Source organism: Nocardiopsis nanhaiensis (assembly GCF_054778635.1).
This window is the reverse complement of record NZ_BAAGZJ010000061.1, coordinates 1-44,826: the sequence shown is the minus strand read 5'-3', so window position 1 is coordinate 44,826 and position 44,826 is coordinate 1. Positions and strand designations below refer to the sequence as shown.

Annotated in this window: 44 protein-coding genes; 21 read left to right on the top strand and 23 right to left on the bottom strand. The window is 70.3% G+C overall.

Translation table 11 applies throughout. The annotated features are described in order from the left end of the window. From ACYVD1_RS24545 to ACYVD1_RS24520, 6 genes are all read right to left on the bottom strand, one after another. A partial coding sequence (locus ACYVD1_RS24545) for a serine/threonine-protein kinase (protein WP_460776850.1) occupies positions 1–885 on the bottom strand: 885 nt, incomplete at its 3' end. 212 nt (positions 886–1,097) lie between these two features. Continuing rightward, positions 1,098–2,486, bottom strand: coding sequence for a class II fumarate hydratase (locus tag ACYVD1_RS24540; protein WP_460776849.1), 1,389 nt, complete (start codon positions 2,484–2,486; stop codon positions 1,098–1,100). Positions 2,487–2,611: 125 nt separating this feature from the next. Further along, entirely contained in the window at positions 2,612–3,181 is a 570-nt protein-coding gene (locus ACYVD1_RS24535; protein WP_460776852.1) for a DUF1707 domain-containing protein, read from the bottom strand. A 147-nt stretch (positions 3,182–3,328) separates the two neighbouring features. Beyond that, positions 3,329–3,805 carry an RNHCP domain-containing protein gene (locus ACYVD1_RS24530; RefSeq protein ID WP_460776848.1) on the bottom strand — a complete coding sequence of 159 codons (477 nt, stop codon included), beginning with the start codon at positions 3,803–3,805 and terminating at the stop codon, positions 3,329–3,331. Then, positions 3,802–4,185: an RNHCP domain-containing protein gene (locus tag ACYVD1_RS24525; protein WP_460776847.1), complete on the bottom strand. Its 384-nt coding sequence runs from the start codon at positions 4,183–4,185 to the stop codon at positions 3,802–3,804. Before ACYVD1_RS24525 ends, ACYVD1_RS24530 begins: the two co-directional genes overlap by 4 nt. 387 nt (positions 4,186–4,572) lie before the next feature. After that, a complete protein-coding gene (locus ACYVD1_RS24520) occupies positions 4,573–5,565 on the bottom strand; it encodes a lytic polysaccharide monooxygenase auxiliary activity family 9 protein (protein ID WP_460776846.1) in 993 nt (330 codons plus the stop codon). Positions 5,566–6,128: 563 nt separating this feature from the next. On the opposite strand from ACYVD1_RS24520, the gene ACYVD1_RS24515 reads away from it, so the two are divergent. Continuing rightward, the gene (locus tag ACYVD1_RS24515; protein WP_460776845.1) at positions 6,129–7,058 is read left to right on the top strand and encodes an ABC transporter ATP-binding protein; all 930 of its coding nucleotides are present in this window, start codon (positions 6,129–6,131) and stop codon (positions 7,056–7,058) included. Continuing rightward, positions 7,055–7,876, top strand: coding sequence for an ABC transporter permease (locus ACYVD1_RS24510; RefSeq protein WP_460776844.1), 822 nt, complete (start codon positions 7,055–7,057; stop codon positions 7,874–7,876). Before ACYVD1_RS24515 ends, ACYVD1_RS24510 begins: the two co-directional genes overlap by 4 nt. Before the next feature lie 143 nt (positions 7,877–8,019). Here ACYVD1_RS24510 and ACYVD1_RS24505 read toward each other — a convergent pair whose 3' ends face one another. Both ACYVD1_RS24505 and glpX read right to left on the bottom strand, forming a co-directional pair. Next, on the bottom strand, positions 8,020–9,750 hold the full coding sequence (locus ACYVD1_RS24505; protein ID WP_460776843.1) for a hypothetical protein: 1,731 nt from the start codon (positions 9,748–9,750) through the stop codon (positions 8,020–8,022). Between the two features lie 189 nt (positions 9,751–9,939). After that, on the bottom strand, positions 9,940–10,965 hold the full coding sequence (gene glpX / locus ACYVD1_RS24500) for a class II fructose-bisphosphatase (RefSeq protein WP_460776842.1): 1,026 nt from the start codon (positions 10,963–10,965) through the stop codon (positions 9,940–9,942). Between the two features lie 222 nt (positions 10,966–11,187). On the opposite strand from glpX, the gene ACYVD1_RS24495 reads away from it, so the two are divergent. After that, complete coding sequence (locus ACYVD1_RS24495) at positions 11,188–11,799, top strand: TetR/AcrR family transcriptional regulator (RefSeq protein WP_460745843.1); 612 nt, start codon at positions 11,188–11,190, stop codon at positions 11,797–11,799. Between the two features lie 89 nt (positions 11,800–11,888). Beyond that, positions 11,889–12,527 (top strand): DUF4245 domain-containing protein, encoded by a 639-nt coding sequence (locus tag ACYVD1_RS24490; RefSeq protein WP_460776841.1) that lies wholly within the window; start codon positions 11,889–11,891, stop codon positions 12,525–12,527. Between the two features lie 151 nt (positions 12,528–12,678). On the opposite strand, the gene ACYVD1_RS24485 is transcribed toward ACYVD1_RS24490, so the two are convergent. Further along, entirely contained in the window at positions 12,679–13,650 is a 972-nt protein-coding gene (locus tag ACYVD1_RS24485; protein ID WP_460745690.1) for a 4-hydroxy-3-methylbut-2-enyl diphosphate reductase, read from the bottom strand. 297 nt (positions 13,651–13,947) lie between these two features. Between ACYVD1_RS24485 and ACYVD1_RS24480 the strand changes: the two genes are divergently transcribed. The 3 genes from ACYVD1_RS24480 (at position 13,948) to ACYVD1_RS24470 (ending at position 16,576) form a co-directional block, all read left to right on the top strand. Then, positions 13,948–14,646: a hypothetical protein gene (locus ACYVD1_RS24480; RefSeq protein WP_460776840.1), complete on the top strand. Its 699-nt coding sequence runs from the start codon at positions 13,948–13,950 to the stop codon at positions 14,644–14,646. Positions 14,647–14,812: 166 nt separating this feature from the next. Further along, the gene (xseA, locus tag ACYVD1_RS24475) at positions 14,813–16,294 is read left to right on the top strand and encodes an exodeoxyribonuclease VII large subunit (RefSeq protein ID WP_460776839.1); all 1,482 of its coding nucleotides are present in this window, start codon (positions 14,813–14,815) and stop codon (positions 16,292–16,294) included. Positions 16,295–16,297: 3 nt separating this feature from the next. After that, a complete protein-coding gene (locus ACYVD1_RS24470; protein WP_460776838.1) occupies positions 16,298–16,576 on the top strand; it encodes an exodeoxyribonuclease VII small subunit in 279 nt (92 codons plus the stop codon). Positions 16,577–16,631: 55 nt separating this feature from the next. Here the strand turns inward: ACYVD1_RS24470 and ACYVD1_RS24465 are convergent, their stop codons facing one another. The 3 genes from ACYVD1_RS24465 to ACYVD1_RS24455 all read right to left on the bottom strand — a co-directional run bounded on the left by ACYVD1_RS24465 (position 16,632) and on the right by ACYVD1_RS24455 (position 19,343). Then, entirely contained in the window at positions 16,632–17,162 is a 531-nt protein-coding gene (locus ACYVD1_RS24465; protein WP_460776851.1) for a DUF6542 domain-containing protein, read from the bottom strand. A gap of 192 nt (positions 17,163–17,354) precedes the next feature. After that, entirely contained in the window at positions 17,355–18,713 is a 1,359-nt protein-coding gene (locus ACYVD1_RS24460; RefSeq protein WP_460776837.1) for a DNA recombination protein RmuC, read from the bottom strand. Between the two features lie 12 nt (positions 18,714–18,725). Then, a complete protein-coding gene (locus ACYVD1_RS24455; protein ID WP_460776836.1) occupies positions 18,726–19,343 on the bottom strand; it encodes a TetR/AcrR family transcriptional regulator in 618 nt (205 codons plus the stop codon). A 188-nt stretch (positions 19,344–19,531) separates the two neighbouring features. On the opposite strand from ACYVD1_RS24455, the gene ACYVD1_RS24450 reads away from it, so the two are divergent. Beyond that, the gene (locus ACYVD1_RS24450; RefSeq protein WP_460776835.1) at positions 19,532–22,012 is read left to right on the top strand and encodes a beta-glucosidase; all 2,481 of its coding nucleotides are present in this window, start codon (positions 19,532–19,534) and stop codon (positions 22,010–22,012) included. A gap of 219 nt (positions 22,013–22,231) precedes the next feature. On the opposite strand, the gene ACYVD1_RS24445 is transcribed toward ACYVD1_RS24450, so the two are convergent. Beyond that, complete coding sequence (locus ACYVD1_RS24445; RefSeq protein ID WP_460776834.1) at positions 22,232–23,239, bottom strand: LacI family DNA-binding transcriptional regulator; 1,008 nt, start codon at positions 23,237–23,239, stop codon at positions 22,232–22,234. 199 nt (positions 23,240–23,438) lie between these two features. Here ACYVD1_RS24445 and ACYVD1_RS24440 point away from each other — a divergent pair, with 199 nt between their 5' ends. The 3 genes from ACYVD1_RS24440 to ACYVD1_RS24430 all read left to right on the top strand — a co-directional run bounded on the left by ACYVD1_RS24440 (position 23,439) and on the right by ACYVD1_RS24430 (position 26,399). Next, the gene (locus tag ACYVD1_RS24440; RefSeq protein WP_460776833.1) at positions 23,439–24,734 is read left to right on the top strand and encodes an MFS transporter; all 1,296 of its coding nucleotides are present in this window, start codon (positions 23,439–23,441) and stop codon (positions 24,732–24,734) included. Between the two features lie 44 nt (positions 24,735–24,778). Beyond that, entirely contained in the window at positions 24,779–25,474 is a 696-nt protein-coding gene (locus tag ACYVD1_RS24435; RefSeq protein WP_460776832.1) for an alpha/beta fold hydrolase, read from the top strand. A 226-nt stretch (positions 25,475–25,700) separates the two neighbouring features. Further along, positions 25,701–26,399, top strand: coding sequence for an alpha/beta fold hydrolase (locus ACYVD1_RS24430; RefSeq protein WP_460776831.1), 699 nt, complete (start codon positions 25,701–25,703; stop codon positions 26,397–26,399). Between the two features lie 35 nt (positions 26,400–26,434). On the opposite strand, the gene ACYVD1_RS24425 is transcribed toward ACYVD1_RS24430, so the two are convergent. Next, positions 26,435–27,400, bottom strand: coding sequence for an FkbM family methyltransferase (locus ACYVD1_RS24425; protein ID WP_460776830.1), 966 nt, complete (start codon positions 27,398–27,400; stop codon positions 26,435–26,437). 250 nt (positions 27,401–27,650) lie between these two features. Between ACYVD1_RS24425 and ychF the strand changes: the two genes are divergently transcribed. From ychF to ACYVD1_RS24405, 4 genes are all read left to right on the top strand, one after another. Beyond that, positions 27,651–28,736 (top strand): redox-regulated ATPase YchF, encoded by a 1,086-nt coding sequence (gene ychF, locus ACYVD1_RS24420; RefSeq protein ID WP_460745664.1) that lies wholly within the window; start codon positions 27,651–27,653, stop codon positions 28,734–28,736. Positions 28,737–28,918: 182 nt separating this feature from the next. Next, positions 28,919–30,055, top strand: a complete 1,137-nt coding sequence (locus ACYVD1_RS24415; RefSeq protein WP_460776829.1) for a Fic family protein — start codon at positions 28,919–28,921, stop codon at positions 30,053–30,055. 410 nt (positions 30,056–30,465) lie between these two features. After that, on the top strand, positions 30,466–30,648 hold the full coding sequence (locus tag ACYVD1_RS24410) for a recombinase family protein (RefSeq protein WP_460776828.1): 183 nt from the start codon (positions 30,466–30,468) through the stop codon (positions 30,646–30,648). A gap of 61 nt (positions 30,649–30,709) precedes the next feature. Continuing rightward, positions 30,710–31,405 (top strand): DUF998 domain-containing protein, encoded by a 696-nt coding sequence (locus ACYVD1_RS24405; protein ID WP_460776827.1) that lies wholly within the window; start codon positions 30,710–30,712, stop codon positions 31,403–31,405. A gap of 194 nt (positions 31,406–31,599) precedes the next feature. Here the strand turns inward: ACYVD1_RS24405 and ACYVD1_RS24400 are convergent, their stop codons facing one another. The 7 genes from ACYVD1_RS24400 to ACYVD1_RS24370 form a co-directional block, all read right to left on the bottom strand. Further along, positions 31,600–32,040, bottom strand: a complete 441-nt coding sequence (locus ACYVD1_RS24400) for a VOC family protein (RefSeq protein WP_460776826.1) — start codon at positions 32,038–32,040, stop codon at positions 31,600–31,602. A 118-nt stretch (positions 32,041–32,158) separates the two neighbouring features. Continuing rightward, the gene (locus tag ACYVD1_RS24395; protein WP_460776825.1) at positions 32,159–32,653 is read right to left on the bottom strand and encodes a hypothetical protein; all 495 of its coding nucleotides are present in this window, start codon (positions 32,651–32,653) and stop codon (positions 32,159–32,161) included. A gap of 400 nt (positions 32,654–33,053) precedes the next feature. Further along, the gene (locus tag ACYVD1_RS24390) at positions 33,054–33,809 is read right to left on the bottom strand and encodes an SDR family NAD(P)-dependent oxidoreductase (RefSeq protein ID WP_460776824.1); all 756 of its coding nucleotides are present in this window, start codon (positions 33,807–33,809) and stop codon (positions 33,054–33,056) included. After that, positions 33,806–34,669 (bottom strand): fumarylacetoacetate hydrolase family protein, encoded by an 864-nt coding sequence (locus ACYVD1_RS24385; protein ID WP_460776823.1) that lies wholly within the window; start codon positions 34,667–34,669, stop codon positions 33,806–33,808. The genes ACYVD1_RS24390 and ACYVD1_RS24385 overlap by 4 nt, the downstream gene beginning before the upstream one ends. After that, positions 34,666–35,688 carry an aldo/keto reductase gene (locus tag ACYVD1_RS24380; RefSeq protein ID WP_460776822.1) on the bottom strand — a complete coding sequence of 341 codons (1,023 nt, stop codon included), beginning with the start codon at positions 35,686–35,688 and terminating at the stop codon, positions 34,666–34,668. Before ACYVD1_RS24380 ends, ACYVD1_RS24385 begins: the two co-directional genes overlap by 4 nt. Then, entirely contained in the window at positions 35,685–36,497 is an 813-nt protein-coding gene (locus ACYVD1_RS24375) for an amidohydrolase family protein (RefSeq protein WP_460776821.1), read from the bottom strand. Before ACYVD1_RS24375 ends, ACYVD1_RS24380 begins: the two co-directional genes overlap by 4 nt. A 10-nt stretch (positions 36,498–36,507) precedes the next feature. Next, positions 36,508–37,839 carry an enolase C-terminal domain-like protein gene (locus ACYVD1_RS24370; RefSeq protein WP_460776820.1) on the bottom strand — a complete coding sequence of 444 codons (1,332 nt, stop codon included), beginning with the start codon at positions 37,837–37,839 and terminating at the stop codon, positions 36,508–36,510. A 99-nt stretch (positions 37,840–37,938) separates the two neighbouring features. Here ACYVD1_RS24370 and ACYVD1_RS24365 point away from each other — a divergent pair, with 99 nt between their 5' ends. After that, complete coding sequence (locus ACYVD1_RS24365; protein WP_460776819.1) at positions 37,939–38,655, top strand: FadR/GntR family transcriptional regulator; 717 nt, start codon at positions 37,939–37,941, stop codon at positions 38,653–38,655. 54 nt (positions 38,656–38,709) lie between these two features. On the opposite strand, the gene fucP is transcribed toward ACYVD1_RS24365, so the two are convergent. Further along, positions 38,710–40,062: an L-fucose:H+ symporter permease gene (fucP, locus tag ACYVD1_RS24360; RefSeq protein WP_460776818.1), complete on the bottom strand. Its 1,353-nt coding sequence runs from the start codon at positions 40,060–40,062 to the stop codon at positions 38,710–38,712. A 192-nt stretch (positions 40,063–40,254) separates the two neighbouring features. On the opposite strand from fucP, the gene ACYVD1_RS24355 reads away from it, so the two are divergent. Together ACYVD1_RS24355 and ACYVD1_RS24350 are read left to right on the top strand one after the other, a co-directional pair. Next, positions 40,255–40,515 (top strand): type II toxin-antitoxin system Phd/YefM family antitoxin, encoded by a 261-nt coding sequence (locus ACYVD1_RS24355; RefSeq protein WP_460776817.1) that lies wholly within the window; start codon positions 40,255–40,257, stop codon positions 40,513–40,515. Next, positions 40,512–40,769 (top strand): Txe/YoeB family addiction module toxin, encoded by a 258-nt coding sequence (locus ACYVD1_RS24350; RefSeq protein WP_460776816.1) that lies wholly within the window; start codon positions 40,512–40,514, stop codon positions 40,767–40,769. The genes ACYVD1_RS24355 and ACYVD1_RS24350 overlap by 4 nt, the downstream gene beginning before the upstream one ends. 21 nt (positions 40,770–40,790) lie before the next feature. Here ACYVD1_RS24350 and ACYVD1_RS24345 read toward each other — a convergent pair whose 3' ends face one another. Continuing rightward, positions 40,791–41,483: a lysoplasmalogenase family protein gene (locus ACYVD1_RS24345; protein WP_460776815.1), complete on the bottom strand. Its 693-nt coding sequence runs from the start codon at positions 41,481–41,483 to the stop codon at positions 40,791–40,793. Between the two features lie 411 nt (positions 41,484–41,894). On the opposite strand from ACYVD1_RS24345, the gene ACYVD1_RS24340 reads away from it, so the two are divergent. The 3 genes from ACYVD1_RS24340 to ACYVD1_RS24330 form a co-directional block, all read left to right on the top strand. Further along, complete coding sequence (locus tag ACYVD1_RS24340; RefSeq protein WP_460776814.1) at positions 41,895–42,860, top strand: conjugal transfer protein; 966 nt, start codon at positions 41,895–41,897, stop codon at positions 42,858–42,860. Positions 42,861–42,943: 83 nt separating this feature from the next. After that, positions 42,944–43,267 (top strand): hypothetical protein, encoded by a 324-nt coding sequence (locus tag ACYVD1_RS24335; RefSeq protein WP_460745630.1) that lies wholly within the window; start codon positions 42,944–42,946, stop codon positions 43,265–43,267. Positions 43,268–43,296: 29 nt separating this feature from the next. Further along, on the top strand, positions 43,297–44,826 hold a 1,530-nt coding region (locus ACYVD1_RS24330), incomplete at its 3' end, for a conjugal transfer protein (protein WP_460776813.1).

Below are 44,826 nucleotides of genomic sequence, written 5' to 3'. Positions count from 1 at the left end.
GACCGCGGCCGCGCCCATCATCCCGGCGGCGCCCGGGCCGCCGGACGATCCGCCGGACGGGCCGCCGCCTTCGCGGCACTGGCGCAGCAGGTCCAGGGCTTGGTCGACGGTGAGCCGACGGACAGGGTCGCGGTCCAACAGTCCCGCGATCACCGGCTCCAGCCACCCGGCCCGCTCCATCGGGGGGAGCGGGGCGGAGATGACCGCGGCGATCGCGGCGGTGATGTTGTCGCGCCGGAACGGGGACGTCCCCTCGACTGCCGCGTACAGGGTGACGCCGATCGCCCACAGGTCTCCCCGGTGCTCGGCCGGGCCGCCTTCCAAGCGCTCGGGCGGCATGTACTCGGGCGAGCCGATCAGCGCCCCGGTCCGGGTGATGCTCGGACCGCCCTCCATGGTGGCGATACCGAAGTCCGTGAGGATGACCCGGCCGTCCGAGGACATCATGATGTTGCCCGGCTTGATGTCCCGGTGCAGGACACCCGCCCCGTCCGCCGCGCGCACGGCCTGCAGGAGGGACTCGGCGATGTCCCCGGTCCGCTCGGGAGGCAGGGAACCGGCCTCGCCCAGCATGTCCTGGAGGGAGCCGCCCTCGACGAGCTCCATGACCACCCACGGGTTGTGCTCGTACTCGAAGACGTCGTGGATGGTGATGACCGTGGGGTGGGCGATCCGCGCGGCCGACTGCGCCTCCCGGCGCACCCGGGCGTGGGCGTCGTCGCGCTCCGCGTCGGTGAAGTGTCCGGGGAGGAGGACCTGTTTGATCGCGACGACGCGGTCCAGGGCGGTGTCGTGTGCCTCCCACACAATGCCCATACCGCCGCGGCCGAGCTCACGGCGCAGGACGTAGCGGTTCGCGATGGCGCGTTCGCTGTTACTCGACATCTATCGCCCTCTCGAAGCGGGCTCCATACGGGGTGCTCTGACAAGAATGTCCGACGTGCCCCGCAGAGGAAAGGTTCGTGGTGGTGGGGGAGAGGTATCGCATCGGTATACGGGAGCGGTGGCCCGGGCGGCCACCCGGACTGACGGATACCACACCACGGGGCACCTCGCGTGCGCGAGGTGCCCCGTTCGGGTACGACCGGTGACCGGGACTACTGGGAGTTGGTCATCTTGAGGACGTCGAGGGCGGCGTCGAGCTGCGCTTCCGTCAGCTTGCCGGACTCGAGGTAGCCGCGCTCCAGCACGACCTCGCGGATGGTCTTCTTCTCGGCCAGCGACTGCTTGGCGACCTTCGCGGCCTCCTCGTAACCGATGTACCGGTTGAGCGGCGTGACGATCGACGGGGAGGACTCCGCGTAGGTGCGGCACTGCTCCTCGTTGGCCCCGATACCGGCCACGCAGCGGTCGGCGAAGACCGTGGAGACGTTGGCGAGGAGGCGGATCGACTCGAGCACGTTGCGCGCCATCATCGGCAGCTGGACGTTCAGCTCGAAGTTGCCGGAGGCGCCGCCGAAGGCCACCGCGGCGTCGTTGCCGACGACCTGCGAGGAGACCTGGAGCATGGCCTCGCACAGGACCGGGTTGACCTTGCCCGGCATGATCGACGAGCCCGGCTGCAGGTCGGGGAGGAAGACCTCGGACAGGCCGGTGGTCGGGCCGGATCCCATCCAGCGGATGTCGTTGGCGATCTTGCAGTAGCTGATCGCGATCGCCCGCAGCTGGCCGGAGAGCTCGACCAGGCCGTCGCGGGCGCCCTGCGCCTCGAAGTGGTCGCGGGCCTCGGTCAGGGGCAGACCGGTGTTGGCGGCGATCTCGGCGATGACCCGGGGGGCGAAGCCCACGGGGGTGTTGATGCCGGTGCCGACGGCGGTACCGCCCAAGGGCAGCTCGGCCACGCGCGGGAGCACGGCCTCGACGCGCTCGACGCCGTAGCGGACCTGAGCGGCGAAACCGGCGAACTCCTGGCCCAGGGTGACCGGGGTGGCGTCCATGAGGTGGGTGCGGCCGCTCTTGACGACGGACGCGAACTCGGTGGACTTGCGGGTGAGTTCACCCTCCAGGTGGCGCAGCGCCGGGATCAGCTCGTTCTGGACGGCTGAGGTGGCGGCGATATGGATGGAGGACGGGTACACGTCGTTGGACGACTGCGAGGCGTTCACGTGGTCGTTGGGGTGAACGTCGAGGCCGGTGCGCTCCTTGGCGATGCTCGCCACGACCTCGTTGGTGTTCATGTTGCTGGAGGTGCCAGAGCCGGTCTGGAAGACGTCGATCGGGAACTCGTCGTTCCACTTACCTTCGGCGACCTCGAGGGCGGCCGAACGGATGGCCTTGCCGAGGTCGTCAGCGATGACGCCCAGCTCGGCGTTCACCTTGGCGGCAGCGGCCTTGACCTCGCCGAGCGCGGCGATGTTCGCGTTCTCCAGACCCTGGCCCGAGATCGGGAAGTTCTCGACGGCACGCTGGGTCTGGGCCCGCCACTTGGCCTCGGCCGGGACCCTGACTTCGCCCATCGAGTCGTGCTCGATACGGAACTCACTCATTGCAACCCATCTCTCCTGGGAAAACCTGTGACCTAAAGCCTGCCAGACGCGGCGGAGCAGATCGCACCTCACCCGGGCTTCCCGGTGTTACACGGGTCATGTTGAGGTCGTCCCAGGTCATGGCCCTATAAGTGGAGCTGGGGCCGGTTGCGCCGGCGGGGCAGGAAGCGTCGGCGCTTGGGGGCGCGTACCCGCACGCTACCGAAGATGCTGAACCCGCCGACCTCCAGGACCGGGGGGTTGGACAGGGTGGGGCGGCGTGCGTTGGTGCTGCGCCTGCCGAAGAAGGACCAGCCGGTGAGCCGCACCTCCACGCCTTCGGGGACGTCGATGATGACGCGGCCGAAGAACACGCTGGCCGACATCCGGTGGTGGTTGTGTGTGAGCAGGGCCTCGCGCATGTCGATCTCGGCGCGTCCGGCGACCGCCCCGGCTGGTTCGTCGGGGAGCGCCACCCACCGTCCCTTGCGGGTGAGGGTGGTGAACCAGCTGACCATCGGCTCGGGGTCGAGCTGGATGGGCTGTTCCTCCGCGGGCATGAGGTCGGCGGTGATCCCCGGGAGCTCGCCGAGGGTCTTCGCCTCCTGCGCCTGGTTCAGGCGCTCCTCGAACTCGTCCATGTCGAGGCGGCCGTCGGTCACGGCGGCGCGCAGGACTTCGCTGACTCGTTCGCGGTCGCTGTTGGAGGCCCTCATACGGGCGGGGGATACGTCCTCACTCACGCCAGCAAGACTAAACGAATCACGCCCTGGAGGAACGGGGGCCCACAGCGGTGACGGGCCGGTGGCGCGTGGGGCTGTGCGGGGCCGCGGGTCCGGCGGGGCCGGACCCGCGGCCACCGATCACAGGCGGACCAGCGCCCGGCGGGCCGTGCCGGACACGGCCAGGGGGCGTACCGCCAGGCGGACCAGGGCACGGGCGTTGTCGTCGCCCGCGACCCGGTTGGCGCTCAGTTCTCCGCACGAGAGGCAGCGGTGGATGATCAGCCACTCGCCGTCGGGGCGGGCGCTGACACTGGTCGCCGCCATCCGGCCGTGGCAGTCGGCGGACCGGTCACCCGGGACACGGCCGTCCACGTGCAGGCTGGTGAGGCAGTGCGGGCAGTGGTTGCGGTGTGCGGTGCCCAGCGCCCGCAGCGGCACGTCGAGCCGGCAGTGGGCGCAACGGAAGGATTCCGCGACCGGTCCGGACCGGCGGCCCTGTTCGCCCCTGGCCCGTAGGACGGCCTTGGGGCGCTGCTCTCGGCGCTGTCCGCGCCGGTCACGCGAGCCGTTCCGGTCGCTGTGGCGGCGGTCGTTATTGCGTCGGCCCACGCTCACACCTCCCCGAGCATCTCGAGCGGGAACGGCGGTTCGGCGAGCGGGCGTACGGCGATCCGCATCAGGACGAGCGGGTTGTCGTCGGTGGCCACGGCGCTCTCGGACAGTTCGTCACAGCGGACGCAACGGTGGACGAGCCGCCACTTGCCGTCGCGTGGAACGACGACGGAGATGGCTGTCATGCGCCCGTCGCAGTCGCTGACGCCGTCCTCGACCTGGTCGTGGACGTGGAGTGAGCTCAGGCAGCTCGGGCAGTGGTCACGTGGTTCGCCGCCGGGGCCGGGGGCGGACACGGAGAGGCCGCAGAGTACGCAGCCGAAACTCGCACGCTGGGCGTGGGTGTTGTGGATGGAACCGGTGGTGGGGTCGATAGTGGACAACCCGGAAACTCCTTGCTGGAGAGTGAGAACAGATCAACAGCAAGAGCGCCGAGCGGGTCTCGACGGGGGCCGGGTCCGGTCAGCCTTCCGAAGGGTGTCGGAGGATGCGCGGGACCGTGCGGCTGTGAGGCGCGCTCGGCGCGTTCCGGGGCATCAACACCTGTCCTAGCTGTGGGGCGGGTCGTCCCCAGCGGTTCGTCAACGTCTGCGGAACCTCAACGTTAGGCAGGGGGCGGATGTGAGCGCAACGTGTTTTATTTCGCCTGTGGACAGCGAGGGCTCGGGGAAACGAGGCGGCCCCGGACACGTGGTTTCCGTGTCCGGGGCCGCCTCTCGTGGCCGTGCTCCCGGGGCGCCCCGGGGTGTGCGTCAGACCGCGGCTCCGTTTCAGGCGGTGGCGCGGCGCTTGCGGGCCAGGTGCAGGGCGCCGGCGCCCGCGGCCATCAGGGCGATCGCCGTGGCGAAGAGCGCGGTGAGGGCGCTGCCGGTCTGGGCCAGCTGCTCACCGCCCGCGTGGTCGCTGTGGTCGGCGGCGGCCGCGTCGTCCTCGACGGCCTCCGCTGCCTCGTCAGCGGCCTCGGTGCCGGCCTCGTCGGCCGCCGCTTCCTCAGAAGCGGTCTCGGCCCCCTCGGCCCCCTCGGCGTGTTCCGCGTGCTCGTGCTCGAGGTCCTCGTACGCGGCGGGGTCGATGGAGAAGCCCTCGTCGTCGGCGGAGGCGGTGGTCGCCGCGGCGCTGTCGCCGCCGAAGCTCACGTCGGAGCAGCTGTAGAAGGCCTCAGGGCTGTCGGTGCGCTGCCAGACCGTGTAGATCAGGTGCTCGCCGCTCTTCTCGGGCAGCTCGGCGGCCATGGTGTAGGTGCCGTCCTCGACCTCCGGCTGGTCGTCGACGGCGAACGGCTCTTCCTCGAGGTCGCCCCAGGCCAGCGGGCTGCTCGAGTCCCAGTCGTCGGTGGTGACGTAGTACTCGATGTAGCCCTCGTGGGGCACCGCGGCGGTGTACTCGAAGGTGTAGTCCGAGCCGGAGGGCAGCTCGGTGATGGCGGTGCTCGCCCAGTCGCCGGGGTTGTCCAGTGCGGAGTACTTGTCGCGCCCGGCGCTGCACAGTTCGCCGTCGGGGATGATGTCGCGGTGCTGGCCGTCTGCCTGGGCGATGTTGACCTCGTGCCAGTCGTAGAGCGGCTGCGTGCCGTTCTCCTCGACCAGCTGGACACACATCTCAGACTGGGGGCTCTCGGGTCCCTCCTCGTAGCAGGCCGCGATGCGGCTGATCGGGTCGCCGAGGGTGCCGTGGGCGCTCGCCGGGGACACGGCGAGACCGGCGAGGCCGATCGGCGCGACCGCCAGGACGGCGGTCGCGCGCATGAGTCGTCCGAACCTCATCAGGGGGTGCTCCTCAAGTCGTGGACTAGCGGGGGAACCGTGCGGATCGCGAGACCGCGCGGTTGTCCGGGCTGGAGGGACGACCTTTCGGGCAGCCCGGTGGCATGGGGCCCGCCGGGGGTTCCAGCCCGCCCGAAAGGTATGGGTGGCGACTATACAGACATACATCAAAAAGGGAAGCTTTTCCGGAATAAAAAGCTTTGACCTGCGTGGTTGACGGATCCACCGATCAACAGTAAGGTTTGTTTTCGGTTGAGTGCGGCATCGTGTACTAAAATGGCCATGGTTATCATGAAAGGTGCTTCGGGTGCCCCGGGTGCGTGATGCATTACCTGTGTCTTGCGCCCATTCGATGCTTTATTTGATAATGGTTCATATCTGACCAAAGAATGGGTCCGTGATTCCGGAGGGGCGCCCGCGGGCCGTGGCGGCCGTGTGCCCGGAACCGTCCGCGGAACAGTGCCCGGAGCGGCGAAAAACCGCTGGAAAACGTCCGACCGGCTGCCTACCTTGGTCCCATGACCACACGAGGGCCCCGACGGGCCGTGCCCGGGAGCGCTGCCATGACCTCCCGGAACCCCTCCTCAGAACCGGCGCTGCACCTGCGCGGTGTCGTCAAGCGCTTCGGCTCACTCACCGCGGTCGACGGCCTCGACCTCGAAGTCCCGCAAGGGGTCGTCCTCGGACTCCTCGGCCCCAACGGCGCCGGAAAGTCGACCATGATGCGGATGCTCACCGCGCAGTCCATCGCCGACGAGGGCAGCATCAGCATCCTCGGCCACGAGATCCCCGCCGAGTCCAAGTGGGCCCGCGCCCGCATGGGTGTCGTTCCCCAGCACGACAACCTGGACGAGGAACTCACGGTCGAGCAGAACCTGCGGATGTTCTCCTTCCTCTACCGGGTCCCCCGCAGACAGCGCAGGGAAGCCATCGCCCGCACCATGCGCCTCGCCCAGCTCAGCGACCGCGGAGACACCCCCGTCGACGACCTCTCCGGCGGGATGCGCCGCCGGCTGCTCATCGTCCGGGCCCTCCTGCACCGGCCGGAGCTGCTCCTCATGGACGAGCCCACGGTCGGCCTGGACCCGCAGGTGCGCCAGGAACTGTGGGGCGTCATCGCGGCCCTGCGCGACGAGGGGGCCACTGTCCTCATGTCCACGCACTACATCGAGGAGGCCGAACGCCTCTCCGACGAGGTCGCCCTCATGGCGAAGGGCCGCGTCATCGAGCGCGGGGCCCCCGCCGACCTCGTCGCCAAGTACGCGGGGGCCACCGTCGAGGAGTACACACCCGAGGGCGAGGACGGCCTGGCCGCCCTCGAGAGCCTGGTGCAGGGCCGCGGGTTCAGTACCCGCCGGACCGGAACCAGCCTGTCCGTCCTCCGCGCGGAGGAACTTCCGGAGTCGGTCCGCGACCGGTTGACCCGACCCGAACGCCGGGCCAGCAACCTCGAGGACGTATTCGTCACCCTGACCGGGGAGGCCGTGGAATGAGCCTGACACAGCAGCGCGCCGACGCCCGGCCGGAACGGCACGCCAGGCCCGGCCGCTTCGAAGCCGACGCCGTCGTGGGGGTGGTCGCCCGCGAGTGGATCCTGTACGGGCAGTCCTGGCGGGCCACCACCTTCGCGGCGGTCGTCGAGCCGACCCTCTACCTGCTCTGCTTCGGCTTCGGCATGGGCGCCCTCATCGGCACCCTCGCGGGGTTCAGCTACATCGACTTCCTGGGGACCGGCATCGTCGCGGTGTCGGTCATGTTCCAGTCGATGATGCCCGCCGTCATCAACACCTTCATCAAGCGCCGGTTCCTGCACACCTACGAGGGCATCCTCGCCGCCCCCGTCGACGTGCGCGAACTCGTCACCGGGGAGGCGCTGTGGCTGGCCCTGCGCTCCGGGGTCTACGGCTGTGTGCCGCTGCTGGTGGCGATCGGCTTCGGGCTAGAACCCGGACCCGGGATGCTGCTCGTGCCGCTCATCGCCTTCCTCGCCGGGTTCGCCTTCGCGCTCTTCGGTATCTGGATCTCGGCGCTGATCCGCTCGGTGCGCGCCATGGACTACGTGTTCAGCGGCCTGTTCACCCCGCTGTTCCTCCTGGCGGGAACGTTCTTCCCGCTCACCGAACTGCCGGGCTGGGTCCAGACCGCCGCCATGGTCAACCCGCTCTACCACGCGGTCGAGCTGATCCGGGGGTCGGTCTTCGGCGGAATGGCGGCCGGGACGGCGCTGACGCACATCGCCGTGCTGCTCGCCTTCGTGGTGCTGATGTGGAACCTGGCCGCCTTCCAGATGCGGCGCAGGGTCGTGAACTGACCGGGCTGTGGGGCAACCGGGCCGATCTCGGGCAGCCAGGGCGGCCGGGACGGCTGGGCGGTGGAACAGTGATGGCGTGGGAGGGATGCCCTCCCACGCCATCGGCGTTGTCCGCCCGGAACCCCGGGCCGTGAACCGGACGGTCAGGCCCCGCTGGGGGCCCACCGCAGCTCGAAGGTGGCGCGCTCGCCGCCGTCCGTCACGCTCATGCCCACGCCGACCGCGCCCCACTGGTCGGGCACGTCCACGTCACCCGTGTCCAGGATCTGGCGCAGGTCGAAGAAACCGGCCATCACCGCGTCGTCCAGGTCCTGCATGGCCTGCTGGAAGACGGCGTCCTCGCCCAAGCCCCCCGTGGGGTTTCCGCCCTGCGAGACGACCACGGTGTCGCCGTCGCTGGTCACCCCGGGCGGGTCGGTGGTGGAGTACGGCCCCACGACGATGTCCTCGACGAAACCGTTCAGCGCGCTCTCGTCGCCGCCGACCGCCCGGTACTCGAAGGCCGGGTCTCCGCCGGGGCCGTAGGAGTTGCCGAGGGGGTCCCCACCCGGATCGACCTCGGACAGGCCGAAGGCCGTGGAGGTGCCAAGCAGCGAGGTGAAACCCTCGGGCAGCGGGGCGCCGATGGCGTTCAGGTCCGTCTCCATGTCCCGGCGGACGTCCGCGGTCAGGAAGGGGAGGTCGTCCTCCTCCCAGGCGGTGCTCAGCGCCTCGTCGAGGCCGCTGCCGCCGAGGGCCATCACGGTGTCGGAGGGGAGTTCCGCCATGGCCGCCACACTCGCGCCCTGGGCGTCGGCGAGCCAGGACAGGTCCTCGTCCTCGACCTCGAAGCCGAACACGTCCGCACGGGCCTCGAGGTAGTCGCCGTCGACCCGGACGGAGGCGGTCATCCGGCCCTCGACCAGGTCGGCGTCGCTACCGAGCCCGCCGGTGAACTCGTTGCCGACGTCGGTCATGCCGCTCAGGGAACCCATGTCGGCCCAGGCCAGGGCGATGCTGCCGCTGGGGACGTCGCCGGCGTCCGAGTTGTAGGTGCTGTCGTCCGCCAGGGTGCCGTGGGACGCCATCTGGTCGTTGTAGTCACCGAGGGCGGCCTCGGAGTCGCTGAAGACCACGAAGTCGTCGACCATCTCGTGGTGGACGTCGTGGCTCTCCCGGAGCCCGGCGAACTGGGTGTCGGCGGCACCGGCGTCCTCGACGGCCAGCGCTATCGCGTTGCCCATACCGGCGTGGTCGGCGGCCTCGGAGTTGTTCGTGTGCCAGGCGCTCAGACCGACCTTCGGCCCGATCCAGGCCTCGACCCCGGCCTGGTCGAGGTCGTAGGCGTCCGCGAACACCTCGGCGAACAGCGCGGTGGGGTCGTCCCCGGACTCACTCGTCTCCTCGGTGACCTCGTCCGGGAGCTGGTCGACGAAGCTCAGCAGGTCGATGGCCTGTGAGCCGTCGATGTCCAGGTCGACCTTGCCGAAGGCCACGGAGTTGCCGGGCAGGACCGACTCGGGCTGTGTGCCGTCGAAGCTGACCAGGGAGACCGTCGCCCAGACGGTGCCCGCCATGACGGTGACGGCCACACCGGCGGCCGCGGGGATCAGCCACTTGCGGCCACCGCCGCCACCGGGGGGCGGCATGGGGCCGCCGGAGTACTGGCCGCCCTGGGGCGGACCGCCGTAGGGCGGCTGGCCGGGGCCGCCGGGACCTCCGGGTCCGGGGCCCATGGGTGCGCCGGGCCCGCCCTGGTACGGCTGTCCGGGCCCCTGCGGGGGCGCGAAACCCGGCTGTCCGGGAGCCTGCTGCGGAGGGAACCCCTGACCAGGCTGCCCCGGCTGCTGCGGCGGTTGCCACTGTGGCTGCTGAGGGTGGTCTGGATAGGACATCGAAATCCTCCGGCGAGGGTGCTTCTAGGGACGGGCGGCCATGCGGCCGATGACAGGTCAGATGCCAGCACACGTGGTGTTGTTCGCGCTCCGGCGGCGGGTTCGCCCGCGCGTGGACGGGCCGGTCACGAGAGCGCCCCGGTGCCCGCCGTCACGGCGGAGACCGGGGCTTCCACGTGCGGTACCGGGCTACTCGGGCGGGGAGGTGAGGTCGACGCCGCTGTAGGCCGACAGCTTGCTGAGACGGTGCTCGCTCTCGACCTGGCGCACGGTGCCGCTGCGGCCGCGCATGACCAGCGAGTCGGTGGTCACACCGGTGGACTCGTAGCGGACACCGTCGAGCAGCTCGCCCTCGGTGATGCCGGTCGCGGCGAAGAACACGTCGTCGGAGGAGACGAGGTCGTTCGTGTACAGCACGCGGTCCAGGTCGTGTCCGGCCCCGACCGCCTGCTGGCGCTCCTCGTCGTCCTTGGGCCACAGGCGGCCCTGGATGACGCCGCCCAGGCACTTCATCGCGCAGGCGGTGATGATGCCCTCGGGGGTGCCGCCGATGCCCAGCATCAGGTCCACACCGGTCCCGGAGCGGGCCGACATGATGGCGCCCGCGACGTCGCCGTCGCTGATGAACTTGATCCGGGCACCCGCGTCGCGCACGTCCTGCACGAGCTGTTTATGCCGCGGACGGTCCAGGATCACGACCGTGACGTCCTGCGGGGACTTGCCCTTGGCCCGGGCCACGGCGCGGACGTTGTCCGCGACGGGAGCGGCGATGTCGACCACGTCGGCGGCCTCGGGTCCGGTGGCGAGCTTCTCCATGTAGAACACCGCGGACGGGTCGAACATGGTGTTGCGCGGGCTCATCGCGATCACGGCGACCGCGTTGGGCATCCCCATGGCGGTGAGGGTGGTGCCGTCGATCGGGTCGACCGCGACGTCCCACTCGTGGCCGCCGCCGTCACCGACCCGCTCGCCGTTGTAGAGCATCGGGGCGTTGTCCTTCTCGCCCTCCCCGATCACGACGATGCCGTTCATCGACACCGTGCTGATCATGTGGCGCATCCCGCGCACCGCGGCGCCGTCGGCACCGAGCTTGTCACCCTTGCCGACCCAGCGGGCCGCGGCGAGCGCGGCGGTCTCGGTGACGCGGACCAGCTCCAGCGCGAGGTTACGGTCGGGCGCCGAGTACTGCGCGGACGGACTACTGGACTGCGACATGGACGTGACACCTTCCGTCGGGAATCAGGATGGGATGCACGTCTTAGGGTAGTCACCGCAAGTGAACCTTGGCTGTCACGGGTGGGAGGAGTCGCCCCGGAAGCAGGAAAGCCTTCGCGGGTGCGGGGGCTGCCGGTTACAGGTCCGGGGAGACCGGTGGCAGGGTTCGTGGGCGCGAAGGTCTACGCTGGCGGGGACCCGGACAGGAGTGAGGGCGTGACAGTGGACAAGACGGACAAGCCCGCGCGGGTCTCGCCGCGCGGAGCGGCTACCCGCAGTTCCCTGCTGAAGGCGGCGGCCCAGGTGTTCCGCACCATGGGCTTCGCGAAGGCCGGTGTGAGCGAGGTCGTCGCGGTCGCCGGCGCCAGTGTGGGCAGCCTGTACCACCACTTCACCGGCAAGGCGGACCTGTACGTCGCCCTGTACGAGGAGTTCCAGCAGCGCCAGCAGGAGCGCACCCACCAGGCGGTGCGTGACGCGCGGGCCGAAGGTGAGAGCGATCCCACCCGGCTGATGAACATCGCGGCCCACGCCTACCTGCTCGGCTCCATCGAGGAGCGGGAGACCGCGCGGCTGTTCTTCAGCGGCGACGGGCCGCCCGGCTTCGACTACCGGCTGCGCTCCCGGCTCACCCAGTGGACCGACCGCAACGTGGCCCTGTTCCGCAAGGCGGACGAGCCCGTGGACGAGGCGCTGCTGATCGTGGTGAGCGGTTCCATGCTCCTGGCCGTGGCCGAGGTCGTCCGCCGGGACGACGCTGACGCGCACCGGCTCGCCGATGACATCACCGGCCTGTTGACCGAGTTGGAGCGCCGCAGACGCCCCCAGGACTGAGTTCCCGCGGCGGCCGAGGTTCTGGTCACGGCCGCTAAACGCACCCCAGGTCGAAGCGGGCGCGACCCTGGGGCAAGCTGGTGATTGTCATGAGTTCATACAGCCGGGCCAACGCCACTTTCAAGAACTACGCCATCTCTCTCGGGATCGTCGTCGGCATCCTCCTGTTGATGGCGTTCGTGGTCTCCACACGTTCGGACGAGAACATTCCCGCCGTGGAGTACCGCCCGGACGTCGAGGTGCTCAGAGACGCCGCCGACTATCCGGTGGTCGCGCCCGAGGGCCTTCCCGAGGGGTGGGTCCCGACCAGTTCCACCCTGGACGTCACCGGGCCGACGGAGTGGAGCCTCGGGTTCGCCACGCCGGAGGACAGCCACGCCATGCTGACCCAGAGCGACGGTGAGCCCGACGACGTGGTGGCCGACCGGGCCCAGGACGCCGATCCCGTGGGCACTGTCATGGTCGCCGGCGAGGAGTGGGAGCACCTGGAGGGCGAGGACTGGAGCCTGATCGTGCTGCGTGAGGAGGACCGGACCCTGGTCGTCTCCGGAAGCACCACGCTCGACGAGTTCGCCGTTCTGGCCGGGCACCTGGAGACCCTCCCGGTCCAGGACGCCGAGGACGCTGACGAGGACTCGGAGGACGGTTCGGGCGGGGGCGCCGAAGACGCCGAGGGCGCTGACGAGGAAGCCGAACAGGAGGCCGACGAGGAGGACACCGACTCCTGAGGTCTCGCCCAGCGCAACCGGGACCCCGTTGACGGGTCCCGGGCCCGACGGGCCCCGAGCGGACCCCGCGCACGAAAGTGCCCCGACCGGAATCCGGTCGGGGCACTCTGCGTCGTGTGACCCGGTTGGCCGCTGGCGGCCGGACCGCCGGCTACTCCGCGCGCAGGTCGCGGCGCAGCTCCTTGGGCAGCGAGAAGGTGAGGGTCTCGTCGGCGGTCGTCACCGGGCTGACCGAGCCGAAGCCGTAACCGGCCAGCTTGTCGAGCAGTTCGCGGACCAGGATGTCGGGCACGGAGGCGCCGCTGGTCACACCAACGGTGGTGACGCCCTCGAGCCAGGCCTCGTCCATGAGGGTGGCGTTGTCGATCAGGTACGAGGCGTCGGCGCCGGCGTCCAGGGCGACCTCGACCAGGCGGACGGAGTTCGACGAGTTGTCGGAACCGACCACGATCACGAGCTCGCACTCGGGGGCCATCGCCTTGACGGCGTCCTGGCGGTTGGAGGTGGCGTAGCAGATGTCGTCGCTGGGCGGCGCGAGCAGGTTCGGGAACTTCTGCTTGAGGGCGTCGACGGTCTGGTTGGTCTCGTCCACCGACAGGGTGGTCTGGGACAGCCAGGAGACGTTGTCGGGGTCGCGGACCTCGACCTTGTCGACCTCTTCCGGGCTCTCCACGATCTGGATGTGCTCGGGGGCGTGGCCGCTGGTGCCGTCGACCTCCTCGTGGCCGATGTGGCCGATGAGGACGATGTCGCGGTCCTCCTTGGCGAAGCGCTGGGCTTCCTTGTGCACCTTGGTGACCAGGGGACAGGTGGCGTCGATGGTCTTGAGTTCGCGCTCCGCGGCCTGCTTGTGGACGGCGGGAGAGACACCGTGAGCGGAGAAGACGACGATGGCGCCCTCGGGCACCTCCTCGGTCTCCTCGACGAAGATCGCACCGCGCTCTTCGAGGGTGCGCACGACGTGCGTGTTGTGCACGATCTGCTTGCGCACGTAGATCGGCGCGCCGTACTGCTCCAGGGCCTTCTCGACGGTGATGACCGCTCGGTCGACACCGGCGCAGTAGCCCCGAGGATTGGCGAGTAGCACACGGCGTTGGTTCGTGGCAGTCGTCGTCGCAGTCATGTAATACATCCTAGGTGCCATGGCGGGCTGTGGATCCGAGTGTGGGATAGTGCACCGAACTGGGCATACCTATCAGTGCGGCCACGAGCAGGTGACGCCCGGGCAACGGAACGTATCCGGTTCGGCTTCGAAGTGGCGAAATCGTTCACTCCTCTCCTGCTCGTGCTGTTCCTCCCTCCTCTATCCTGGTTCACCATCGCATCTGTTATGAGGCGGTTCGCCCTCAACTCGGCCTTGCCTGGTTTGCTGGACGCGCGCCGCCGGCCCAACGCCGAGAGCATCAGGAGCCCCCGTCCTATGTCGAACCCGACCATCGCGACGAAGCTGACCTCCCTCATCAAGGGCATCTTCGGGCGCAAGGACCAGGTCGCCACGACCACGCAGGACAAGAAGGACGAGACCCCCGCGACGGAGACCCCCGCCAAGGAGACCGCCGAGTCTACGGGGACCACCGAGGCCCCGGCGGAGTCCCCCGAGGCCGCCACCGAGGCTCCCGAGACGGAAGAGAAAAAGGAAGAGCCCGCGGCCGAGGACAAGGCCGCGGAGAAGAAGGCCGAGGCGAAGGGCAAGCCGGCCGCCAACGGCAAGCCCTCGGACGACAAGCCCGAGGCCCCGGTCGAGGCCCCCGCCACGGAGGCCGCCGAGGCGGCCGAACTGGTCGAGGAGCCCAAGGGCGAGCCCACCGAACCCGCCACCGCCGACGTCCCCGAGGACGGCTCCGCCCTGGCCGAGGAGCTCGAGGCCGCCGAGGCGCACACCAAGGTTGCCAGCGACGACGTCCTGGAGCGGGTCCGCAAGGACGTCTCCCCCTCGGCTGAGGACCTGGCGGTGCCCACCTACGACGAGCTCACCCTGCCGTCCATCCGGGCCCGCCTGCGCAAGCTCACCATCGATCAGGTCCGCGACCTGCGCTCCTACGAGGTCGCGCACGAGGGGCGGCCCGAGTTCATCAAGATGTACGACAACCGCATCGCCAAGCTCGAGTCCGGGGCCTGAACCGGACCTCCCCTGAACCCCGGCCCCGGAACAAGGCCCAGCCCGGTTCCGGGGCCGCACCTTGTCTCGGGGGACTCGCTGACCAGGGGCCCGCGGTTCAGGAAAACCGTGCCCCCGCCCCTCTCCTGCCCGGAACTGTCGGCACCCTGGCCTAGGCTCTGGAGCCATGGGAATGGAGAGCTCCGCGGAGGCACCGCAACCGGTAAGGGTCGTGCTCCAGGCGGTCGGCGGCTGGATCGACCGGCTGGGCGCCATCTGGGTCGAGGGGCAGATCGCCGAGCTGAACTCGCGCGGCCGGATGTCCTACATGACGCTGCGCGACCCGGTCGCCAACGCCTCGATCCGGGTGATCTGCGAGACCTCGGTGCTGCGCAGGCAGGAGCCGGCGCCGGTGCCGGGCGACCGCGTGGTCATCCACGCCAAACCAGACTTCTACCAGCTCAAGGGCACTTTCTCGCTGCGCGCGCGGGAGATCCGGCACGTCGGTATCGGCGAACTGCTGGCCCGTTTGGAGCAGCTGCGGCGCACCCTGACCGCGGAGGGCGTGTTCGACCAGGCCCGCAAGCGGCCGCTGCCGTTCCTGCCCAACACCGTCGGCCTGGTCTGCGGCCGTGACTCCGCCGCCGAGCGCGACGTGTTGGAGAACGGCCGCCGCCGCTGGCCCGCGGTGCGCTTCGAGGTGCGCCCGGTGGCGGTCCAGGGCGACCGCGCCACCCGTGAGGTGATGGAGGCGCTGCGCGAGCTGGACACCCACCCCGAGGTCGACGTCATCGTGGTCGCCCGGGGCGGCGGGTCGATGGAGGACCTGCTGCCCTTCTCCGACGAGGCGCTCGTCCGCGCGGTCGCCGCGGCGGCCACCCCGGTGGTCAGTGCGATCGGCCACGAACAGGACACGCCCCTGCTCGACTACGTGGCGGACGTGCGCGCCTCCACCCCCACCGACGCGGCCAAGCGGACCGTGCCGGACGTCGGGGAGCAGTTGGAGATCGTCCGGCAGCTGCGCGACCGCGGCCGCAGGGTCATCAAGGGCGGTGTGGACCGCGAACTGAGCTGGTTGGCGAGTGTGCGCTCCCGTCCGGTCCTGGCCGATCCGGTCAGGGAGATGGAGCGGCTCACCGAACAGGTCCTGGAGCTGCGCGACCGCGCGCGGCGGAGCCTGGCCATCTCGCTGGACCGGGCCCGCGACGGGCTCGGCCACACCGAGGCCCGGTTGCACGCCCTCTCACCGGCTACCACGCTGGCCCGCGGATACGCGATCGTGCAGCGCGAGGACGGTTCCGTGGTCCGTTCGGCGACCGAGCCCGCAGTGGGGGAGACCCTGCGGCTCCGGTTCGCGGAGGACGGCCTGAGTGCCACGGTCGACTCCGTGGACCCCGACCCGGCGGGCGGCGGTGACGCCGCCGCGGCCGGACCTGCGGCGAAGGCGGAGTCCGGCGCCGCCAAGGCCAAGGCCACCGGCACGGCGAAGACCAAGGGAACCGGGGTCGGCACCGCGAAGAACAAGGGCACGGGTGCGGCGAAGGCCAAGGCCACGGGTACCGCGAAGACCAAGGGCGCCGGGGCCGGCGCGGGGAAGGCGAAGCCCGCGGCCGCGAAGACGAAGCCAGCCGCCGAGAGCGGGAACGAAGACACCACCGAGGGGGAGTAGGGCATGCCCGAGACGAGCACGGACCAGGGCGCGAACGGCGGCGCGGGCGACAGCGGGGCCCCGGAGCTGAGTTACGAGGAGAGCCGGGACGAGCTGAACAACGTCGTCCGCAAGCTGGAGTCGGGTGGCCTGACCCTCCAGGAGTCCCTGAAGTTGTGGGAGCGGGGCGAGGAGCTGGCCCGGATCTGTGAGCAGTGGCTGGAGGGCGCTCGCGCCAAGCTGGCCGCCGCGATGGACGAGCGCAGGGACGACGAGCCCGGGGACGGGGACACCCCCTTCTGACGCGGGCGTGCCCGACCGGGTACTCCCGGCTCGGGCGGCCTGCGCCGGGTGTGCCCTACTTGCGGCCGTTGAGCTCGTCGCCGAGGGTGCGCAGGTTGCCGGGCAGGCCGCGGAAGACCGCGATGACCAGGACCAGGGCGGTACCGAGGAACAGCCACGGCGCCACCTCGGCCAGGCGGGAGGCCAGCCCCAGGATGAGGACCCGGGCGAAACCCTCGTTACCCAGGGCCAGCAGGGCCTCGGCGGCCACCACGGCGACGAAGTAGGCGATCGGCGGGCTCACGGACAGCGACAGGAGGTCGGTGGGGCGTACCAGCGCGGCGGTGACCAGGCAGGCGAGGGTGAACGCCGCGCCCGGGGCAGCCGGCGCGGAGGCCAGGTGGGCGATCATGGTTCCGGCGAAGCTGCAGACGACGATCAGCAGGACACCGCCGCGGCCGGTCAGCCGGGGCGGGCGCCGTGGGGTGTCCGTAGCGGTGTTTCCGCGCGGCCTGGCCGCGTTCGATACGTCCCGGCCGCGACCGTTGGACCGCACGAAGTACGGGGCCTGTCCGGGCTCCGGACCGTCCGACTTGCGCGGGGGCATGGTCGTGCGCCTCCCAAGTTTGTTACTCACAGTGTTTAGTGTGTCACTTCTCGTGAAGCTTCCAGGGTCTTTCCTGGGATCGTGTCGTCATTTCGGCCACTTGCCCCTTCCGGGCTGAACGCGCCTTCCACCCTTTGGACGCCGAGATCTCCCCACCTGGTTCGGTCCGTTTCCGGGCGCTTGCCCGCTTCGTCACTCTCCGTACTCGCGTCCGGCGGTCGGGTTTTGGGTCGAACCGTTGTGGCCGTTACCCCCGTGCCGAATACCCTCGACATCGGCCGGTCCCGGTGCGTCCACGCCGGGCATGTCGGACCCCCGGCTCGTGAGTCCCGGTTCCGCGAGTCCCGGTTCCGCGAGTTCCGGTGCCGCCACCGTACGCGGCCGCTCCTCCACACCCGAGAGCCGGTCCAGGTCTCCGTCCACCAGGCCCAGCTCCTCGAACCGGCGCGCGGTCACCAGGACCCGGCTCTCCAGTGAACCCACCGTCTGGTTGTAGGCGCTCACCGTCCGGGTCAGCGACCGTCCCAGGCCCTCCACGTGCCCGCCCAGCGTCGACAGCCGCGCGTGCAGCTGCTTGCCGAGGTCGAACACCTCGCGCGCGTTCTCGCTCAGCGCCTCCTGCTGCCACGCGTACTGGGCGGTGCGCAGGAGGGAGATCAGCGTCGTCGGCGTGGCGATGTGCACCCGTCGGCCCATCGCGTACTCGAGTAGGCCGGGGTCGTACTCCAGGGCCGGGGCCAGGAAGGCCTCGCCGGGGATGAACAGCACCACGAACTCGGGCGCCGGCGTGAACGCCGTCCAGTACGACTTCGACGACAGCTGGTCCACGTGGGTGCGCACGTGCTTGGCGTGTGCGCGCAGCCGTTCTTCTGCCGCCGGCCCCTCGCCGGTCTCCACCGCGTCCAGGTACGCGGCCAGCGGCACTTTGGAGTCCACGACGATGTTCTTGCCGCCCGCCAGCCGCACCACCATGTCGGGCCGCTGCGAGCCGGACACCGCCTGCTCCTCGAAGTCGCAGCGGGCGCCCATCCCGGCCAGTTCGGCCACCCGGCGCAGTTGCAGTTCACCCCACCGGCCGCGCGCCTCGGGCCTGCGCAGGGCCGTCACCAGTGACTGCGTCTGGTCCCGCAGCCGGTCCGAACCCTCGCGCACGAACTCGACCTGCTTGGCCAGCTCCGCGTGCGCGGCGGCCCGCCCGGCGTCGACCTCCCTCAGCTGGGTCTCCACCCGGTTGAGGGTCGCGGTCAGCGGCTCGACCATCCGCTCCACCGCGCGCCGCCGCTCGTCCAGGTCGCCCCCGGCCTCGGCGCTGACCGCGCGCAGCCTCCCCTCGGCGAGTTCGAGGAAGCGCTGGTTGGTCTGGTCCAGGGCTTGCGCGGACAGGGCCCGGAACCGGTCGGCGAGCTGTTCCTCCACGTAGGCGGCGTGCTCGTTCGCGGCCCGGGCGTCGGCGCGCGCCTCTGCGTCGCGGCCGCGGGCGAGCAGCCAGCCCACCGCGGCGCCGATCGCCAGGCCGATGAGGAGTACGAGTACGAGTGCGAGGGCGTCCATGGCGCCATGCTCTCAAGCCCCGGGGGCCTCGTGCCGCCCAACGCGCAGGATTTCGGACAGCAGGGCCACGAGGGCGGGCATGTCCACGGCCTCGGGCTCGTACAGCCACTGGAGCTGGAGTCCGTCCATGGCGGCCGTGAGCAGGGCCGCCGCCTGTTCGGGGGTGGCCCCGCTGGGCAGCGGGCCGTCGCGCCCGTCGCGCAGGGAGTCCGCGATCCGGTTGCGCAGCCGGTCGAAGCGGTCCGTGAAGTAGGCCGCGGCGGGGTGGTCCCCGGTGGTCCCCTCGGCGGACAAGAGGGCGTAGAGGCGGACCAGGCCGGGGCGCGCCGAGTTGAGTTCGACGATCTCGGTGAGCCGGGCCGGGTCGCCCAGGTCGTCGAACTCGGCGCTGTCCACCTCGTCGCGGCGCTCGATCACGGCCACCAGGAGGGCTTCCTTGCTGGGGAAGTGGTGCAGCAGGCCCTGCTGGCTGAGGCCGACCCGCTGGGCGACGGCGGCGAGTGAGCTGCCCCGGAAACCCGAGACGGCGAATTCCTCCAGGGCCGCGTCCACGATCTGCTCGCGGCGGCCGGGACTCGGCGGGCGCCCGCGTCCGCGCCGAACCGCGGGGAGGGGGGTCTCGTCGCTCATCGGGCCAAGGGTACTGGTGGGGCGGCTTGCTCACCGCAGCAGGGCCGCGTCGAGGGCTGTCGGAAACGGGGTAGTCACAGTGCTTCACACCGCGTGCTTATTCGTTTAACCTAGCGGAAGCATTTTCCCGAATGCATGGTAGGTAAATTCGGTCCGCGCCCACGACGCGGCCAACTCTGGGGAGTGAAATGACCGCACCGACCGACGCCTTCGCCCGCGCGCGCCGCGTGGAAGAAGCCCTCGCCTCCCTGGGCCTGGAGGGCCGGGTCCGCCTGCTCTCCGGTGAGTCCATGTGGGCGATCCCCGCGGACCCCGCCATCGGGCTGGGACGGCTCGTGATGTCCGACGGTCCCGTCGGCGTCCGCGGCGAGCACTGGACGCCGAACGACCCGTCGATCCAGCTCCCCAGCCCCACCGCCATCGCGGCCACCTGGGACCGGGGACTCGTCCGGGAGGCCGGGCGCCTGCTCGCCCAGGAGGCCCGTCGCAAGGGCGTCCACGTCCTGCTCGCCCCGGCCGTGAACATGCACCGGTCGCCGCTGGGCGGCCGCCACTTCGAGACCTTCTCGGAGGACCCCTACCTCACCGGCGAGATCGGGGCCGCCTACGTGGCCGGGGTCCAGTCGGGCGGTGTCGCCACCACCGTCAAGCACTTCGCTGCCAACGACTCCGAGACCGACCGCTTCACCGTGGACGTGCGTGCGGACGAGCGCACCCTGCGCGAGATCTACCTCGCGCCCTTCGAGCGCATCGTCGCCAAAGCCGGCCCCTGGGGTGTCATGGCCTCCTACAACCGGGTCAACGGCGTCTCGATGACCGAGAACGCCGAGATCAACTCCGTGCTGCGCGACGAGTGGGGCTTCGACGGCTTCATCGTCTCCGACTGGACCGGGGCACGCGACACCGTCCGCGACGCCCTGGCCGGACTCGACGTCGCCATGCCCGGCCCCAACACCGTCTACGGAGAACACCTGGTCGACGCCGTCCGCGACGGGCGCGTCCCCGAGGAGGCCGTGGACGCGCTCGCCCGCCGCGTCCTGCTCCTGGCCGCCCGGGTGGGGCTGCTGGAGGGCGCCGAGCCCGTGGTGGCCCCCGCTGACCGGCCCTCCGAGCTGGACGGGCGCGCCGTCGCCCGCGAGGTCGCCACCCGCTCCTTCGTGCTCCTGCGCAACGAGGACTCCGCGCTGCCCATCGAGCCCGCCGGCACCAGCCGGGTGGCTCTGATCGGACTGGCCGCCTCCGAGGCCCGCACCAGCGGCGGGGGCAGCGCCAGCGTCTTCGCCGAACGGACCGTCACCCCCCTGGAGGGCCTGCGCGCGGCCCTGCCCGAGGACACGGAGCTCACTTACGCGGTGGGCGCCGATCCCCGGGCCAGTCTGCCCGCGGTGGACGCCCCGCTCACCGCAGCCTTCCTCGACGCCGACGGCCGGGTCCTGGCCACCGAGCCGCTGCCGGACGGCACCGCCCGCTGGATCGGCGAGCTTCCGGACGGGGTCACCAACGCCGAACTCGACCGCATCGTTCTGGAGGGCACCTTCACGCCCGCCGTCGGCGGTGAGCACCTCTTCGGGGTATCGGGGGCGGGAGGGTACCGCCTCACCGTTGGAGAGCGCCTCATCTTCGAAGGCGACCTGGTGTTCGAGGGCGACGACCCGGCGGCGGCGATGTTCGACCCGCCCGCCACCTCCATGCCCGTGAACCTCACCGAGGGTGAACCGGTCCGGCTGCACGTGGAGAAACGCCACCAGGACCTGGGCATGGGCGACTTCGCGTTCATCGGGTTCACCCTGGTCCACCGGGCACCGATGGCCGACGCGGACACCCTCATCGAGGAGGCGGTCGAGGCCGCCCGGGGCGCCGACGCCGCGGTCGTCGTCGTGGCCACCACGGCCGACGTCGAATCCGAGGGCTTCGACCGCTCCGAGCTCGCCCTCCCCGGCCGCCAGGACGAGCTGGTCGCCCGCGTCGCCGCCGTCAACGAGCGGACCGTGGTCGTGGTCAACGCGGGAGCCCCGGTGGAGATGCCCTGGCGCGAGGACGTCTCGGGCATCCTCCTCACCTGGTTCGGCGGGCAGGAGCTGGGCGGGGCCCTCGCCGACGTCCTGCTCGGCCGCCGCGACCCCTCCGGCCGCCTGCCCACCACCTGGCCGGCCGAGGAGAAGGACGTGCCGGTGCTCGACGTAGTCCCGACCGACGGGGCCCTGGACTACTCCGAGGGTGTGTTCGTCGGCTACCGCGCCTGGGAGCGCGCCGGGACCGAACCGGCCTTCTGCTTCGGCCACGGGCTGTCCTACACGGAGTGGCGCTACGACGGCGTCGAGGTGGAGCTGGCCGCCCCGGGGCAGCGCGCCGAGGACGGGGAGGAGCTCCTGGCCACTGTCCGGGTGCGGGTGACCAACACGGGGGAGCGCGGGGGGAACGAGGTCGTGCAGGTCTACCTGGCGCCGAACGAGCCCGGCGACCGCCCGGCCAGCGCCCTGGCGGGCTTCGCCGCGGTGAGCGCCGCCGCTGGGGAGTCCGTGGATGCGGTCGTGGCCGTGCCGCGCGACGCCGTCCGCACCTGGGCACCCGACGCCGACGAGTGGGAGTACGTCCCCGGTGGCTACGAAGTGCGCGTGGGCCGTTCCCACGGGGACGTCCGCCTGACCGTCCCGGTCGAACTCAAGTAGCCGGGGCCGACAGTCGCACCAGGGGTGCCAGCGGTTCGGTAACCGACTGGGGCCCGGATAACCGAGACGAGAGAACCGCCCCGGGCCCGCGCCGTACCTCGGGCCCGGGGCGGCCGTCCACGGGTCGGGTGGGGGAAGGCGGCAGCGGGCACGGGAGGTGCGGTCCGCAGCCGACAGGGCCTGTCCTTCCCTTTCCCGCGCCCCGCCCCGGGCGGTCGCTCAGGTCTGGCGCCGGACCAGGGCCGGGGTCCAAGGGGACAAGTGGACCTCGGTTCGGTCCCGCAACGCCTCCACGATCCTGCGTGCTACCGCTCCGGTGTCCTCGCTGCTCATCCGTACGCTGGTCAGCCGCGGGCGCAGCATCTGGCAGAGCATGACGTCGTCCGTGCCCACGAGCGCCACCTGTTCGGGGACCCGTACCCCCGCGTCCATTAGGGCTCCCAGCAGCAGCCCGCTGAACTCGTCGTTGTACCCGAACACCCCGTCGGGCAGCCCTTCGTCGGACCAGGCCCCCACGACCCGGGCGGCGTCCTCGGCCGACCAGTCCATCTCCGCGCGGCGGACGCGTGCTCCGCCCGCCGCGGCAGCGTTCGCCAGGCCCTCCAGCCGGGGCTCGCCCATCTCGCGGAGGATCCCCTCGCGCGGGACCACCGCCGCGAGGTCGCGGCAGCCGCGTTCCACCAGGTGCTTGCCGGCCACCTCGCCGGCGCCCCGGTTGTCCATGTTCAGGGTGGACACCCCGGTGCCTTTGGCCAGTTCGGGGTCGGCTCCTACCGAGACCACCTGGATGTCAGCCTTGCGCAGCAGTTCGATCCCGGCCGGGGTGAGCCGGTCGTGCCCCGCGACCACGGCGGTCGGGCGCATTCCCGCCCACGTGCGCGCGGCCTTCACGCCCCGGTTGCGTTCGGCGCCGTACTGCATGAGCGTGTAACCGAGTTCACGCAGGTCACGCGATAGATCGGAGAGGAACGTGGTGGCCAGCGGTCCCTGGACGGCGTCCATCTGGACGTGGAGGACCAGGTCGCTGGAGCCGCTGCGCAGCGACCGTGCGCTGGCGTGCGGTACGTACCCCAGTTCGTCCGCGATGGAGCGCACCCTGGCCTTGGTCGCCTCGGTGATGCGCGCCCCGGGTGTGTCGTTGAGCGCGTACGAGACGGTCGCGGTTGACACCCCCGCACGCTTGGCGATGTCGGTGAGGGTGGCCGGTCGTGGGCGGATCGAAGTCATACGGCTTATCTTGCCCTGCCTGCCGGGGACCTGGGTCCGATTCGGTGGCCCGTTGGGCCGGACTCTTCCGAGAAGTTGTGTGAACGCCGTGTGAAGAAGCTATTGACACGGTTAAACGATTAACCTAGCTTAAACGAATAATCAATGCCTGAACAGGTGTTTCTCCCCGCCTATGACCGCACGCCAAGGAGGCTGTCTCATGTCCGTACCCGTGTCCCCCCGATCGGGGAAGGACGCCTCCTCAGCCGTGCCCGTCACCGGCCGGCGCAGTCAGCGTCGGCTCATCCCGGTGCTCGGTATGGGAAACCTCGCCGTCTACGCCTTCTACCTGGGCATCACCGGTATCCTGCTGCCCCTCCAAGTGCAGGGCCTCACCCCCGGGAACGAGGAAGCCGCCGTCGCCAACCTCGGCATCGTCTCCGGGATCGCGGCGGTCTTCGGTACCGTGTTCAACCCCATCGGCGGCGCGCTCTCGGACCGCACCCGCTCACGCTGGGGCCGCCGCAACCCCTGGATCCTCGGCGGTGCGGTCGCGGCCCTCCTCGTGTTGCTCGTGCTGGGTTTCGCCGACTCGTTGCTGATGATGATCATCGGGTGGTGCCTGGCCCAAAGCGCCATGAACCTGCACCACGCCGCCCTCACCGCCATCATCCCCGACCGCGTCCCCTATGAGCGGCGCGGCACCGCGGCCGCCGCCATGGGCATCGCCATCGCGGTCGCCGGAGTGTTCGGTACCGGGATCGCCTCCCAGTTCACCTCCAACCTCGCGTTCGGGTACATCGTCCTCGGCGGCCTCGTGGTCGCGGTCGGCGTCCTGATCACCTCGACCACCCACGACCCCCGGGGCGAGGAACTGCCCGAGCGGACCGCCCCCGAACGCGTCAATCCCCTGGTCGCCCTCGGCCGTTTCCTGTCGGCCCTGTCCCACCGCGACTTCGCGCTGGTGTTCGTCGGCCGCGCGCTGCTCTTCCTCGGCTACTTCCTCATCCTGACCTTCCAGCTCTACATCCTCGACTACTACATCGATCTGCCCGAGGGCCTCGAACCCGCCGCCGCGGTCACGATCCTCACCTTGGTCATCGCCTGCGGCACGGTCGTCACCACCGCGATCGGCGGCCCTTTGTCCGACCGGTTCGACCGCCGCAAACTCTTCGCGCTGGTCTCCGGTGTCATCACCGCGCTGGCGATGCTCATTCCCTTCTTCGTGCCGACCTGGACCGGCATGCTCCTCTTCGCCGTGGTCAACGGCAGCGCCTTCGGCTTGTTCATGGCCGTGGACACCGCCCTGGCCACCCTCGTCCTGCCCAGCAAGGCGGACGCCGCGCGCGACATGGGCGTGCTCAATATCGCCGCCGCAGGACCACAGGTCATCGCCCCGTTCATCGCCTCGACGGTCATCCTCCACCTGGGCGGATACAGCTCCCTGTTCCTGGTCGGGTCGGCCGTCGGACTCATCGGCGCCCTAGCCATCGTGTTCGTCCGCGGCGTCCGCTGACCCGCGCTACCCGAGCCCCACCCCGCTCCGGAAAGGCCCCCACCATGCGACTCCACACGTACGACACCGGCGCCGGCGACCGCACGGCGGTGCTCGTCCACGGCGCCATGTCCGACCACGGAACCTGGCACGCCGTGCAGACCCACCTGATCGGTCTCGGCTACCGGGTGGTCGGCGTGGATCTGCGCGGGCACGGCCGCAGTCCGCGCGGCCCCTACACCGTCGAGGCCCTGGGCCGGGACCTCGTGGACTCCCTGCCCGCCGGCGCCGACCTGGCCCTCGGGCACTCCATGGGCGGCCTGGCCCTCTCCCTGGCCGTGGGCCGCCTACGGCCGGCCCGCGCTGTCTACTCCGACCCCGCCTTCTCCTTCGCCGGGATGTCCGATGGGGTGATCGAGGCGATGAGGGGGATGGTCGCCGAGGCCACCGCGGAGAGCGTGCGAGCGATGAACCCGCGGTGGAGCGACGCCGACGTCGCCGCCGAGCTGGCCGGGTTCGCCGCCTTCGACCCCGCGTTCTTCGACGTCGTCGAGGAGGCCGCCAGTGGGGAACGGCTGCCCGACGAACCGGTCGTGCCCTCCATGGTCCAGCTGGCAGACCCGAGCTTCACCGTCGGCCCAGACGACGCACGCCTGCTCGCCGGGCGCGGTTTCACCGTCCGCACCGTCAAGGGCGCCGGCCACTGCGTGCACCGCGACGACCTGACCGGCTTCCTGAACTCTCTCGACGGCTGGCTCTGAGCCCCGCCGCGCCGATGGGACCCGCTGGTGCGGGGAACACGAGGCACTCCTCGAGCTGTACCTCCTGATCCGGGTGTGCGGGCCAAGGGGCGCCGGAGCGCTGTCCGCAACCGGCCAACGGCGGGGGTTGCCGTGGGGCATCCGAGCCCACACGCTTTCCGGAACCGCCCGCGACACCCCGGCTCGGGCAGCGTGACATCCCCCGGCTCGGGAGAAAGGCCCCCACATGCGCCTCGCGACCTACAGCAGCGGAGAAGGAGACCGGACGGCGCTCCTCGTCCACGGGGCAGCGTCCCTGCACCGGACCTGGCACGCCGTCGAGGACGAACTCCTCGGCCGGGGGTACCGGGTCATCGGTGTCGACCTGCGCGGACACGGCCGCAGTCCGCGCGGCGAGTACTCGTTCGAGGCGCTCAGGCAGGACCTCGTGGACTCGCTCCCGGTCGGTGCGGACCTGGCCGTGGGCCACTCCATCGGGTGCGTGGCGCTGTCCCTGGCATTGGAACACCTGCGCCCGTCCCGGGCCGTCTACGTGGACCCCTCGTTCCGCATCCCGGTCCCGCCTGAGGGCGCGGCCGAGCGGATGCGGGAGGTGTTCGCCGACGCGGACGCTGACCGCGTGCGCGAGCTGCATCCCCGGTGGGGCGACGCGGACGTGCACCTCGAACTGGACGGTTTCGCCGCCTTCGACCCGGCCTTCCACGACTGGGTCTTCACCGAGGTGTGCGGGGAGGACCACTATCCCAAGGCGCCGGAGGTGCCCACGCTGGCGGTGCTCGCGGGGGAGGGCTCGCCGATCGGTCCCGAGGGCGGGGCGGTGCTGAGGGAGCGGGGGTTCACCGTCCGCACGGTCGAGGGGGCGGGCCACTGCGTGCACCGCGACGACTTGCCGGGACTGGTCACCGCCCTGGACGGCTGGATCTGAGCCGACCCGGCCCGGCACGGGGTCATCCTCGCGGTTCAGATCGGTTTCCCCTGGCAGTCGTCGAGGGATTTGCGCCAGGCGACCGCCGAGTCCCAGAAATCAGCGGGCGGGTCCTCCGGCGCGAGGATCCACATCCGCTCCCACGCAGGGGAGGCGAGTCCGCAGATCTCGCTCCGGGGCTCGTAGGGCGGCTCGCCGTTGACCGGGAACCACAGGTACTCCAGCGGATCCATGAGGGCCATCAGCCGCTCCTCCACGCCCCGACCGGGCCGCACCTTCACCATGACCCAGGGCCGGTAGCGGCGCAGGACCTCCAGGCCGCCCGCGACCACGTCGGGTTCGGTGCCGGCGGTGTCGATCTTGACCACGGTCGGGAAGGTCGCGGCGGTCTCGTTCCAGCGGGACAGGGTGGCGGTGCGGACGGCGATGTGCGCGAGCCCGGCTCGCGCGGTGTGCACGAGCCGGTTGCACATGTCGTTGTGCAGTGCCCGCCGCAGGTGTCCGGCCCCGTTGTGGTTGCTCAGGGCCAGGTCGACGACGGTGAAGCCGAGGTCGGCCGCCGCGGAGACGGCGCGCGCGGCCGACGCGAGCTCCGGAGTGGGTTCGAAGGCGAAGACGGGGCGGCGCGTGCGCGCGGCGGCGAGCATGGAGTACACCCCCACCCCGGAGCCGATGTCGAGAACCGCTCCCGGGCGCGTGTGGTCGAGGATCGCCATGAAGATCGCGAGGCTGTCGGGCTGGTGCCTGGTCAGGCCGAACTCGGCCAGGCGGCGGGGGACCGTCAGGTCGCCCGGCATCTGGAGGGCGAGCTCGTCCGGGCCGACCTTGCGCCGGTCGTCCGCAGGGCGGGGCAGGACCAGCGCGAAGCGGCGGTGCCACGGCGGGACCCGGGCCGGGTCCAGGCCGCCGAGCCGCTTGGGCAGGTGGACGCGGATCTGCCGGGTGGCGAAACGCACGAGCGGATAGCGGCGTACGAGCGCACGCAACTGGTCTTGGACCACAGTGTCTTCTCCCCAAAAGAACGGTGCCGTGGTGGCCGGGAACAGCAGACGCCCCGTCGTCCGATGGGTGCGCTCGTGGTCCGGACGGGTCTGCCCGGCTTCCGGCCGCGGTGCCCGGCGGCGCCTCCGAACCTACTCTGAGTAATGGGGGCGGTGCAGCGTGTTTTCGCGATTGGATTTCTTCGGTGGGATTCGCTTCACCGCGGGAGAAGGACTGGTCGGCCCGCCGATCCGCATAGACTCTGGGCTTGTGAGTCTGTCTATCGGGATCGTCGGCCTGCCCAACGTTGGCAAGTCCACCCTCTTCAACGCGCTGACCAAGAACGACGCTCTGGCCGCGAACTACCCGTTCGCGACCATCGAGCCCAATGTCGGAGTCGTGGGCGTGCCCGATGCCCGGCTCGCGAAGCTGGCCGAGATCTTCGGCTCGGCGAAGATCCTGCCGGCCACGGTGGACTTCGTCGACATCGCGGGCATCGTGCGCGGCGCCTCCACCGGCGAGGGCCTGGGGAACAAGTTCCTCGCGAACATCCGCGAGAGCGACGCCATCTGCCAGGTCATCAGGGCCTTCGAGGACGCCGACGTCACGCACGTCGACGGCGACATCGAGCCCTCCCGCGACATCGAGACCATCAACACCGAGCTCATCCTCGCCGACCTCCAGACCCTGGAGAAGGCCGTTCCGCGCTTGGAGAAGGACGCCAAGCGCAACGCGAAGGACAAGGGCGCCCAGGAGCTCCTCAAGGCCGCAAAGGAGGCCCAGGAGGTGCTCAACGAGGGCGTATCGCTCTCCCAGGCCAAGGACGTCGAGGTGGACCGGCTGCGTGAGCTGAGCCTGCTCACCGTCAAGCCGTTCATCTACGTGTTCAACCTCGACAGCGACGAGCTCGCCGACGAGGCCCTGCGTGCCAAGCTCCAGGACCTGGTCGCCCCGGCCGAGGCCATCTTCCTCGACGCCAAGATCGAGGCTGAGCTGGCCGAGCTGGAGGAGGACGAGGCCCAGGAGCTGCTGGAGTCCCTCGGGCAGACCGAGTCCGGCCTGGCCCAGCTTGCCCGCGTCGGGTTCTCCACGCTGGGGTTGCAGACCTACCTGACCGCCGGTCCCAAGGAGTCCCGCGCCTGGACCATCCGCAAGGGCGACACGGCCCCCGAGGCGGCCGGTGTCATCCACACCGACTTCCAGCGCGGGTTCATCAAGGCCGAGACCGTTTCCTTCAACGACCTGGTCGAGGCCGGCGACATGCAGGCCGCCCGCGCCGCGGGCAAGGTCCGTATGGAGGGCAAGGACTACGTGATGGCCGACGGCGACGTCGTGGACTTCCGCTTCAACGTCTGACCCATCCGACATCACACAGGGGGCGGGCCGGGCCTTCGGCCCGCCCCCGTCGTTTCCCTACTCCGAGGTTGCGTGTGGGGTCACCTTCGGCCGAGGCGTTGGGTCGCAGCGCGGGAGGCGGGCGCAACATCCCGATACAATGACGCATTGACGTAATGTTTGCGTAGGTCTACGGTGGTGGCATGCTCTTCCCCACGCCTGTCCTTGCCGCGGAGGACCAGCGCGTTCTCGACGAGATCGACAGCGTTCGCCGCTCGCTTGGTTTCCAGGTCCAGCGGACTCCGGCGAAATGGACCGAGGGATTGCGCAAGTTCCTCACTGCGGACGCTGTGGCGGCCTCCAACTCGATCGAGGGCTTCAAGGTGTCCACGGTCGACGTGGAGGATCTCCTCGAGGGTGAACGGGACGTTGACGTCTCTGATGAAGACCGTGAGGAAACGCTCGCCTATCAGCGCATGATGACGTACATACAGACTCTGCACGATGTTCCGGACTTCGCCTATGGCAAGGGGTTCCTCAACGCTCTTCACTGGATGTTGCAAGGGCACCGTCACACGCCCACCAGGCCGGCCGGGCAGTGGCGGCGCAGAGCGGTGTATGTGACAGACCCCCGGGACCCCACTATCGCGTCGTACACCGCGCCGGACGCGGCCGATGTTCCGGATTTGATGGCTGAGCTGGTCGAGTGGCTGAACACTGAAGATGGCACCCACCCGCTCGTGCGGGCGGCTATGGCCCACCTGCACCTGGTCGCCATCCATCCGTGGGCAGACGGGAACGGCCGGATGTCCCGGTCGCTCCAGACGATTCTCATCGCGAGGGAGGGGGAACTGGCCCCCGAGTTCTCTTCGATCGAGGCCTGGCTGGGCCGCCCCGGCAACACCTGGGAGTACTACAGGGAACTCCAACGTCGCGGTGCCACCTATACGCCTGACCAAGACGTCTCCGACTGGGTGCGGTTCAGCCTCACCGCATATCACCAACAGGTGCAGACGGTGAGCAAGCGACTGGAGCGGACCAATCAGGTGTGGCGCCTGCTCGGCGACTTCGCTGAGGAACGCGGGTTGGACGAGAGGGTGGTCTCGGCCCTGCACGACGTGGCGTTGTCCGGCCGAGTGCGTCGTACGCGTTATGAGCGGGAGGAAGGACTGAGTCTCCAACGCGCCCAACGTGATCTGCGGGGCCTGGTCGAGTCCGGCATCCTGACATCGGTCAACCGTACTCGCGCGCGCTTCTACACCGCGGGCCCCGCCTTTCCGGAGACGGCAATGGAAGTTGCACGGACACCGCTGACACTGGCCGATCCGTACCCGCGCTGAGTCAAGTGCGCTGATGGCGTGCGGGTGATCGAGACCGCGCAGCGGAGCAAGATTCCTCCTGACGTTCGCCAAGCCCGGGCATCGACTGCTCGAACGCCATGGACTGTCTCACCGCCGACATGTACTCGGCGATCGCCCGCAAGGAGATCGAGACCAAGGGTGAGCGCCAGTCCGGTGCCTAGCTCCAGCGCACCCGGCAGGGCAGAGCACCCAAGGGCCAGCGCCCTGTCGGCTATGCGACCAACGGTGACGTCGTCGAGCACAAGGCCGCGGCCGTCCGCGAGATGTAACGCCTGTTCGCCATCAAGGACGGCACGACGACCGCGTCCCTTGCCGCGGCGCTGTCGGGCAGGTAGGGGCCCGAGATCCCCAAGTCCATCCCGCATCTGCCCCGCCACACCCTCACGGTGATGCTCGAGCGCAACGAGCGCCGCGCTACCGACGGGCTCACCCTCAGAGACGTCTCCGACGACGGGCCCTGGCACCCGTCCACCGTGCTCGGCATCCTCCGCAACTCCCACTACGCGGGATACTCGGTCTACACCGATCGCCTCGACCGGGCGAAGAACAAGCGCCTTGGGGCAAGTGGTTGAGTTACGCTTCAACGTCAGATGTAGACCCGGTGTCATTCTGCTTCGCTCCCGCCGTTTCAGCATGCGGGCCGTCCCAAGCCGAATTCAGATAAGGATCTCCAGTGTGGCAAGTGAGCCTGCGAGCCGCCTCCTGGCGGTATCACTCCGAACCTGTGGGCTGGTAGCGGGGCCATTCATCGTAGGTCTTATGTGGATTCAATCGCTGACTTATCCCGGGTTCGATGTACTGCGCAATCCCACCAGTGCGCTGGTGCTGGGTGACCTGGGGTGGATCCAGACCACTCACTTTGTGGTGGGCGGTGCGCTCAGCCTGGTATTTGCCGCCGCACTGTTGCCGCGCTTGTCCGGCACCGCTGGCTCCACCGTCGGCGCTGTGTTCATCGGCCTGTGGGGAGTTGCCTTCATTGGTGCAGGGATCTTTCCGGCGGATTCACTCAGCGGGTACCCGCCTGGGACTCCACCCGTGGAAGAACCGACCATCTCTGGAAACCTGCATGCACTGTGCGCGCTGGTTGCCGTCGCCGGTCTGGCCGTCGGGCACTTTGTCCTCAGCCGGCGATTCGCGGCAAGGGGGATGGGCTGTCTACTCTGCGGTCAGCGGAGTGTGCTTCGTGGTGCTGTTCACGTTGTCGCTTGCCGGAACAGGCCAGGAGGGAGGGCTGGGCGAGGTGGCAGGGCTGCTGCAGCGTATCGCGGTGACCATCGGTTTGACGTGGTTGACTTTGCTAGCAGGTCACCTGATGAGAGGCTCCGCTAAGGTCTCACGCGAAGGCGAATCGCTGCATAGGTCCGTGTAAGTGAGAGCCTGTCCAACCAAGGTCATTCGGTGACGGAACGCGGTCGAGTTCCGCTTCAACGTCTGACCCATCCGACATCGCACGGGGGGGGCGGGCCGAGCCTTCGGCCCTCCCCCGCTGTTTTCCGAACCGCGGCGCCGCCTCCGGGAACGGTTCAGTCCCGCTTCCGGGCCAGGGTGAGCCTTCCGTCCTCATCCAGCCGCATCAGTTCGTGCGAGGGATTGTGCGCGACCTCCCACAGGTGCCCGTCGGGATCGGACAGGTAGCCGGAGTAGCCGCCCCACTCCTTGGCGACGGGGGCGCGCACGCTCGAGGCGCCCGCCGCGAGCCAGGCGGCGAAGGTCTGGTCGACGCCGACCGCCGAGTCCAGGTTCACCGCCAGGGTCACCCCGCGGAAGCCCTCGCCCGCGGCGGGCAGGCCCGCGTCGGCGGCCAGCTCGTCCCAGCCGTACAGGGCCAGGACCGTTCCGGTGGTGGGGAGGAAGACGATGTTGCCGAGGTCGTGGCGGCGCTCGAAGCCCACGGCCTCGTAGAAGTCCCCGGCGCGCGCGACGTCGCGCACGCCTAGGGTGACGAGGGAGAGTCGTTGGTCCATGCCGCGCACCCTACGGGAGGGCTGTCGCCCCGGTAGTGCCGTCGGCGGTGAGCGGCCCGGCCGGGCGGACTGTGGCCACCCGGCCGGGACTTGGCCTAGGGGTTTCCAGCGGGTCCGGCTAGCTTGCTACCCGGCCGGCGACGTCAGACGAGTGGTCGAACCTGAGTTTGAACTGCGTGCCGGGGGCGACGTCTGTGGCGACGACGGTCCAGATTGAACTCCTGACGTAAGTGCGATCGATATCGTCCTGGCAGTAGGGATCGCCTGAACTCGGATTGAAGCACACCCAGACATACGAGGGCGTACTATTGTCGATGATGACGTTGATGTCGTTGCAGATGCCCGTGGTGGTGAACCATTCCCCGGCGGGCCAGCCGGCCGGGACGTAGCGACTGCTGGACTCGCTCGTGGTCCATTCGTGGCCCCCGGCGTAGCAATCCAGGGCTTCGGCGCCCTCGTCCGGGATTTCGCTCAGGTCGATTCCCTCCGGATTCCCTGAGTCTTCCGTGGTGCTTGTGGGCGTGGCGGCTCCTGCGATGCCGGGGCCGCCAAGGACGCCTACTATCGCCAGGGTGAACACGCTTGCGATCGCGGTCAGGCCAGTGAACTTCATGGGGGATCCTTTCTGGTTCCGGTTATTCGCGCGGCTGTCGATCAAAGCTTGGTTGATCCGTTGATGCTTCTGGTGAGGACGGGTTGGGCTTGCGTTCGTCCTGCTGGGGGGCTGTTTCTGGGGGAATGCGAGCGAATTATGGGAACTCGGTTCCGAATGGATGCCCGGTTCCAGGGGGAGTTTGTTCGTTTCCTGGGCTGTCGCTCAAGGCAACGGAAACAGATTGCAAGAGCGGTCGAGAGAAAGGCAATAAGAATAGCTGTCCTCATGCGGCCAGAGCATCGGCGAATACCACTCGGGGCGGCCCGACCTGGTCGGACCGCCCCGCCTCAGCTCCTCCGCTGTGTCCGCATGCGGCCCCAGTGCCGCTCCGGCCACCGATCCCCGCTCATCGGCCCCGCTACCGCGCCCGCGGCCGGATCGCGTCCATTCCGCCGTCCACCGCCAGGCACACACCCACGGTGGACCGGTTGAGGGGGTCGGCGAGGTAGGCCACCGCTCGGGCCACCTCCTCCGCGCTGACCAATCGCCCGTGGGGCTGCCTGGACTCCAGGGCCGCCCGTTCGGCCCCGGGGTCCGCCGCCCGGTCCAGCAGCCTGCCGATCCACGGGGTGTCCGCGGTGCCCGGCGCCACACAGTTGACCCGCACGCCCTCGCGGACGTGGTCGGCGGCCATCGCGGCGCTCATGGCCATCACCGCGCCCTTCGTGGCCGAGTACAGCACCCGGTCCGGCAGGCCCGCCGTGGCGGCGATCGACGCCGTGTGGGTGATCGAGGCGGCATCGGAGGCGCGTAGGTGGGGGAGTGCGGCCCGGGCGGTACGGGCCATACCGACGACGTTCACGTCCAGGACCCGCTGCCACTCTTCGTCGGAGTTGGCGGTGACGTCCCCCTGCGCACCGACACCCGCGTTGTTGACCAGGACGTCGAGGCCTCCGAGAGCCCGGACCGCGCTGTTCACCGCGCCTTCGACGGAGGCGCTGTCGGAGACGTCGCACTCTTCCCAGAGGTGCGGGTGGTCCCGGGGCTCGGGCCGGACCGGGTCGAGCACCGCCACCTCTGCTCCCTCGGCGGCGAGCAGGTCCGCGGTGGCCCGGCCGATGCCGGAGGCCCCGCCGGTCACCACGGCCTTGCGCCCCGCGAACCGGCCGCTCACCGCTGCCCCTCCCACGCCCGGCACACTTGCCGCTGTCGTCCCAACCCCCCGATTTCCACCTCGACCACGTCGCCTGGCCGCAGGTAGGGGTACTTCCCGGACAGCGCCACGCCCTGGGGCGTACCCGTGGAGACCACGTCGCCGGGTTCGAGCCGCATGTACTGGGACAGGTCGCGAACCAGTTCGCCGCAGCCGAAGATCATGTCCGAGGTGCGCGAGTCCTGTCGCGGCTCGCCGTTGACCCAGGAGCGCAGGCGCACGTCGCCGGACTCGAACGCGTCCGCGGTGACCACCCACGGGCCGAGCGGCATGTAGCCGGGACTGCACTTGCCCTTGCTCCACTGGCCCCCGGACTCCTCGAACTGGAACGTCCGCTCGGACAGGTCGTTGGCGAGCACGAAGCCGCCGATGTGCCGCGCGGCCTCCGCGGCCGTGTCGCAGTAGGCGGCGGGGGAGCCGATGACGATGCCGAGCTCGACCTCCCAGTCGGTCTTCTCGGAACCGCGGGCGAGGGTGACGGCGTCGTCGGGGCCGGCGAGGGTGTTCGGGGTCTTGAGGAAGACGATGGGCCGTTCGGGCGGCGGGGAGCCGGACTCGGCGGCGTGCGCCGCGTAGTTCTGCCCGATGCAGATGACCGCGGAGGGTGCGCGCACCGGGGCACCGTACCGCAGGTTCGCGGAGTCCCCGTCGGCCCAGGCGCGGAGTTCGCCGGTGTCCGCGAGCCTGCGCAGCCGCCTCGGGCCGTCGTTCGCCCAGAATTCCGGGTCGAAGTCCCCGACCGGTGTCGCGTCCCAGGCGACGCCGTCGATTTCGGCGACCGGGACCTCGCGTCCCGGCTCGCCCCGTCGCGTCAGCTTCACTTGTCCTCCTTCGTCAGGCCTCGTGCACCGAGGTCCGTCCAGAACTCTTCGGGGATGTCCGCGCCGGTCAGGGCCAGGTTCTCCGCCACCTGTCCCGGGGTGGGCATCCCGACGGTCACGTTGACGACGGCGGGGTGCCTGCGGGGGAAGGCCAGCGCGGCCTGCGGCAGGCTGACGCCGTGTTCGCGAGCGACCGCGGCGAGCACCCTTGCCCGCTCCACTACCCGGGGCTGGGCGGGGGCGTACTCGTACCAGGCGTCGTCCGGCGGCCGGTCGTGGGCGAGCAGCCCCGAGTTGAAGGCGCCCACGGCGACCACGCCGACCCCGCGGTCCAGGCAGGCCGACATCAGCCCCACCCGCTCCTGTTCCAGCAGGGTGTAGCGGCCCGCGAGCATGACCAGGTCCGGGGCGGCGCGGTCGACGAAGTACTTGATCGCCACCGGGTCCTTGGAGCCGACACCCCACGCGGCGATGGCGCCCTCGTCGCGCAGGCGTTCCAGCGCCGGAACGGCCCCGCTGAGCGCTTCGCCGCCGTCGGTCTCCTCGGGGTCGTGGATCCACACGATGTCGACGGAGTCCGTGCCCAGCCGTTCGAGGGATTCCTCGAGGCTGCGGTGGACGCCGTCGGCGGAGAGGTCGTGCTCGCGGGTGAGCGTGTCGGCCACGTGGAAGCCCTCCGCCCGGTCGCTGCCGGTGGGGCGGGGATTGGGCCTCAGCAGCCGCCCGACCTTGGTGGAGACGGCGTAGCTTCCCTCGGGCCTTCCCTCGAGCGCCCGGCCGAGCCGTGTCTCGGACAGTCCCAGACCGTAGTGGGGTGCGGTGTCGAAGTAGCGCACCCCGAGGTCCCACGCCGCGTCCACGGCGTCGAGGCAGGCCGCTGCGTCGATCTCGCCGCCGAGGTTGCCGAACTGGGCCGTGCCGAACCCCGGGCGGCCGAAGGCTGCGTTGAGGCGGTCGGGTAGGGGCCGGGGCGGGTGCCCGGCAGGCCGGGGGGAAGGGGGACCGCTCTCGGGTGTCATCGCGCCCTCCGGTAGACCTTCGAGGCGTTGAGGTGGGCCAACCGCTCCCGTTGGTCGCCCGGAACGAAGTCGAGCACACGTGCGCACCAGTCCCGGTCCGGCCCCCGGCCCGGGGCCCGGTCCCGGCTGACCGGGCGGTCGCTGCCGACCATGCAGCGGCCGGAGCCGAAGACCCGCAGGGCGTGGCCGACGACTTCCTCGACCACTGAGTCGGGCACGATACCGTCCGGGCATTCGGCGGGCAGCCCGGAGAGCTTGCAGTGCACGTGCGGGAGTTCGGCCGTCCGGGCCAGGTCCGCCTCCCAGCGGCGCAGGGCCGCGGTGTCCCCCACCGGGGGTTTGCCCATGTGGTCGAGGACCACGGCGAGCTCGGGGACCCGGGCGAGCAGGCCGGTGAGTTCGGGCAGTTCGGGGGCCCGGACGCAGGCGTCGAAGGGCAGCCCCCGCTCGGCCAGGAGCCGCAGCCCGCCGAGCAGGCCCGGATCCGTGAAGAGTCCCCGGTCCTGGAGGAGCCGCCGGACCCCGACGACCTCCGGCAGTTCCGCCAGCCGGTCCAGTTCGGCCGCGGCTCCCGAGCCTTCGAGGGCGGCTCCGGCCACGACCCCGTGGACCCGGCGGTCCCGCCGGGCGACGCCGGCGAGCCAGGCGGTCTCCTGCCAGCGCTCGTCGGCGTCGGCTTCCACGAGCACGTAGCGGCGGGGGCCGGGATCATCCGGGAGGGGAGCGCGTCCGGGCAGGCCCGCTTCGGCCAGCCAGCCGATCCCGACCGCGGCGGTGTCCCAGGTGTGCAGGTGGGCGTCGGTGATCACGGAGCTCCCCTCAACGCTGGCCGCTGGTCGGGGCGCCGCCGCGCCGGACCCACTCCGAGCCGTGCGGCCAGGACCAGGCGGCGAGCGATTCCGGGCGGATCTCCGAGGAGTACCCCGGTGCCCGGGGCAGGGTGTAGGCGCCGTCGCGGACCACGCAGGGGTCCGCGAAGTGTTCGTGCAGGTGGTCGACGAACTCGGTGACCCGGCCCTCGACCGGGCCGGAGACCGCGACGTGGTCGATCACCACCAGGTGGTTGACCAGCTCGCACAGGCCCACGCCCCCGGCGTGCGGGCACACCGGCTTGCCGAACTTCCGGGCCATCAGCAGGACGGGGACGATCTCGTTGACGCTGGCCAACCGGCACGAGTCGATCTGGACGAAGTCCAGGGCGTCGGCCTGCAGCATCTGCTTGAAGAGGACGCGGTTCATGCCGTGCTCGCCGGTGGCCACCCCGACACCGTCGGGGCGTACGGCGTCGGCGATGGCGCGGTGGCCGAGGACGTCGTCGGGGCTGGTGGGCTCCTCGATCCACAGGAGGTCGTGGTGGGTGAGCGCCTTGACCCGTTCGACGGCTTCGGGGACGTCCCACACCTGGTTGGCGTCGATCATCAGGCGGGTGTCGGGCCCGATGGCGGCACGGGCGACGGCGATGCGGCGTTCGTCGTCGGCGGGGTCGGCGCCGACCTTGAGTTTCACGTGCCGGTAGCCGTCGGCGACGGCTTGGCGGCACAGGCGTTCGAGCTTGGCGTCGGAGTACCCCATCCACCCGGCCGACGTGGTGTAGCAGGGGGAGCCGTCGCGGCCCAGCTGCTCGATCCGTTGGGCGTGGTGGGGGCGCTGGTCGCGCAGCATGGCGACCGCCTCGTCGCGGGTGAGCGCGTCGGAGAGGTAGCTCAGGTCGAGTGCGTCGACGAGCGCTTCGGGGTCCATGTCGCAGACGAGCTGCCACAGCGGCAGGCCGGCCGCGCGTGCCGCGAGGTCCCAGAGGGCGTTCAGGACGGCGGCTCGGGCCAGGTGCACCACGCCCTTGTCGGGGCCGAGCCAGCGGAGCTGGGAGTCGGCGGCCAGTTCCCGGTAGGCGTCCCCGGGGCGTCGGCCGAGTTCGGCGGCGTCGCGTCCGATGAGGCGTGCGGAGAGTGCGTCTATGGCCCGCAGGCAGATGTCGTTGCCGCGGCCGATGGTGAAGGTGAAGCCGCAGCCGTACAGGGCGTCGTCGTCGGTGTTGAGTCGAAGATAGGCGGCGGAGTAGTCGGCGTCGTGGTTCATCGCGTCGGAGCCGTCGAGCGACTCCGAGGTGGGGAACCGGACGTCGACCAGGTCGATCGAGGTGATGTGGGCCACCCACGAACCTCCCAGTCATCTGATGTATTTGAGTCTAGCCTAGGGGTCTGAACCCGCACCACCCGTTCCGGTCCGATCCGGCGAGCACCGAGAGTCCCCATGAGCGATGACGCGTCCCCGCGCCGGATCCCCGAGCGCCATCCGTCCCAGTACGACGTGGTCGTCCAGGGGATCCAGGACATGCTCGTGTCCGGAGAGGTGGGGCCGGGGGACCGCCTACCCGTCGAATCGCTGCTGGCGGAGCGGTTCGGGGTCTCGCGCAGCTCCCTGCGCGAGGGGGTGCGGGCTCTCGTCGCCATGGGCGTGCTGGAGACCCGGCAGGGCTCGGGCACGACGGTGACCCCGCTCGATCCGCACCTGCTGTTGCGTCCGCTGGTGTTCTGGTCCGGGCTGCAGGGCGGCCAGTCGACCCACGACCTGCACGTCGTGCGCAGGTCCCTGGAGGTGGAGTCGGCCGGGATGGCGGCCACCCGCCGCTCGGACGAGGACGTGGAGCGGCTGTCGGCCCTGTTGGAGTCGGCCGAACCGGCGATCGAAGAGCTCGACCACGAGGCGGCGATGGACAAGGACCTGCGGTTCCACCGAGAACTCGCGGAGGTCTCCCGGAACCCGATCCTCGGGGCGCTGATCGACGCCGTGGCCCGCCCCACGCTGCGGATGCGGATGTGGCAGTCCATGCACCGCTCCGGGCGCTTGGTGACGACGCACCAGGAGCACCTGGCGATCCTGGCGGCCGTCGCCTCGGGGGATCCGGTCGCGGCCCGCGCGGCCATGTACAACCACCTCGCGCAGGTGGCCGCCCACCTGGACGACTGACCTCCAGGGGCCCGCCGACGGGGCCTGCGCGGGCGGGAACCGCCGCCGGTGGGGTCATACTTCGCGGTCCTGCTCGGCGTCGGCCGCGTCCTCGGCCTCCCCGGTGGGGACGCGCAGGACGTACACGCCGTAGCCGACGATCACCAGGAAGCAGCCGGTCACGACCAGGAAGCTCAGTTGGGCGGAGGAGGCGTCGACCGTCCATCCTTGCAGCAGTGGGACCAGGGCCCCGCCGACGATCGCCATCACCAGCCCGGCCGCTCCGTACTTGGTGTCGCCGCCCAGGCCCTTGAGCGCGATGCCGTAGATCGTGGGGAAGAGCAGCGAGATGCAGGCGCTCAGCAGGACCACCGACACCGCGCCGACGATGTTCCCGGAGACCACCGCGACCAGTGAGAGGGTCACCCCCAAGACGCACATGAGCGTCATGAGCTTGCGGGGGTCGTAGCGGACCATCAGCGCGACCATCACGAAGCGCGAGACGAGGAAGACGAGGAGGGAGGCCTGCAGCCAGTACCCGGCGGTGGTCTGGCTGGCGTCCAGGGTCTCCACCACGTAGTGGATCGTGAAGGTCCAGACGCAGGTCTGCGCGGCGATGTTGAAGAACTGGGCGACCACTCCGAAGGAGTACCGGCGGTTGCGGACCAGCCGCAGGAGCCGGGAGCCGCTCGGCTTGGTGAACCCGGCCCTGCGGTCCGACACGAGGGACTTGCGCGGGGGCACCTTGGCCGTGGCGATCGCGACCGCGATCAGGATGTAGAGCACGGCCAGGGCGATGTAGGGGCCCATGACCGCCTGGAGTTCGGCGGAGCGCATCGCCTCCAGCTCGCCTTGCGAGAGCGCGGCCCGCTCGTCCGCGGTCGCGGGGTTGACGTGGGGGAGGATGAACAGCGCGGCGAGGAGTACCCCGAGGTTGGAGCCCACCGGGTTGAACGCCTGGGCGAAGTTCAGCCTGCGCGTGGCGGAGCCGCTGGGTCCCATGGCCATGACGTAGGGGTTGGCCGACGTCTCCAGGATGGACAGGCCCGCGGCGAGGGTGAACAGTGCCAGCAGGAACATCGAGTAGGTCATCACGTTGGCCGCGGGGAGGAACAGCATGCCGCCGCTCGCGGCGAGCGCCAGCCCGATGAGGACCCCGCCCTTGTACCCGAGCCGTGAGTTGATCCAGGCCGCGGGCAGGGCGAGCGCGAAGTAGGCGCCGTAGTAGGCGAACTGGACCAGTGCGGACTGGAACGCACCCATGGAGAACACGGACCCGAACACCGCGACCAGCGGGTCGGTCAGGTTGCCCGCCAGTCCCCACGCGGCGAAGCAGGTGACTAGCAGGACGAAGGGGAGCCGCATCCCCGGGTGCAGGAACCTCTTGGTCCCTTCTTGGCTGACAGGTGGGCGCTGGGGTGCGTTCACGGATGCCTCCTGCGGCGGCTCGCGATCAATCATCTGATGAATTGATCCGTGGCGGGGAGGGTAACCCATCTGAGCCGATATGACGAGGGTCACAGGCGAAGTCATCGAAGGGCGGCCCGATCGAGCCGTCCTTCGTTCGTGCTGGGCAGTGGTACCGCATCTCGTACCACTACGACCTGGGGGGGTCACAGCATGGCCATCACCGCGAGCGAAGCGCGCAGATCACCCTTCCCCTTGATCAAGCAGGTCAACGACGATCACGACGCCGTGGAGATCGTCTCCAAGCACGGAAACGCGGTTCTCGTCTCCGCTGAGGACTACGCTGCGCTCCGTGAGGGCGCCTACCTCCTGCGCTCGCCCGCGAACGCCCGCCGTCTGCTCGAGTCCTACGAGAACGCCGTCGGCGGAGCCGTCACCGAACGCGCACTTGTAGACCCCTCGGAGGAAGAGTGAGGAGGCTGGATTTCGAGGACCACGGTTGGGCCGACTACACGTCCTGGCTCAAGACCGACCGCAAGATGCTCGTGCGGATCAACAAGCTGATCGAGGACGTGCGCCGGGACCCGTTCACCGGGCTGGGTAAACCCGAGCCGCTCAAGTGCCACCTGCCCGGTGCGTGGTCGAGGCGGATCGATGACGAGCACCGCCTCGTGTACCTGGTGACGGACCGGGAGATCGTCATTCTGGTGGCCCGCTACCACTACTGACGCTCCGGGCGGCCGCGCACTCTAGGCGGCCGCGGCGACCCTCTCGGCCCGGGCGCGCGGGCGGGCGAGGAGGCCCAGCACGATGAGGGTCTGCGCGGCGATGTAGGTGCTCATCACCCAGAAGCCGCCCAAGGGCAGGTCGTCCCAGCCGGGTGTGAAGGCGCGCAGGGCGATCAGTGCGTCAGAAACCAGGAACAGGGCGGCGCCGACCGCCACCCAGCGGCCCAGGCCGGTGGCCAGCAGGGCCATCAGGCCCAGCACGAGGCCGTACAGCAGCACCGGGACCAGCAGCCCGCCGGCGTGCGGCGCGCACACCCACACCAGGACCCCCACGAACCCGGCGTAGGGAGCCACCAGCCACCGGCGCCGCCACAGCACGCTCTCGGCCCGGTAGGGCCAGAACGCCGCCGTGTACACCACCTGGGCGACCAGGAAGAAGCCCACCATCAGCAGGAAAGCGGTGTCTCCCGTCGCGAACGCCGGGGCGGTGTCGCCGAGCCAGGAGAACGCCAGCGCGACCATCGCCAGGACGACCAGTCTGCTGTGGGGCCGCCCGGTGGCCCCGGCGACCACCAGCAGCAGGGCGGGCATGAGGAACACCTGGGTCGGGCGGGTCCAGGCGTCCAATCCGAGTAGTTGGACCGCCAGGTGCGCTACAGCGAGTGCGGCGAAGAGGGCGAGGAGGGCGCGGGGGAGGGGGCGGCGGGGGAGCATCCGGACATCTTAGAGGTGAATCAGGTCACTGCTGGCGGAATGCTCCGGTTTGGGTATGGGCGGGGATGTCCGGGACGGATGGGGGAGGAGGGGGTGCTTGGAGGCCACACCTTGCTCTCCATCGGGTGACTAATCCCTTTACGGTCTGGCCGGAAATGCGACTCACCTGCACCTCTGTGCAGAGGTTTCTGTGGAGAATTGTCCTGCTCTGGCATTTTTGGCCGGTTCTTCCGTGGGGTGCAATGTGCCCCCGATCGGGAAACACGGTCTCGCCCTGGGCGCTCCCAACCCGCACAATGCCTCACTATAGGGATGGGGTAGACAAGGGCATGGCGGATGCGTCGGCAACGGCGCGAGGAACACCGGGCGTCGGCGCAGGGGCCGGCGCATCACTGTGTGCAGGAGGCGGGGATGGCCAAGACGTCGCGGCGCGACACCGCGGTGCGGGACCGGTCGGACGACGTCGACGAAGACCTCGACGCCCCCCGCCCCCGGAAGGCGCGCGCGGGCGCGGGCGGGCGCTGGTGGGTCGGCGTGGGTCGGGTCCTGCTGTGGGCGTTCATCATCGTCGTCGTCTTCAACGGCATCTGGTTCCCCATCCAGAACGGTTTCTCCCTGCCCTCGAGCGCGGCCGAGCCGGAGGCCGTGGAGACCGCCGACTTCCCCGAAGCCTCCGCCGCGGCCTTCGCGCTGCGTTTCGCCGACGCCTACCTCGACACCTCCGACCCCGAGGCCCGCCAGTCCGAACTGGCCGCCTTCGTCCCAGAGGGGGAGGCCGGCGATCTGAACCTGCCCGCCGACAGCCTCGCGGGGGACAACCTCACCGTGGTCGCGGTGGATGCCAGCGACGAACACAACGCCGTGGTGAGCGTGCGCGCCGACGTCAACAACGAGGCCATGAGCCTGGAGGTGCCCGTCTACGCAGACGGCGACGCCCTCGTGGTCTCCGGCCGCCCCGCCCTGCTCGCCGCACCCAACCAGGCCGACCTGCCCGAAGCGCCCTCCTTCGACGAGGATCCGGAGGTCGCCGAGCAGATCGACGACGTGCTCCCCGGTTTCTTCGAGGCCTACGCGGAGGAGCCCGGCCACCTCGACCGGTATATGGAACCGGGCGCCACTTTCACCCCTCTGCCCGAGAACAGCCTGGAATTCCACGAACTGTCCGATGTCACGGTGCCATCCCAGTCCACGACCGGGGATGATGACGTACGACAGGTGGCGGCCACCGTGGTCTGGTCCGTTCCCTCCGCCGAGCCCGCCGATGCGGGCGGCGAAACGGGGCAGATGGTGCAGAACTACCTGGTCACGATCGTGAACTCGGGTAACGAGTGGTACGTGCGTGACATCCAGGGTGCCCCGCACTCGTTCGGCGGATGACCGGATGGGAACGGGGCCTGTAGGCAAGGAGATGAGAAGAACCATGCGCACACCAGTAACGGCAGCGGAGGAAGGCGCCTGACATGCTCCCCCTGTTGTCCTCCACAGCCGACGCCGTGACGGCCGTCGGCAGCGCTGACCTGATCTCCCTCGCGGTCGAGACCACCCCCACCGAGGACGCCCCGGACACCGGCGGCCTCGCGGACTTCCTCCGTGGTTTCTTCGGGCCGCTCTTCCTCGTCATCGTGTCCATCGTGGCGATCTTCTTCCTGTTCACCAGGGAGATCACGCGCTTCATGCAGTTCATCATCCTGGCGATCTTCATCGGGATCGTCTTCTACGTCCCCGGCATCATCGAGGTCATCGCGGTGGCGATCGCCCGAGCGATGGGTGTGTCGACGGAATAGGGCCGGAACAGGCGAGGGAGGCCGGAAACGTGGATCTGCCCACGTACACCAACATCTGGCGTATCGAGAAGCGGCTGTACAAGCTCTACGATTTCCGGCTGCCCATGCCACTTCCGGTGGGGACCTTCGGGGTCGCCCTGGGGGTGTTCGCGCTCTGGGTGGTGCTGCTGAGCATCGTCAACGCCCCGTTCGACTTCGGCAACGGCTGGCACCTGGTGCTCTGGGTCGTCCCGCCGGGTGTGATCACCGTGCTCGCCACCCGGCCGGTGATCGAGGGCAAGCGCCTCACCGAGCTGCTCATCTCGCAGGCGCGCTTCCTCACGGAGGCCCGCGTGTTCACCCGGCTGGCCCCCGAGTACGAGCCGTCCGAGATCCGGGTCTCGGTGCGCGTGTGGCACCGCCACCCCGACGCCGGTCCCCTGCCGCTGACCCGGAGCGCCGCCCGCCGTGCCCAGGCCGAGGAGGCCTTGGACCCCGAAGCCGAGGAGGCGGCCGACGCAGGGGTCGAGGCGGTCGACGAGGCGGTCGGGGAAGCCCTCCCAGAGGATCGCGTGGAAGGCCGCCTCCGGACGTCCCGCGAGCTCCGGGCGGCCCGTGAGGCCGCCCCGCCGCTGCGCGGGGTGCCCACCCCCGAGCCCACCCCTGTGTCCACAGGCTCTCCCGTTTCCGCTCCCGAGCCCGCGTCCGTTCCGGAACCCGACGCCCCAGAGGACACCCCCGCCCGGAAGGTCCCCGTCGCTGCCGCCGCCACGTCGGGCGCGCAGAACTCGGCCCGCTCCGGGAACCCCCCGAGCGAGGAGGCCGAGGCAGTGGCGGAGCAGAAGGACGAGAACGAGTGGTTCGAACACCGTGCCGCCGCCACCGACCTTCCCGAGCACGGAGGCGAGCGTCCCCGCGGGGTGGGACGCCGCGTCCTGAACTACTTCGGTTTCGGCCTCGACACACCGCCCCCGGACCGCGACCAGGACGGCGGCGACCACGGCCGTGCCCGCGGGGACGGGGACCGGGGGGACTCCTCCGAGGGCGAGCTGTCGCCGGAACACGACTTCGGAGAGCCGGTCTACGTCACCGAGGAGGAGGAGCAGCGCGACCGCGACGAGTGGTTCGCCCAGCTGCGCGCCTCCTCTGGACACACCCCGCTCGGTCTGACCTCCAAGGGGGCCTACGCCTCCAGCGACACCGGAGCCATGAGCAGTTCCGAACTCTCCGAGGCGGTCCGCCCGAGGGAGCGCTCGTCGAGCGGCCCGGACGGTAGGCGCCGCGCGGAGGAGATCATGTCCGCCCCCGAGCCGGCCTCCCGGCCCGAGCCCGCTGCGGAAGAGGGGTCGGCCGCCGCACGCCGCCTGCGCGGCCGCGTCCAGGGGATCAGGGTCGCCGAGGACCTCGCCGACCGCGGCGTGCGCGTCACCGGACCGGAGGAGGGCCCGGACCAGAGCACGGAGCAGAGCCCTGCGGAAGGCAAGGAGCAGGGCCGGGAGAAGGGGCCGCAGGCGGCGGCCGAGTCCGCCCCGGTGCGGGAACGCGCCCGCCAGGCCCCGCCCGCACGGCCCGCCCGTGCC

Bases quoted from the DNA above. Each gene is read 5' to 3' on its own strand.
- ACYVD1_RS24430 (WP_460776831.1), top strand. From the start codon at position 25,701: ATGCGCCTCGCGACCTACAGCAGCGGAGAAGGAGACCGGACGGCGCTC.
- ACYVD1_RS24435 (WP_460776832.1), top strand. From the start codon at position 24,779: ATGCGACTCCACACGTACGACACCGGCGCCGGCGACCGCACGGCGGTG.
- ACYVD1_RS24515 (WP_460776845.1), top strand. From the start codon at position 6,129: ATGACCTCCCGGAACCCCTCCTCAGAACCGGCGCTGCACCTGCGCGGT.
- ACYVD1_RS24465 (WP_460776851.1), bottom strand. From the start codon at position 17,162: ATGCCCCCGCGCAAGTCGGACGGTCCGGAGCCCGGACAGGCCCCGTAC.
- ACYVD1_RS24410 (WP_460776828.1), top strand. From the start codon at position 30,466: ATGCTCGAGCGCAACGAGCGCCGCGCTACCGACGGGCTCACCCTCAGA.
- ACYVD1_RS24440 (WP_460776833.1), top strand. From the start codon at position 23,439: ATGTCCGTACCCGTGTCCCCCCGATCGGGGAAGGACGCCTCCTCAGCC.
- ACYVD1_RS24455 (WP_460776836.1), bottom strand. From the start codon at position 19,343: ATGAGCGACGAGACCCCCCTCCCCGCGGTTCGGCGCGGACGCGGGCGC.
- ACYVD1_RS24400 (WP_460776826.1), bottom strand. From the start codon at position 32,040: ATGGACCAACGACTCTCCCTCGTCACCCTAGGCGTGCGCGACGTCGCG.
- ACYVD1_RS24365 (WP_460776819.1), top strand. From the start codon at position 37,939: ATGAGCGATGACGCGTCCCCGCGCCGGATCCCCGAGCGCCATCCGTCC.
- ACYVD1_RS24505 (WP_460776843.1), bottom strand. From the start codon at position 9,750: ATGTCCTATCCAGACCACCCTCAGCAGCCACAGTGGCAACCGCCGCAG.
- ACYVD1_RS24510 (WP_460776844.1), top strand. From the start codon at position 7,055: ATGAGCCTGACACAGCAGCGCGCCGACGCCCGGCCGGAACGGCACGCC.
- ACYVD1_RS24490 (WP_460776841.1), top strand. From the start codon at position 11,889: ATGAGTTCATACAGCCGGGCCAACGCCACTTTCAAGAACTACGCCATC.
- ACYVD1_RS24460 (WP_460776837.1), bottom strand. From the start codon at position 18,713: ATGGACGCCCTCGCACTCGTACTCGTACTCCTCATCGGCCTGGCGATC.
- glpX (WP_460776842.1), bottom strand. From the start codon at position 10,965: ATGTCGCAGTCCAGTAGTCCGTCCGCGCAGTACTCGGCGCCCGACCGT.
- ACYVD1_RS24380 (WP_460776822.1), bottom strand. From the start codon at position 35,688: ATGACACCCGAGAGCGGTCCCCCTTCCCCCCGGCCTGCCGGGCACCCG.
- ACYVD1_RS24535 (WP_460776852.1), bottom strand. From the start codon at position 3,181: ATGAGGGCCTCCAACAGCGACCGCGAACGAGTCAGCGAAGTCCTGCGC.
- ACYVD1_RS24395 (WP_460776825.1), bottom strand. From the start codon at position 32,653: ATGAAGTTCACTGGCCTGACCGCGATCGCAAGCGTGTTCACCCTGGCG.
- ACYVD1_RS24450 (WP_460776835.1), top strand. From the start codon at position 19,532: ATGACCGCACCGACCGACGCCTTCGCCCGCGCGCGCCGCGTGGAAGAA.
- ACYVD1_RS24345 (WP_460776815.1), bottom strand. From the start codon at position 41,483: ATGCTCCCCCGCCGCCCCCTCCCCCGCGCCCTCCTCGCCCTCTTCGCC.
- ACYVD1_RS24540 (WP_460776849.1), bottom strand. From the start codon at position 2,486: ATGAGTGAGTTCCGTATCGAGCACGACTCGATGGGCGAAGTCAGGGTC.
- ACYVD1_RS24405 (WP_460776827.1), top strand. From the start codon at position 30,710: ATGCGGGCCGTCCCAAGCCGAATTCAGATAAGGATCTCCAGTGTGGCA.
- ACYVD1_RS24470 (WP_460776838.1), top strand. From the start codon at position 16,298: ATGCCCGAGACGAGCACGGACCAGGGCGCGAACGGCGGCGCGGGCGAC.
- ACYVD1_RS24335 (WP_460745630.1), top strand. From the start codon at position 42,944: ATGCTCCCCCTGTTGTCCTCCACAGCCGACGCCGTGACGGCCGTCGGC.
- xseA (WP_460776839.1), top strand. From the start codon at position 14,813: ATGGGAATGGAGAGCTCCGCGGAGGCACCGCAACCGGTAAGGGTCGTG.
- ACYVD1_RS24485 (WP_460745690.1), bottom strand. From the start codon at position 13,650: ATGACTGCGACGACGACTGCCACGAACCAACGCCGTGTGCTACTCGCC.
- ACYVD1_RS24480 (WP_460776840.1), top strand. From the start codon at position 13,948: ATGTCGAACCCGACCATCGCGACGAAGCTGACCTCCCTCATCAAGGGC.
- ACYVD1_RS24355 (WP_460776817.1), top strand. From the start codon at position 40,255: ATGGCCATCACCGCGAGCGAAGCGCGCAGATCACCCTTCCCCTTGATC.
- ACYVD1_RS24340 (WP_460776814.1), top strand. From the start codon at position 41,895: ATGGCCAAGACGTCGCGGCGCGACACCGCGGTGCGGGACCGGTCGGAC.
- ACYVD1_RS24415 (WP_460776829.1), top strand. From the start codon at position 28,919: ATGCTCTTCCCCACGCCTGTCCTTGCCGCGGAGGACCAGCGCGTTCTC.
- ACYVD1_RS24445 (WP_460776834.1), bottom strand. From the start codon at position 23,239: ATGACTTCGATCCGCCCACGACCGGCCACCCTCACCGACATCGCCAAG.
- ACYVD1_RS24520 (WP_460776846.1), bottom strand. From the start codon at position 5,565: ATGAGGTTCGGACGACTCATGCGCGCGACCGCCGTCCTGGCGGTCGCG.